46 protein-coding genes, 1 tRNA gene and 1 pseudogene (1 of these 48 cut by a window edge) are annotated in these 52,893 nt (G+C 47.5%); 35 read left to right on the forward strand and 13 right to left on the reverse strand.

The window, feature by feature from the left end:
- A protein-coding gene (locus CP950_RS02950; RefSeq protein WP_133092078.1) for a hypothetical protein crosses the window boundary here: on the forward strand, nt 1-265 show its 3' portion. The gene continues 101 nt to the left of window position 1, outside the view; only the last 265 of its 366 coding nucleotides appear in the window; its start codon lies off the left edge, out of view; the stop codon is at nt 263-265.
- Between the two features lie 65 nt (nt 266-330).
- Here the strand turns inward: CP950_RS02950 and CP950_RS02955 are convergent.
- Nucleotides 331-407: transfer RNA gene (locus CP950_RS02955), tRNA-Met, on the reverse strand.
- 171 nt (nt 408-578) lie between these two features.
- Between CP950_RS02955 and CP950_RS02960 the strand changes: the two genes are divergently transcribed.
- The 3 genes from CP950_RS02960 to radA are packed head-to-tail and all read left to right on the forward strand — an operon-like array spanning nt 579 to nt 4,394.
- The gene (locus tag CP950_RS02960) at nt 579-2,519 is read left to right on the forward strand and encodes a potassium transporter Kup (protein WP_096672333.1); all 1,941 of its coding nucleotides are present in this window, start codon (nt 579-581) and stop codon (nt 2,517-2,519) included.
- The gene (locus CP950_RS02965; RefSeq protein WP_096672334.1) at nt 2,516-3,025 is read left to right on the forward strand and encodes an efflux RND transporter periplasmic adaptor subunit; all 510 of its coding nucleotides are present in this window, start codon (nt 2,516-2,518) and stop codon (nt 3,023-3,025) included. Before CP950_RS02960 ends, CP950_RS02965 begins: the two co-directional genes overlap by 4 nt.
- A 4-nt stretch (nt 3,026-3,029) precedes the next feature.
- On the forward strand, nt 3,030-4,394 hold the full coding sequence (radA, locus tag CP950_RS02970; RefSeq protein ID WP_096672335.1) for a DNA repair protein RadA: 1,365 nt from the start codon (nt 3,030-3,032) through the stop codon (nt 4,392-4,394).
- A 3-nt stretch (nt 4,395-4,397) separates the two neighbouring features.
- Here radA and prmB read toward each other — a convergent pair whose 3' ends face one another.
- Genes prmB through dapD form a run of 3 tightly spaced genes read right to left on the reverse strand, consistent with a single transcriptional unit; the run spans nt 4,398 to nt 7,317 of the window.
- Nucleotides 4,398-5,300 carry a 50S ribosomal protein L3 N(5)-glutamine methyltransferase gene (gene prmB, locus CP950_RS02975; RefSeq protein WP_096672336.1) on the reverse strand — a complete coding sequence of 301 codons (903 nt, stop codon included), beginning with the start codon at nt 5,298-5,300 and terminating at the stop codon, nt 4,398-4,400.
- A 27-nt stretch (nt 5,301-5,327) separates the two neighbouring features.
- On the reverse strand, nt 5,328-6,479 hold the full coding sequence (dapE, locus tag CP950_RS02980; RefSeq protein ID WP_096672337.1) for a succinyl-diaminopimelate desuccinylase: 1,152 nt from the start codon (nt 6,477-6,479) through the stop codon (nt 5,328-5,330).
- A gap of 10 nt (nt 6,480-6,489) precedes the next feature.
- Complete coding sequence (dapD, locus tag CP950_RS02985) at nt 6,490-7,317, reverse strand: 2,3,4,5-tetrahydropyridine-2,6-dicarboxylate N-succinyltransferase (protein WP_096672338.1); 828 nt, start codon at nt 7,315-7,317, stop codon at nt 6,490-6,492.
- Between the two features lie 173 nt (nt 7,318-7,490).
- Here dapD and smc point away from each other — a divergent pair, with 173 nt between their 5' ends.
- From smc to ligA, 3 genes are read left to right on the forward strand one after another with little or no spacing between them, the layout of a single operon-like run.
- Nucleotides 7,491-11,012, forward strand: coding sequence for a chromosome segregation protein SMC (gene smc / locus CP950_RS02990; RefSeq protein WP_096672339.1), 3,522 nt, complete (start codon nt 7,491-7,493; stop codon nt 11,010-11,012).
- Complete coding sequence (locus CP950_RS02995; RefSeq protein WP_096672340.1) at nt 11,013-12,083, forward strand: cell division protein ZipA C-terminal FtsZ-binding domain-containing protein; 1,071 nt, start codon at nt 11,013-11,015, stop codon at nt 12,081-12,083.
- A gap of 8 nt (nt 12,084-12,091) precedes the next feature.
- Complete coding sequence (gene ligA / locus CP950_RS03000) at nt 12,092-14,107, forward strand: NAD-dependent DNA ligase LigA (RefSeq protein WP_096672341.1); 2,016 nt, start codon at nt 12,092-12,094, stop codon at nt 14,105-14,107.
- 5 nt (nt 14,108-14,112) lie between these two features.
- Here ligA and CP950_RS03005 read toward each other — a convergent pair whose 3' ends face one another.
- Together CP950_RS03005 and map are read right to left on the reverse strand one after the other, a co-directional pair.
- Complete coding sequence (locus CP950_RS03005; RefSeq protein WP_096672342.1) at nt 14,113-16,716, reverse strand: [protein-PII] uridylyltransferase; 2,604 nt, start codon at nt 16,714-16,716, stop codon at nt 14,113-14,115.
- 4 nt (nt 16,717-16,720) lie between these two features.
- Nucleotides 16,721-17,557, reverse strand: coding sequence for a type I methionyl aminopeptidase (map, locus tag CP950_RS03010; protein ID WP_096672343.1), 837 nt, complete (start codon nt 17,555-17,557; stop codon nt 16,721-16,723).
- A gap of 238 nt (nt 17,558-17,795) precedes the next feature.
- Between map and rpsB the strand changes: the two genes are divergently transcribed.
- The 16 genes from rpsB (at nt 17,796) to CP950_RS03090 (ending at nt 32,816) form a co-directional block, all read left to right on the forward strand.
- Nucleotides 17,796-18,545 carry a 30S ribosomal protein S2 gene (rpsB, locus tag CP950_RS03015; protein WP_096672344.1) on the forward strand — a complete coding sequence of 250 codons (750 nt, stop codon included), beginning with the start codon at nt 17,796-17,798 and terminating at the stop codon, nt 18,543-18,545.
- Nucleotides 18,545-19,426 carry a translation elongation factor Ts gene (gene tsf, locus CP950_RS03020; RefSeq protein WP_096672345.1) on the forward strand — a complete coding sequence of 294 codons (882 nt, stop codon included), beginning with the start codon at nt 18,545-18,547 and terminating at the stop codon, nt 19,424-19,426. Before rpsB ends, tsf begins: the two co-directional genes overlap by 1 nt.
- Before the next feature lie 185 nt (nt 19,427-19,611).
- Nucleotides 19,612-20,322 carry a UMP kinase gene (gene pyrH, locus CP950_RS03025; protein WP_096672346.1) on the forward strand — a complete coding sequence of 237 codons (711 nt, stop codon included), beginning with the start codon at nt 19,612-19,614 and terminating at the stop codon, nt 20,320-20,322.
- A gap of 11 nt (nt 20,323-20,333) precedes the next feature.
- Nucleotides 20,334-20,894, forward strand: a complete 561-nt coding sequence (gene frr, locus CP950_RS03030) for a ribosome recycling factor (protein ID WP_096672347.1) — start codon at nt 20,334-20,336, stop codon at nt 20,892-20,894.
- Between the two features lie 33 nt (nt 20,895-20,927).
- Entirely contained in the window at nt 20,928-21,701 is a 774-nt protein-coding gene (gene uppS, locus CP950_RS03035; RefSeq protein ID WP_096672348.1) for a polyprenyl diphosphate synthase, read from the forward strand.
- Nucleotides 21,702-21,722: 21 nt separating this feature from the next.
- The gene (locus CP950_RS03040; protein WP_096672349.1) at nt 21,723-22,550 is read left to right on the forward strand and encodes a phosphatidate cytidylyltransferase; all 828 of its coding nucleotides are present in this window, start codon (nt 21,723-21,725) and stop codon (nt 22,548-22,550) included.
- On the forward strand, nt 22,550-23,740 hold the full coding sequence (gene ispC / locus CP950_RS03045) for a 1-deoxy-D-xylulose-5-phosphate reductoisomerase (RefSeq protein ID WP_096672350.1): 1,191 nt from the start codon (nt 22,550-22,552) through the stop codon (nt 23,738-23,740). Before CP950_RS03040 ends, ispC begins: the two co-directional genes overlap by 1 nt.
- 32 nt (nt 23,741-23,772) lie before the next feature.
- Entirely contained in the window at nt 23,773-24,888 is a 1,116-nt protein-coding gene (locus CP950_RS03050) for a M50 family metallopeptidase (protein WP_272867608.1), read from the forward strand.
- 77 nt (nt 24,889-24,965) lie between these two features.
- Nucleotides 24,966-27,233 carry an outer membrane protein assembly factor BamA gene (gene bamA, locus CP950_RS03055; protein WP_096672436.1) on the forward strand — a complete coding sequence of 756 codons (2,268 nt, stop codon included), beginning with the start codon at nt 24,966-24,968 and terminating at the stop codon, nt 27,231-27,233.
- An 18-nt stretch (nt 27,234-27,251) separates the two neighbouring features.
- On the forward strand, nt 27,252-27,779 hold the full coding sequence (locus CP950_RS03060; protein WP_096672352.1) for an OmpH/Skp family outer membrane protein: 528 nt from the start codon (nt 27,252-27,254) through the stop codon (nt 27,777-27,779).
- A 5-nt stretch (nt 27,780-27,784) separates the two neighbouring features.
- Nucleotides 27,785-28,846: a UDP-3-O-(3-hydroxymyristoyl)glucosamine N-acyltransferase gene (lpxD, locus tag CP950_RS03065; protein ID WP_096672353.1), complete on the forward strand. Its 1,062-nt coding sequence runs from the start codon at nt 27,785-27,787 to the stop codon at nt 28,844-28,846.
- 76 nt (nt 28,847-28,922) lie between these two features.
- On the forward strand, nt 28,923-29,372 hold the full coding sequence (gene fabZ, locus CP950_RS03070) for a 3-hydroxyacyl-ACP dehydratase FabZ (RefSeq protein ID WP_096672354.1): 450 nt from the start codon (nt 28,923-28,925) through the stop codon (nt 29,370-29,372).
- Nucleotides 29,372-30,169 (forward strand): acyl-ACP--UDP-N-acetylglucosamine O-acyltransferase, encoded by a 798-nt coding sequence (lpxA, locus tag CP950_RS03075; protein WP_096672355.1) that lies wholly within the window; start codon nt 29,372-29,374, stop codon nt 30,167-30,169. Before fabZ ends, lpxA begins: the two co-directional genes overlap by 1 nt.
- 12 nt (nt 30,170-30,181) lie before the next feature.
- The gene (gene lpxB / locus CP950_RS03080; RefSeq protein ID WP_096672437.1) at nt 30,182-31,384 is read left to right on the forward strand and encodes a lipid-A-disaccharide synthase; all 1,203 of its coding nucleotides are present in this window, start codon (nt 30,182-30,184) and stop codon (nt 31,382-31,384) included.
- Entirely contained in the window at nt 31,384-31,983 is a 600-nt protein-coding gene (gene rnhB / locus CP950_RS03085) for a ribonuclease HII (RefSeq protein WP_096672356.1), read from the forward strand. Before lpxB ends, rnhB begins: the two co-directional genes overlap by 1 nt.
- A gap of 11 nt (nt 31,984-31,994) precedes the next feature.
- The gene (locus CP950_RS03090; RefSeq protein WP_243391900.1) at nt 31,995-32,816 is read left to right on the forward strand and encodes a TrmH family RNA methyltransferase; all 822 of its coding nucleotides are present in this window, start codon (nt 31,995-31,997) and stop codon (nt 32,814-32,816) included.
- An 18-nt stretch (nt 32,817-32,834) separates the two neighbouring features.
- Here the strand turns inward: CP950_RS03090 and ppsR are convergent, their stop codons facing one another.
- Nucleotides 32,835-33,662 (reverse strand): posphoenolpyruvate synthetase regulatory kinase/phosphorylase PpsR, encoded by an 828-nt coding sequence (ppsR, locus tag CP950_RS03095; RefSeq protein WP_096672358.1) that lies wholly within the window; start codon nt 33,660-33,662, stop codon nt 32,835-32,837.
- A gap of 106 nt (nt 33,663-33,768) precedes the next feature.
- Here ppsR and ppsA point away from each other — a divergent pair, with 106 nt between their 5' ends.
- The gene (gene ppsA / locus CP950_RS03100; RefSeq protein WP_096672359.1) at nt 33,769-36,171 is read left to right on the forward strand and encodes a phosphoenolpyruvate synthase; all 2,403 of its coding nucleotides are present in this window, start codon (nt 33,769-33,771) and stop codon (nt 36,169-36,171) included.
- 64 nt (nt 36,172-36,235) lie between these two features.
- Here the strand turns inward: ppsA and CP950_RS03105 are convergent, their stop codons facing one another.
- The 5 genes from CP950_RS03105 to smpB all read right to left on the reverse strand — a co-directional run bounded on the left by CP950_RS03105 (nt 36,236) and on the right by smpB (nt 40,963).
- Nucleotides 36,236-37,126, reverse strand: coding sequence for a proteasome-type protease (locus CP950_RS03105; protein WP_207760182.1), 891 nt, complete (start codon nt 37,124-37,126; stop codon nt 36,236-36,238).
- A gap of 63 nt (nt 37,127-37,189) precedes the next feature.
- Nucleotides 37,190-37,990, reverse strand: coding sequence for a transglutaminase family protein (locus CP950_RS03110; RefSeq protein WP_096672360.1), 801 nt, complete (start codon nt 37,988-37,990; stop codon nt 37,190-37,192).
- 8 nt (nt 37,991-37,998) lie between these two features.
- Complete coding sequence (locus tag CP950_RS03115; RefSeq protein WP_096672361.1) at nt 37,999-38,988, reverse strand: alpha-E domain-containing protein; 990 nt, start codon at nt 38,986-38,988, stop codon at nt 37,999-38,001.
- Between the two features lie 17 nt (nt 38,989-39,005).
- A complete protein-coding gene (locus CP950_RS03120; protein ID WP_096672362.1) occupies nt 39,006-40,418 on the reverse strand; it encodes a circularly permuted type 2 ATP-grasp protein in 1,413 nt (470 codons plus the stop codon).
- Between the two features lie 92 nt (nt 40,419-40,510).
- Nucleotides 40,511-40,963, reverse strand: coding sequence for an SsrA-binding protein SmpB (gene smpB, locus CP950_RS03125; RefSeq protein ID WP_096672363.1), 453 nt, complete (start codon nt 40,961-40,963; stop codon nt 40,511-40,513).
- Nucleotides 40,964-40,989: 26 nt separating this feature from the next.
- Between smpB and CP950_RS03130 the strand changes: the two genes are divergently transcribed.
- From CP950_RS03130 to CP950_RS03165, 11 genes and pseudogenes are all read left to right on the forward strand, one after another.
- Nucleotides 40,990-41,421, forward strand: coding sequence for a type II toxin-antitoxin system RatA family toxin (locus CP950_RS03130; protein ID WP_096672364.1), 432 nt, complete (start codon nt 40,990-40,992; stop codon nt 41,419-41,421).
- A complete protein-coding gene (locus CP950_RS03135; RefSeq protein ID WP_243391901.1) occupies nt 41,414-41,776 on the forward strand; it encodes an RnfH family protein in 363 nt (120 codons plus the stop codon). Before CP950_RS03130 ends, CP950_RS03135 begins: the two co-directional genes overlap by 8 nt.
- 25 nt (nt 41,777-41,801) lie before the next feature.
- The gene (guaB, locus tag CP950_RS03140) at nt 41,802-43,268 is read left to right on the forward strand and encodes an IMP dehydrogenase (RefSeq protein ID WP_096672365.1); all 1,467 of its coding nucleotides are present in this window, start codon (nt 41,802-41,804) and stop codon (nt 43,266-43,268) included.
- Nucleotides 43,269-43,293: 25 nt separating this feature from the next.
- Complete coding sequence (gene guaA / locus CP950_RS03145) at nt 43,294-44,901, forward strand: glutamine-hydrolyzing GMP synthase (RefSeq protein WP_096672366.1); 1,608 nt, start codon at nt 43,294-43,296, stop codon at nt 44,899-44,901.
- Nucleotides 44,902-45,253: 352 nt separating this feature from the next.
- Nucleotides 45,254-45,532 carry a hypothetical protein gene (locus tag CP950_RS10000; RefSeq protein WP_207760183.1) on the forward strand — a complete coding sequence of 93 codons (279 nt, stop codon included), beginning with the start codon at nt 45,254-45,256 and terminating at the stop codon, nt 45,530-45,532.
- 224 nt (nt 45,533-45,756) lie between these two features.
- Nucleotides 45,757-46,335: a tyrosine-type recombinase/integrase gene (locus tag CP950_RS10005; RefSeq protein WP_207760184.1), complete on the forward strand. Its 579-nt coding sequence runs from the start codon at nt 45,757-45,759 to the stop codon at nt 46,333-46,335.
- A gap of 649 nt (nt 46,336-46,984) precedes the next feature.
- Complete coding sequence (locus CP950_RS09920; protein WP_165766398.1) at nt 46,985-47,122, forward strand: hypothetical protein; 138 nt, start codon at nt 46,985-46,987, stop codon at nt 47,120-47,122.
- 683 nt (nt 47,123-47,805) lie between these two features.
- The gene (locus CP950_RS10105) at nt 47,806-47,940 is read left to right on the forward strand and encodes a hypothetical protein (RefSeq protein ID WP_272867607.1); all 135 of its coding nucleotides are present in this window, start codon (nt 47,806-47,808) and stop codon (nt 47,938-47,940) included.
- A gap of 292 nt (nt 47,941-48,232) precedes the next feature.
- Nucleotides 48,233-48,725: pseudogene (locus CP950_RS03155) on the forward strand (gamma-glutamyltransferase); the annotation flags it as partial.
- Nucleotides 48,726-48,866: 141 nt separating this feature from the next.
- Nucleotides 48,867-50,180, forward strand: coding sequence for an APC family permease (locus tag CP950_RS03160; RefSeq protein WP_096672367.1), 1,314 nt, complete (start codon nt 48,867-48,869; stop codon nt 50,178-50,180).
- A 193-nt stretch (nt 50,181-50,373) separates the two neighbouring features.
- The gene (locus CP950_RS03165; protein WP_096672368.1) at nt 50,374-52,194 is read left to right on the forward strand and encodes a sulfatase family protein; all 1,821 of its coding nucleotides are present in this window, start codon (nt 50,374-50,376) and stop codon (nt 52,192-52,194) included.
- Between the two features lie 93 nt (nt 52,195-52,287).
- Here CP950_RS03165 and CP950_RS03170 read toward each other — a convergent pair whose 3' ends face one another.
- Entirely contained in the window at nt 52,288-52,677 is a 390-nt protein-coding gene (locus tag CP950_RS03170; protein WP_096672369.1) for a YidH family protein, read from the reverse strand.
- Between the last annotated feature and the right edge of the window lie 216 nt (nt 52,678-52,893).

Consider the following 52,893-nt stretch of genomic DNA (forward strand, 5'->3'; position numbering starts at 1 on the left):
CTTAGAGGCGCATCTCCTTGATAGAATTGCTATCAACGCTTTGAGTGGAACCCATGTGCAAATTGGTGAGATGCTGGCTTTGTCCCAATTAGGCTCTCAAGCCACTATACATAATCGAATTAAAAGATTAACGGCTAACGGATACCTCAGCGTGAGAATTGATCAGGCTGACGCGAGAAGGAAGTATTTGATACCTACGTCATTAGCTAAAAAGCGGTTTGATGTTCTCTCTAAGGCCTTAAATAAGGCTGTTCTAGGGGCTTAACCCCTTTTACAGCGAAGTCAGAAAAGCAAAAAGCCCTTATAAATAAGGGCTTAGCGCTGTAATACTGGTTGCGGGGGCAGGATTTGAACCTACGACCTTCGGGTTATGAGCCCGACGAGCTGCCAGACTGCTCCACCCCGCGTCTGAGTCTGACATCATAGCACTTATCTACCTACTCTGTCTAGGGTTCCTTTAAGGAAGCATTGATACTGGGTTGCTTTTTTGGGAGGGAACTTCCTTAAAAGGCGCTTTAGAAGGAGTAATATATTGCCACGCAACAAAGCTCAGCATCAATCTTGAATAAGGCCAGAATATGTCAGTTAGTAATCCTGATTTTTCAAACTCTGAATTATTACGACCCGTTGAAATTGAACACGAAGAAGGTCACAAGAAGGGCAGCTTAGCAGCCTTGGCTTTGGGGGCAATTGGAATTGTGTTTGGCGATATTGGCACAAGTCCTTTGTACGCTTTAAAGGCCTGCTTTGATCCCGTGCATGGCATTCCAATGACGACTGAGTCTATCTTTGGAGTCATATCCATGGTGTTTTGGGCATTTGTGGTGGTGGTGTCTCTAAAGTACGTGCTCTTTGTGATGCGTGCTAACAACCATGGCGAAGGCGGCATTTTGTCTTTGATGGCCCTCGCATTGCGTACCGCCAAATCAGGCTCAAAGAGATCTGTATTATTGATGATCACTGGTGTACTCGGAGCCTGTCTTTTTTACGGCGATGCTGTGATTACGCCGGCCATCTCCGTTTTATCGGCAATTGAAGGTACGGAAGTGGTGTCTACCAACTTTACGCCTTACGTCTTGCCCCTAACTATCGTCATACTTTTAGCCTTATTTGTTTTTGAGAAAAAGGGGACTGGCATTGTTGGTGCGCTTTTCGGGCCGATCATGCTAGCTTGGTTTGGCTCGCTGGCAGTAATGGGGCTCTATCAAATTCAAAATGCCCCTGAGATTTTGGCGGCCTTCAATCCTATGTACGCGTTTGATTTCATGGTGAAAGATTCAGCCATTGCTTTTATTGTCACTGGATCTATTTTCTTGGTATTGACTGGGGCGGAGGCCTTGTATGCCGACATGGGGCATTTTGGGATCAAGCCAATTAAGTTTGCTTGGTTTTTACTGGTGATGCCTTGCTTGGTCATTAACTACTTTGGTCAGGGCGCATTGTTGCTGACGCATCCTGAAACGCTATCCAATGTATTTTTTCTGATGGTGCCGGAGGCTTACACCCTCGCCTTGGTAATCCTAGCTTCAGTGGCGACGGTGATTGCCTCGCAGGCATGTATCTCGGGAGCTTACTCCATGACAAGTGAAGCGATCTTGCTAGGCTTTTTGCCTCGCATGAAGATCTCTTTTACGTCGGAGAAGGAGAAGGGGCAAATTTATGTGCCGTTAATTAATTGGATTTTATGTTTTGTCGTGATCGCCATTGTTTTGGCCTTCAAAAAATCAGAGAATCTGGCATCTGCTTATGGCATTGCGGTCTCTACTACGATGTTGATGACTACCTTGCTGGCAGCGGTGGTAATGAAAGCGGTCTGGAAATGGAATACTTTCTTGGTTACGGCCGTGATCGGTTTATTCCTGATTGTTGATCTCGGATTTTTCGCCTCCAATCTCAGTAAAATTCTTGATGGCGGTTGGTTCCCCATCGTTATCGGCTCGGCGTGCTTCTTGCTCATGATCACCTGGTATCAGGGGCGTCAAATTCTGCGTAAGCGCGCTTTGGATGACGGTATTCGTTTAGATACATTCATCACCTCTTTGCTCCAAAATCCTCCACATCGCGTTGAAGGCACGGCAATTTTCTTAACGGCCCATGTAGACTATTTGCCCGTTTCGTTCTTGCACAACTTAAAGCACAATCATATCCTCCATGAACGCGTGTTTTTCATGAAAATTAGTATTTGGGATATCCCGTTTGTGAATGATAGTCAGCGCTTGACACTGAAAGAGCTGGCTCCCAATATTTATGTAGTGAGGGCGGTGTATGGCTTTAAAGAAACCCCCGACTCCAATCAAATTTTGGATTTACTGGAATCCCAGTTTGGCCTGAAGATGGATCGGATGCAAACTTCCTACTTTCTTTCAAGGGATACCATTATTCCAACCTCGCTCCCAGGTATGGCTATTTGGCGTGAGCATTTGTATGCATGGATGTATCAAAATGCCGCACGTCAATCAGACTTCTTTAAGATTCCAGCGAACCGCTTGGTTGAGCTAGGCGCAAAGGTTGAAATTTGAAATTGGATTTCTCTTGGCGCTTCTTGGCCGCTCTTTGGGCAGCCTTATTCCTTTGCGCATGGAGTGGTTTGGCCATGGCGACGCCTGCTCAAGAGGATGAACTGGCTCAACTCGATAAGATTGATCAAGAGCTTGAACTGCAACGCGATTGGGCTAAGTATCGCTGGGGAACCTCGGTGCACAATTGCTATCAAACGTATTGGGTTAATGATTGCCTCAAAGAAGCTCGTGCACTCTATCGCAAAGAGATTGACCCTATTCGCGAGCAGCAGGTGCGATTGCACGAAGCGCAAAGAGCATTACGAACAAGCCTCAAGGATCAGCGTGATGCCAAGAAGATTGCTGAGCGCGCATCTCCAGAAAAAGCGGCAGATCGGGCTACTAACCAAAAAGAGTATGAAGACAAGCAAAAGGATGCAGCCGCGCGCGCAGCAGACTTAGAGCAGCGCCGTAAGGATGCGGCTAAGCGTTCGCAAGAGAATAAAGCCGGCACTCAACTAGATTAATTCTGTGGCGAAAATAAAAACCGTTTACATCTGCCAATCTTGCGGCGGAACCTCCGCCAAATGGCAGGGACAGTGCCCCAGTTGTCAGGAGTGGAATACTCTTGAGGAGGGCTTGCCAGAGGTAAGCTCGAATTCTCGATTTCAGGGATTGGCCCAAGCGTTGCCTAGGCAAAAACTATCCGCCATTACCGCTGAAGACTTGCCGCGATTTAGTACGGGAGTCGAAGAGTTTGATCGCGTCCTCGGTGGGGGCTTAGTTCCTGGCGGAGTAGTGCTCTTAGGCGGCGATCCCGGAATCGGTAAATCAACCCTATTGCTTCAAGCGTGTGCAGAAATGAGTTCTGCAGGCATGGGTGTGTTGTACAGCAGTGGTGAAGAGTCCGCTTCACAAATTGCCCTGAGAGCAAAACGGATTTCCCTAGACGCACCTCAATTGGAGGTGTTGGCGGAAATTCAGCTGGAAAAATTGTTATCTATTATGGAGACAGTAAAACCCCAAGTCTTGGTGGTGGATTCGATTCAGACTTTATATTCCGATGTACTCAGCTCTGCGCCTGGCTCCGTGGCTCAAGTAAGAGAGTGCGCAGCGCAGTTGACCAGAGCTGCAAAATCCAGTGGCATATGCGTGCTGATGGTTGGGCATGTCACTAAAGATGGTCATTTAGCAGGTCCGCGAGTGCTTGAGCACATCGTGGATACGGTACTGTATTTCGAGGGTGATACCCACTCTTCTTTCCGCTTGGTGCGCTCTATTAAGAATCGCTTTGGCGCTGTTAATGAATTGGGCGTATTTGCTATGACTGAAAAAGGCTTGCGTGGGGTTGCCAATCCCTCTGCCATCTTTTTGTCGCAACATGCAGAAATGGTTCCGGGTGCCTGTGTTCTCGTTACCCAAGAAGGTAGCCGTCCACTTTTGGTTGAAATTCAGGCTTTAGTCGATACAGCCCATGTGCCCAATCCACGGAGGCTGGCAGTTGGTCTTGAGCAACACCGCTTAGCCATGTTATTGGCAGTGCTACATCGTCACGCTGGGATTGCTTGCTTTGATCAGGATGTCTTTCTCAATGCGGTAGGAGGCGTGAAGATTTCTGAACCAGCGGCTGACTTAGCCGTATTGTTAGCTATTCAATCTTCCTTGCGCAATAAGGCCCTGCCTAAAGAATTAATTGTGTTCGGTGAGGTCGGTTTGGCGGGAGAGATTCGTCCATGCCCACGCGGTCAAGAACGTCTAAAGGAAGCTGCGAAGCTGGGCTTTACGGTGGCTATTATTCCAAAAGCCAATATGCCCAAAAGCAAGATCGCAGGATTAAAAGTCATTCCGGTAGAACGCATTGATCAGGCGATAGCTGCTGCTATCGAATTATCCTAAAACTTAGTGCAAGTCTTCTGCTTGAATTAACAATACTTGCTTGTCTCCCGCAGAGACCTCCATCCAAATCACCGGAATCTGTGGAAAGGCTTTTTTAAAGTATTCGTACTCATTGCCAATTTCAATCAGAATAGCGCCACGCTCGGCCAGATAGTCTGGGGCGGAAGCAATAATTTTCCGAATCAAGTCCATGCCATCTTCTCCACCAGCTAATGCCAAAGCAGGTTCTGCTTGATATTCGGCTGGTAAGGCACTCATGGAATGCGCATTGACATAAGGGGGATTGCAAATAATGAGGTCAAACAGATTGTCGTCATTGGGCTCTGGTAGCGCATCCCATAAGTCACCATTGAATAACTCTACTTGAGAGCTAAGACCATGACGATCCAGATTGCGTGAGGCAAGCGCCAGTGCTGGAAGACTGAGATCACAAGCACTCACGTGAATATCGGGACAAGTTAAGGCTAGCAAGATGGCGAGAGAGCCATTCCCGGTACATAGATCTAAGGCTGTACCAGCGGCTGGCAACCAAGGTTCTAAACTCCCATCGACGATGAGTTCAGCTATCCAAGAGCGCGGCACGATGCTTTGCTCACTGCTATAGAAGGGAATGCCCATGAGCCAAGCTTCTCCCAGGATATAAGCCAAGGGCTTGCGACTAGTGATGCGGGTTTCTGCTGTCACAAGCGCCTGTGCGTATGGTTCGGCGCCCATCACTTGATCTAATGCTTGCAAGGCATCGGTGGGGCTAAGACCTAAATGTTTGCTACAAATCCAGAGTGCCTCGCTATCAGCATCAATAGCACCGTGGCCATAGTGCAAATCAGCAGCCTCTAATTTTTGCGCTATTTCTTCAATGCACTGTTCAAGGGTAAGGCTAGCGGGGGTTTGAGGCTCAGGGTCCATAAATTGATTGGGTTAGGTGGGGCTGTTTCAAGCGAGCAATTGCTCAAGGGTCTTGCGATAAATATTTTTGAGTGGCTCAATATCGTCGATGAGAACAGACTCATCAATTTTATGACTGGTAGCGTTGATTGGGCCGAACTCCACTACTTCTTTGCAGATCTTGGAAATAAAACGGCCGTCGCTGGTGCCACCAGTGGTGGATAGTTCAGTCTCTATCTGTACCTCAGCTTGAATTGCCTGACGCAGTGCATTGGCTAAAGCGCCATCGCTCGTAATGAAGGGGCTGCCGCTCAAAGACCAATCGATTTCAAAATCAAGATTGGCTGATTGCAGAATCTGTTCAAGGCGACTGCGCAATGTTTCAGGTTGGCTTTCAGTAGAAAAACGGAAATTGAAATCTACTACTAGCTCACCCGGAATAATGTTGTTCGCACCAGTACCCGCATGGATATTCGAAATCTGGAAACTGGTCGGCTGAAAATATTCATTACCCTGATCCCATTGGGTTTCCACCAAGGTCTGAATGGCTGAGGCTGAGAGATGTATTGGGTTAGCGCCGAGGTGTGGGTAGGCTATATGGGCCTGAATACCTTTGATCTTGAGCTTGCCCGATAAAGAACCGCGGCGGCCATTTTTAATCATGTCGCCCAATTGATCTACTGAAGTAGGCTCGCCAATCACACAGTAATCTAAGCGCTGACCGTGCTGTTTGAGGCGCTCGCACATGATGACGGTGCCATCGTGTGCGGGACCTTCTTCATCGCTGGTAATCAGGAAGGCAATTGAGCCAGCGTGATTGGGGTGCGTGATCACAAATTCTTCAGTGGCGACTACGAAGGCGGCGAGCGAAGTTTTCATATCCGCGGCACCACGGCCAAATAAGAAGCCGTCGCGCAAGGTAGGGGTGAAGGGATCGCTTGCCCATTTTTCTAGGGGGCCAGTTGGAACCACATCCGTATGACCGGCGAACATGAAGACTTTGCCTTCATCGCCCGCTACCCCTTTTTTGATCGCCCACAGATTGGTGACTTGAAAATCTTCTGGACCACTCAGTATGCTTTCAGTATAAAAGCCAACGGCCTGAAGTCGCTGCGCTATCAACTCCTGACAGCCACCGTCTACGGGGGTAACCGAACGGCAGGCAATCAGCGCTTCAGTTAATTCAAGTGTGGCACTCATATGGACTAAGTTATTCGCGGAGAAGTTCGTTGATGGCGGTTTTTGCTCTTGTTTGAGCATCGACTTTTTTCACGATGATGGCAGCGTACAAGCTGTATTTGCCACAAGCTGAAGGCAAAGATCCAGGAACCACTACCGAGCCCGCTGGCACGCGACCATAATGCACTTCGCCAGTTTCGCGATCATAAATCTTGGTACTTTGACCAATGTAGACGCCCATTGACAGTACTGCGTTCTCTTCAATGACAACACCTTCAACCACTTCGGAGCGCGCTCCAATGAAGCAGTTATCTTCAATAATGACTGGACCAGCCTGAATCGGCTCTAAAACACCGCCAATGCCTACGCCACCCGAAAGGTGGACGTTTTTACCGATTTGAGCGCAAGAACCAACCGTGGCCCAGGTATCTACCATGCTGCCTTCGCCCACATAAGCGCCAATATTGACGTAGGAAGGCATTAGGACCACATTCTTGCCGATAAAGGCGCCACGGCGTGCTATGGCTGGGGGTACGACCCGAAATCCACCCTTAGCAAAATCTTCTGGGGTGTAATTTTCAAACTTACTAGGCACCTTGTCGTAGAACTGGGTATAACCCCCGGCAGCCATCGGTTTGTTGTCTTCTAGGCGGAAAGAGAGCAAAACTGCTTTCTTAACCCATTGATTAACTTCCCATTGGCCTACGCTGCGGCGCTCAGCTACGCGGATTTCCCCGGAATTCAGGCCTTCCAAGACCGCGCTCACGGCTTGGCGGATTTCTGCGGGAGCAGCTGCTGGAGATAGGTCTGCGCGGTTTTCCCAGGCTTGTTCGATGATGCTTTGTGGTGATTGGCTCATGCTTTTTAGTTAACTATCAGATTGTTAAGGGATTTTGGCCCTGGAAGTAGAACTCTCATTATATCGATGGGGCAAAAACCCGCGCCAGAACCTGCAAGCTTGCTATCATCTTCCCACTTTAGTCTTAATATTTTGACTTTTATTGACCCCTATTTTTACCTGCAAAGTACGCCGTGCAACTGAAATCTATCAAACTATCCGGTTTTAAGTCCTTCGTTGACCCAACCCATTTTGAGATGCCGGGTCAATTGATCGGTGTAGTGGGCCCCAATGGTTGCGGAAAATCCAACATTATTGATGCGGTACGCTGGGTTCTGGGTGAGTCGCGCGCCAGTGAATTGCGCGGTGAATCGATGCAGGACGTCATTTTTAATGGCTCTGGTTTACGCAAGCCATCTGGCCGTGCCAGTGTTGAACTGATTTTTGATAATGCCGATGGACGAGCTCAAGGGCAGTGGAGTGCATTTGCGGAATTATCGGTTAAGCGGGTATTAACTCGTGATGGCAATTCAAGCTATTACGTAAACAATCAAGTGGTTCGCCGTAAAGATATTCAAGATATTTTCTTGGGTACTGGCATGGGCCCGCGTGGTTACGCCATTATTGGACAGGGCACCATCAACCGCATCTTAGAAGCGAAACCAGAAGAACTGCGTATCTTTTTGGAAGAGGCGGCAGGCGTTTCTAAATACAAAGAGCGTCGCAAAGAAACGGCTTCTCGTCTTGAGGACACCAAAGAGAACCTGACTCGGGTTGAAGATATTGTCCGTGAGTTAGACCAGCAACTCACGCGCTTAGAAAAGCAGGCTACGGTGGCAGAGCGCCACGCTGAGCTGTCCTTGGAGATGAAGTCCTCCCAGCAATTACTTTGGTTTGTACGTCAGACTGAAGCAGGTAAGGAGCAGGAGCGGCATGCCAACGGCATTCGTGAAACGCAAGTAAGTTTGGAAGAGCAGACTGCCAAAATGCGCCACGCTGAGACTGAACTGGAGACCATGCGTACGCAGCAGTACGCATTGCAAGATCAAGTGTCCCAAGCGCAAGGCGATTTATATCAAACGAATGCCGACGTCAGTCAGGTTGAGGCACAAATTCGTTACGTTCAAGAAGCACGTCAACGCTTACAGCAACAAACTCAAGATCTATTAGCGCAATTACAGCGCTGGACCGTGCAGGAAACCGATGCAGCGCAGGCGCAACGCACCGCAGAACAAGAATTAGGTGAGGCAAGCGAGCAAGAGAATGCTTTATTAGCCAACCTCAAAGTCTTGCAAGAACAAATGCCGGGTCGCGAAGATGCCTATCAACTCAGCGCCCGAGAGCTTACTCAGGTACGCGATGGTTTAGCAGTCATCGAGCAACGTTTGGCTAGTTTGGGAGAGCGCGTGCGATCGACCACAGCTCAACTGGAAGAGACTAAGGGGCGTGACTCCCGTTTAACTCGAGAGTTGGATGGTTTACGCCGTCCCGATGCGGAAGCACTGCAAATGGCTGTTGATCGTCATGCTATGGCGCAGCGCAAAGTGGACGAAGCCAAGCAAAAGGCTGGAGAAACCCAACAGCGTGTGCCTACGGCTGATGCAGCGCGTAGTGCGGCTCAGCAGCAAATTGGCGTTGCCAATCAAGATTTAGCTCAGACGGAAGCCAAATTAACCGCGCTTACCGCCTTACAAGCGAGCGTGCAAGCGCAAGGCAAGATCGGCCCCTGGCTTGAGGGTAAAGGTTTAAAAGAGAGCAAACGTCTTTGGCAAGAGCTGAAGGTGGAAAGCGGTTGGGAAACTGCTTTGGAGTCAGTATTACGTGAACGTTTAGCAGCCATTACAGCGAAGAGCGTGCAAGAAACCTTAGCCTTGGCGCAAGACGCGCCCCCAAGCCGACTTGCTATTTTGCTGACCGAAGATATCGCTACAACGCAATCCACGGCGCCAAGTGATTTCATCCCCTTGTTGACGCGTGTGCAAAGCGCTGGTGCGCCAAGCATCTCCTCCGTCTTGCAGGAATGGCTGAACCACATTTATATCGCTGACTCGCTTGAAGATGCTTTGCATCGCCGCGATAAGTTGCCTGCAGGAGGTGCCTTAGTTACCCAGCAAGGCCACTTAATTAGTCGTGTTGGCGTGCAGTTATATGCAGCAGATTCTGAGCAAGCGGGTATGTTGGCGCGGGCACAAGAGATGGAAGGCTTAGAGAAGCAGTTACGTGCTCAGCGTTTAATTCAGAGCGAGCTTCAGGGTGAGCTTGATCAATGCATTTCTAATTATCAAGCGGCACACCACGCCGCTGAGCAAGCCCGCATTTATTCCGAGCAAGCAGTGCAAGAGGTGCATGGCTTTGAAGTAGAAAGAATGCAGTTAACTCAGGCCGAAGAACAATATAGCCTGCGAGCCACGCAGATTCAAAATGAATTAACTGAGTTACGCCAACAGGCGGAGCAGTTAAGTTCTAGCAACGCGCTCTACAGTACCGAGCTGCAGCAGTCACAAGAAGCTAAGCAGCTCAAGCAAGCAAGTTTGACGCTCGCCCAAACTAACTTGGAAGCGGCAACTCAAGAGCGCGATGGCTTGCGCCAGACTTTGCGCTCGGCTGAAATTGCTGCGCAAGAAGCAGCCTTTGCTACTCGCTCTCTAAAGCAGCGGATTGCTGATTTACAACGCGATCAAAGCACTGCGCGTGTGCAGATTATGGAGATTCAAGACAAGCAAGCCTTGGCTGAGCAGGAGTTAGGCAATCTTAGCGATGCTGAAGCCCAAGAAAAACTCCAAGAATTGCTATTGACACGCACTGAGCGTGAGACCTTATTGGCCAACGCCCGCACCGAACAAGATGCGCTCTTGCATCAATTGCGAGAGGCGGATGAAGCCCGTATGCAAATTGAGCGTGGGCTTCAGCCAATGCGCGACCGAGTGATGGATTTACAGTTGCGCGAACAAGCTGCGCGACTGAACTATGAGCAGTTTGCAACACTGCTCTTGGATGCGGAAGCCGACCTGATTGTTTTAGAAGCTAGCTTTAGCCCAGACCTCAAAGTGGGCGCACTGCAATCGGAGGTTACCCGTCTCAATGCGGAGATTCAGTCTTTAGGTCCAGTCAACATGGCCGCTTTAGATGAGTTAGCAAGTTCGCGTGAGCGTAAGTCTTTCTTAGATGCGCAATCGGCAGACTTAAACGAAGCGATGCAAACCTTAACTGATGCGATTGCAAAGATTGATGCTGAAACGCGCGATCTGCTGCAAGGCACCTTTGATGAAGTGAATAAGCATTTTGGCGTACTGTTCCCAGAATTATTTGGTGGCGGCCATGCAGAATTGGTGATGACAGGCGAAGAAATCCTGGATTCAGGCGTCCAAGTGATGGCACAACCGCCAGGTAAAAAGAACACCACTATTTATTTACTCTCAGGCGGTGAAAAAGCGCTGACAGCGATTGCCTTAGTGTTCTCCTTATTCCTGCTCAATCCAGCACCGTTCTGTTTGCTAGATGAGGTCGATGCGCCATTGGATGATGCTAATACCTTGCGCTACGCGCAGATGGTCGCCAAAATGTCGAATAAAACGCAGTTCGTCTTTATTTCTCATAATAAGATCACGATGGAAATCGCCCACCAATTGATTGGTGTCACGATGCAAGAGCAGGGAGTTTCACGCATTGTTGCGGTGGATATTGCTTCTGCGGTATCGATGGTGGAGGCTGTTTAAATGAGCCTAGAGCAGATTTCAACTTCCTTAGGATTATCGGAGTTGCAATTTGCTTTGCTGATGATCGGGTGCGGCATTTTGCTCTTGGTCAGCATTCTTAATTTTCTGTATGCCCGAGCGCGTCGCAAATCAAAAGTTCAAGACGAGTCTTTTGCTGGTGAGCGCGCCGCTCGCGAGCCAAGCTTTTATGCAGCGGATGCTGTGGTGGGTGATAGGGCGGAGCCCAGCTTCTCAACACCCTCTTTGCCTGCTGGCCAAACGGTTTCAAATGCGACGATTGACCCCAGAATTGATTGCGTCATTACCTTGCGCTTTGATGAGGGTATTAGTGGCGTAGAGATTTTGCAAGAAATCAACTCTTGGGATAGCTTGCAAAGTCAGGCGCATAACACTTGGATGTGCGAAGGCTTAGTAGCTGATCTCGACTTGCCAGAAGATTGGGAAACTGTGCGCGCTGAAGCGACGTATATTGAGCTGCAGTTAGCGATTCAGTTAGCGAATCGTCGCGGTCCCATTGGTGTACTAGAGCTTTCTGATTTTTGTTCTCATGCCCAAGCACTCGCGGAAACTTTGGGCGCCCAAATTGATATGCCTAGCGTGAACACCATGCTCGAGAGTGCCAAAGAGCTGGACACGATGGCGGCTGAGAGCGATATTCAATTAAGCATCAATGTGCTCTTCGATGAAGCCTGTCCGCGCGCCAACCTGGATTCATTCTTGCGGCAACGCGGCTTTAAATTAGCGCGTGATGGACGTCATTACGAGTATTTGAGTAACGGAGCCTTGATCTTTGTTAGTACCGATCTAGATTCAATTCAGCCTGTAGCGCAACTAACCCTACTTTTAGAAGTTCCTTTAGCGGCACAAGAAGATCGCGCCTTTGAGCGGATGTTGGGCGAAGGTGTCGAGATTGCTGAGCAGCTTCATGGACGCTTAGTGGATGACAACGGCATTAATCTGACAGAGTCAGCGGTCATTAGTATTCGGCAGCACTTAGATATTTTGTATGCCAACCTTGAAAAGAGTGGTGTTCCGGCTGGATCCTCAGCTGCCTCAAGACTTTTTAGTTAAGGAGCTAAATGCCATCAAATGGTGTGAACGATTTGGCAAAACGCTATGCTGACTTACAAGTGCAGTTAGCCCGTCTTGAGCACGCTTATTACGTCTTAGATAACCCCATTGTTCCTGACAGCGAGTACGACCGTTTATATCGTGAGCTCTTAGAGATTGAAGGCCTCCACCCAGAGTGGATTACCCCTGAATCACTTTCACAACGGGTTGGCGGAGCTGCTCTCAAGTCATTTTCTTCTGTGACCCATGCGGTGCCAATGCTCTCGCTCAATAATGCGTTCGAAGAATCTGAGTTAATCGCATTTGATCGTCGTTGCCGCGAAGCACTTCATGCCGATCAAGTGGATTATGCGGGTGAGCTCAAGTTTGATGGTTTAGCGATTTCATTACGATATGAGAATGGCATCTTATTGCGGGCTGCAACCCGCGGTGATGGTGCGAGTGGCGAGGATGTCACTACCAATATTAAAACCATCCGTGCTATTCCTTTACGTTTAACCGGTAAGGACATCCCTGCAGTGTTGGAAGTTCGTGGTGAAGTCTTCATGTATTTGGAAGATTTTGAGCGCATGAATGCCAAGGCAGCTCAACTTGGTGAAAAAGAATTCGCCAACCCCCGTAATGCGGCTGCGGGTAGCTTGCGACAGTTGGATTCCAAGATTACGGCGAAGCGTCCCTTATCCTTTTTTGCTTACGGCTTTGGCGCCCTTGAGCCTCAGTCCTGGCTCCCAGCTACCCATGAAGAGTTGCTTAATGCCTATGTCCGCTTAGGATTGCCTGTCTGTGCAGAACGTCGCGTTCTCAAATCAGTCCCTGAAATTCTGGCCTTCTACAACGAAGTTGGTGCTAAACGCGCTTCCTTACCTTATGACATTGATGGCGTGGTCTACAAGGTGAACTCGTTTGCCGAGCAAGCTAGACTGGGCTTTGTCTCTAGAGCTCCACGCTTTGCCTTGGCTCACAAGTTTCCCGCCCAAGAGGCGCTCACCACCGTATTAGGTATTGATGTGCAGGTTGGCAGAACTGGGGCGATTACACCGGTAGCGCGATTGGCGCCAGTAGAGGTGGGTGGGGTCACCGTAACGAACGCGACTCTGCATAACGAAGATGAAGTAAAGCGCAAAGATGTGCGGATTGGCGACACTGTATCCGTACGCAGAGCAGGGGATGTCATTCCTGAAGTGGTATCGGTAATTCAAGAACGCAGGCCATCTAATGCAGAGCAGTTCGTGATGCCACTGCGTTGTCCGGTGTGCGATTCTCATATCGAGCGCCTAGCTGACGAAGCCATTGCCCGTTGCAGTGGCGGACTTTTTTGTGGCGCCCAACGCAAACAAGCCTTAATTCATTTTGCGCATCGCCGCGCCTTAGATATCGAGGGTTTGGGTGAGAAGATCGTTGATCAATTAGTTGATAACAATCTCGTGCGCACCCCAGCAGATCTCTATCGCTTGGGCTTTTCCGCAATCGCTAATTTAGAGCGCATGGGGGATAAATCAGCGGATAACCTGATTCAAGCAATCGAGCAATCACGTCATACCACCTTGGCACGCTTCATCTTTGCTTTGGGTATCAGACATGTCGGTGAAACCACTGCTAAAGATCTCGCTAACCATTACAGAAATATGCACGCCCTCATGGACGCTAACCTAGAAGAGCTCCTCTCCGTAAAAGACGTTGGTCCCGTAGTGGCAGATTCCATCTTGAGCTTTATGGCAGAAGCCCATAACCGTGAAGTGATTGAGCAGTTACTAACATCAGGCATGGAACTATCCGTCGAAGAAAAGGTCATTAGCGCTGCAGTAGCCGGTAAGACCTTTGTGCTAACGGGCACCTTCCCGACATTAACAAGAGATCAAGCCAAAGACTTACTCGAGAAAGCAGGCGCCAAGGTAGCAGGCTCAGTGTCGAAGAAAACAGATTATGTTGTCGCTGGCACGGACGCAGGTAGCAAGCTGACTAAAGCTGAGGAATTGGGTGTTGCCGTCATTGATGAAGATGGAATGCTCGCTTTATTGAAATAAAAAAATCAAGCTGCAAGCACTTCCAACAACTCAGTTTCCAACAAGATTTGCAATTTAGGATTTTTGCTCAGGTTAGCGGCATCTAACAACAGAATATCTTCCACACGCTCGCCCAAGGTATTAATACGGGCGGTGTGCAAGGAGACTTGATGTTTGGCTAAGACACGCGAGATGGCATACAGCAATCCAGCTCGGTCACTGGCTGACAAGGAAAGCGTGTAATAGTGCCCCCGCTCATCAGGAATCACGTGAACCCTTGGTTGAATAGGAAAAGTTCTGGATTGGCGAGATAGGCGTCCAATGCTGAGCCCTGGCAGGGGCGCAGTGCTTTGCAGGGCGATGGTTAATTCATATTCAACGAGTTGAATAAGGTCGCGGTAACTGCCTCCTTCATCCACTAAGTTGCTGCCCGAAATCTGAAAAGTATCTAAAGCGTAGCCCAGTCGAGTTGTATGAATACGTGCATCCCAAATGGAGAAGCCATGTCTTTCAAAATAGGCGCAGATTCTGGAAAAAAGATCGGGCTGGTCTTTAACGTAGACAGCAATTTGCAAACCCTCGCCGATCGGAGATAAGCGGGCACGCACAATCGGTTCAGTACTGTCGACTTTATTAAACAGATGACGCGTAAGCCAGGCAATTTCACCGGCGTCCTGTCTTAAAAAGAAAGCCACATCCAAGGTACTCCAAAGATTTTCATAAGCAGAATCTTCAATGCCATGCAAGCGTAGGCTGGAGCGAGATTCTTCTTGATGCTGCGCCAACTCTGAAGAAGCATCGGGCTTTGCGCCACCCAATACTCGGAGGGTAGCGCGGTAGAGATCCTCTAACAGCTTACCCTTCCAAGCATTCCACACTTTAGGGCTAGTGCCACGCACATCTGCTACCGTCAATAAATAAAGGGCAGTCAAATGCCGCTCGTCACCCACTTTTTTCGCAAAGGCTTTGACGACATCAGGATCGGTGATGTCTTGTTTTTGTGCCACTTGACTCATGTAAAGATGTTCGGCAACCAGCCAAATTAACAATTCTGTATCGTCTTTATCTAGACCATGCTCTTTGGCGAACTTGCGCATATCCGCCTTACCAAGCTCGGAGTGATCACCGCCACGTCCTTTAGCAATGTCATGAAAGAGAGCGGCAATGACTAAGAGCCAAGGTTTTTCAAAGTGGGCAATCAGGCGGCTGCAGAAGGGAAATTCATGGGTGTGCTCGACCACCATAAAGCGGCGCACATTGCGTAAGACCATCAAAATATGCTGGTCGACTGTATAGACGTGGAACAGATCATGCTGCATTTGCCCCACAATTTTTCTGAAGGCAGGCAGATAACGACCAAGGACGCTACTGCGATTCATGAGTTGGAAGGCACGACTAACGCCTTCGGGCTGCTTTAGGATTTCAATAAAGAGTGCGCGATTGATGGGGTTAGCGCGCCACTGACTATCCATCTTCTGCCGCGCGTTATAGAGCGCTCTAAAAATATTAGCAGAGAGGCTCTTAATATTTGGAGTTTGTGCAAACACTAAAAAAGTACGCAGTATTTGTTCGGGGTGATTCTGAAAGAGTTGCGGGTCGGTAATATCCAGCACGCCTTGACGTTCAATAAAAAACGCGTTCTCCTCCCCGGGAATGGGGTAAGTTGTTTTCGATTCTTGAGGAAAGAGTAGCGCCTCAATGTTTTGCAAAAGGACGTCATTGAGCTGCGTCACTGCTTTGGCGGCCCAATAATACTTTTGCATGATTGCTTCACTTGCGAGGCGCGATGACTCTTCAGAGATGCCCATTGATTTCGCTAGGGCAGCTTGTAAATCGAAAGCCAGCACATCCTGCCTGCGCCCAGCAATTAAATGGAGATTGGCGCGAATAGTTGTGAGTAGGCGCTGATTGCGATTGAGTTCAGTTAATTCTCGTTTGGTCACCAAACCAGCGTCATGCAGGTCTTTAAACGAGTTACCCAAGTGCGCCGCTTTACTGACCCACAAAATCACTTGCAAGTCGCGCAAACCGCCAGGACTCTCTTTGCAATTAGGCTCTAAGGAATAAGGCGTGTCTTGATATTTGTAATGCCGCTGAATTTGCTCGGCCAGCTTTGCCTGAAAAAAGGATTTGGGTTCAAGTGTCTTTTCATAAGCGGCAGCAAATTCTTTGAAGAGGGCTTTTTGACCGCAGACAAAGCGCGACTCCAAGAGGGATGTTCGCACAGTAATATCCTGTTCGGCTTCAGATGCACACTCAGCAACCGTCCTCACGGATGAGCCAATCTCTAAACCAGTGTCCCAGCACTGCGCAACAAACTGCTCAATTTGCTGTGAGAGGGTTTCTTCAAACTGTTTTTTATCAGCCGGTACTAAGATGAGGATATCGATATCGGAGTAGGGCAGCAAAGACCCTCTACCAAAACCACCCACTGCAACGAGGGCGGCATTCGTATTCAGACCACAAGCTGTCCATAAGCTACTCAACAGTTCATCGCTCAGCTTGCTGAGTTGCTTGGTAAGGCGACCAACCTCTTGATGTTCACGAAACTCTGCATACGCGGTTTCACGTGCCGCCCGCAAATCAGCAATATTGGTAATGTGTGAAGCTGCGGCAGAAGGGGGGTTCATTGACTTAAGCGTTAATGAGGGTGGGTCTAAAGTTCAATCCTTTAACGCAATCAGGTGGGGGGTTGGTGCCTTCGGACCAAGTCAGCACCTCAACGCCAGTTGGCGTTACTAATAAGGTATGTTCCCACTGCGCAGAAAGACTGCGGTCTTTGGTCTTTACGGTCCACTGATCTGGCATCGTCCGAATTTCACGGCGACCCGCATTAATCATTGGCTCGATCGTAAAGGTCATGCCAACTTCGAGTTTCTCACCGGTGCCAGGACGGCCATAATGCAGAATTTGCGGATCTTGGTGAAAGACTTTGCCAATGCCATGCCCGCAATATTCACGCACTACGGAGTAGCCAGCATTTTCCGCATGAGCTTGGATAACGTGACCAATATCTCCTAGACAAGCTCCTGGCTTCACCTGCGCGATACCAAGCCACATGCACTCAAAGGTAATTTGGGTGAGACGTTTGGCCATGACAGAGACGTCGCCGATCATAAACATGCGGCTGTTATCACCGTAATAACCATCCGGGGTAATAACGGTAATGTCTAGATTAACCACATCCCCAGTTTTGAGAATCTTCTCGCCGGGGATGCCATGGCAGATGACATCATTAACGGAGGTGCAAATTGCTGCAGGAAAAGGGGGGTAACCCGGCGGTTGGTAATTGAGCGGCGCTGGAATGGTGTGTTGCACATCCCGCATATATTCATGACAAATACGGTCAAGCTCGCCTGTACTGACCCCTGCCTTAATGTGCGGGGCAACGTGATCGAGCACTTCACTGGCTAAGCGGCCAGCTTCGCGCATCCCTTGGATGTCTTTTTCTGAGGTAAATACACTATTCATGCCCTGATTATCAACGACTTACCCATCTTTGGCTTGTCCAATATGCACCTGATCGGTGTATGGAGGGGACCTGTTTGGGCAGTATGAGCTTAGTTTAGCTGGCTAGATGATTGATATTTAAGCTATAATCTGGTTCTCAGGTCAATTTTTGACTTGAAATCGCGGGTTGAGTCTTCCAGGGTGGCGCTTTTTAGCGCAGCTAGGACTCAATCTTAGAACACAACCCTTAGGAGAAGTTATGTCAGTAACCATGCGTCAAATGCTGGAAGCCGGTTGCCATTTTGGGCACCAAACGCGCTTCTGGTCCCCAAAGATGGCCCCTTATATTTTCGGTCATCGCAACAAAATTCATATTATCAATTTGGAAAAAACTCTTCCGTTGTTTCAGGACGCGTTGAAGTTTTCCAAGCAAATCGCCGCCAACCGTGGCACGATTTTGTTTGTTGGTACTAAGCGCCAGTCCCGCGAGATCATTGCTGAAGAGGCAACTCGTGCTGGTATGCCTTATATCGACAGCCGTTGGTTGGGCGGTACGCTGACTAACTTCAAAACCGTTAAAGGTTCTTTGAAGCGCTTGAAAGATATGGCAATTGCTAAAGAAGCAGGCGATTGGGAAAAGCTTTCTAAGAAAGAAGCATTAACGAACGATCGTGACCTCGACAAGTTGCAAAAGGCATTGGGCGGTATTCAGGATCTGAATGGTGTTCCTGATGCAATTTTTGTAGTGGACGTCGGTTACCACAAGATTGCGATTACAGAAGCCAATAAATTGGGTATTCCTGTGATCGCTGTTGTGGATACCAACCATTCACCAGAAGGCGTTGATTACATTATTCCTGGTAACGATGACTCAAGCAAAGCCGTACTTCTGTATGCCCGCGGTATTGCTGATGCGATCCTCGAAGGCAAAGCAAGCTCTGTACAAGAAATCTTGACCGCAGTTAAAGAAGGTGAAGAAGAGTTTGTTGAAGAAGGGAACGCTGAATAATGACCGCTATTACCGCTGGAATGGTTGGCGAACTCCGCGCCAAAACTGATGCTCCGATGATGGAGTGCAAAAAGGCATTGACTGAAGCTGAAGGCGATATGGCGAGAGCGGAAGAAATTCTGCGCGTTAAGCTGGGTAGCAAAGCCGGTAAAGCAGCATCCCGTATTACTGCGGAAGGTGTTGTAGCGTCATTCATCGATGGCACTACTGGCGCTTTGCTGGAAGTGAACTGCGAAACTGACTTCGTTTCTAAGAATGATGATTTCTTGGCATTCTCACAGAACTGCGCAAAGTTAGTTGCTGAAAATGATCCTGCAGATGTCGCTGCTTTATTAGCGCTTCCTCTGAATGGTTCTACAGTGGATGCTGTGCGTGCTGAGTTAATCGGCCGTATTGGCGAAAACGTCATGCCGCGTCGCTTCAAGCGTTTCTCTGGAAGCAGTCAGTTGGTTTCTTATCTCCATGGCGCCCGTATTGGCGTGATGGTTGAGTTCGAAGGTGACGATACCGCTGCTAAAGATGTGGCAATGCATATTGCTGCGATGAAACCAGTAGCGTTGTCGATGGCTGATGTTCCTGCCGAAGCAATTGCTGTTGAGCGTAACGTGGCCGTGCAAAAAGCCGCTGAATCAGGCAAGCCACCAGAAATCGTTGAGAAGATGGTGGAGGGTTCTATTCAGAAGTTCCTCAAAGAAGTGTCTTTGTTGAATCAAACTTTTGTCAAAAATGACAAGCAGACTGTCGAGCAAATGCTCAAAGCAGCTAATACCAGCATCAAGGGTTTTACGATGTATGTGGTTGGCGAGGGCATTGAGAAGCGTCAAGATGACTTTGCCGCTGAAGTTGCAGCTCAGGTTGCTGCCGCTAAAGCAGCGAGTTAACGGAAGTTCTGGGCTCTTGGGTATCCAAGCGGTCCAGTAAACCCCAAAAGGGCATTGAAACCTTGGTTTTGATGCCCTTTTGTTTGATCTGCACTAAGCACCTTATAATTTGCATCAGATTGAAATGTACTGATATATCAATGCGCTGAGCAGACTTTGCTCAGGTAATTACGGAAAAGAAAACAATGCCAGCTTACAAACGTGTCCTATTAAAACTCTCTGGTGAAGCCCTGATGGGCGATGATGCTTTTGGCATCAATCCTGTGACGATTGATTCAATGGTTATGGAAATTGCAGAGGTTGTGAATAGTGGTGTTGAGCTCGCCATTGTGATTGGCGGCGGCAATATTTTCCGCGGGGTTGCGGGTGGTGCAGCAGGAATGGATCGTGCCACTGCAGATTACATGGGAATGTTAGCAACCATGATGAACTCCTTAGCGCTGCAAGATGCATTGCGTAAAAAAGGGGTGGAAGCCCGAGTGCAATCCGCCTTAAGAATGGATCAAGTGGTCGAGCCATATATTCGTCCACGTGCGATACGCGCTCTAAGCGAAGGTAAGGTAGTGATTTTTGCGGCTGGAACGGGCAATCCATTCTTTACCACCGATACCGCAGCAGCCCTTCGTGGCGCTGAAATGGGTGTAGAAATCATGCTTAAGGCCACCAAGGTCGACGGCATCTATAGTGCAGATCCTATGAAGGATCCTACGGCAACCTTGTACAAAACCATCACGTTTGACGAGGCAATCATTAAGAATTTACAGGTCATGGACGCCACTGCTTTTGCTTTGTGCCGTGACCGCAAATTACCCATTAAAGTATTTTCGATTCTCAAGCCAGGGGCGCTCATGCGCGTGGTTCAGGGTGAGCTCGAAGGTACCTTGGTACACGTTTAATAGGAGGCGCAATGTCATCAGCAGAAATCAAAACCAATACCGACCAAAAGATGCAGAAGTCTCTTGAGTCTTTAAAAACCAATCTTGCAAAAATTCGCTCTGGGCGTGCTAACCCAGGCATCTTGGAGCATATTCAAGTGGATTACTATGGCAACCCAACTCCCTTGAGTCAGGTGGCTAGCTTGGGATTGGCAGATGCTAGAACCATTAATGTTCAGCCCTTCGAAAAGAGCATGGTGGGCGCGATTGAAAAAGCGATTCGGGATTCAGATTTGGGCTTGAATCCAGCGTCACAAGGTACTGTGATCCGCGTACCAATGCCAGCCTTAACCGAAGAGCGTCGTCGTGATTTAACCAAAGTAGTAAAAAATGAAGGCGAAGAAGCGAAGATTGCGGTTCGCAATTTACGTCGTGATGCGAATGAGCACTTAAAGCGTTTGACGAAAGATAAAGAAATTTCTGAAGATGAAGAGCGTCGTGCAACCGATGATATTCAAAAAATGACTGACCGCGCGGTGGTCGATATTGACAAGATCGTTTCAGAAAAAGAAAAAGAAATCATGACGGTTTAGTCGTCTGATTCATTTTTATTTATATCGCCATTAATGACCCAACACATTAGCTCAACCTTGCTTGTGCCTGAGGTCAGTGCCATCCCTCGCCACGTCGCCATCATCATGGATGGCAATGGCCGCTGGGCTAGTAAGCGTTTCATGCCTAGAGTGGCTGGGCACTCCGAGGGCTTAAGTGCTGTTAGAAAAATCGTGGAAGAATGCCGCCGCTTGGGTGTTGAATATTTAACGGTGTTTGCCTTCAGCTCAGAAAACTGGCGTCGGCCACCTGAGGAGGTGGGCTTTCTCATGAAGCTCTTCTTGAAATCATTGAAGAGTGAGGTTTCCAAGCTGGCTGAGAATGACATTGCCCTCAAACTCGTTGGCGATCTGAGCCGCTTCGATCCTTCGATACAGGAGATGGTACGGTCGTCTGAAGAGCTAACGGCGGCTTGTAAAAGCCTGACCTTTACGATTGCCGCCAATTACGGCGGTCGCTGGGATATTTTGCAAGCCATGCAAGGATGCTTACGCGCCAACCCCAACTTACAGGCCGAACAAGTTACTGAAGAGCTGTTGCAGCCGCACTTGGCCATGGCCTATGCACCAGAGCCTGATTTGTTTATTCGTACTGGGGGAGAGCAGCGGGTGAGTAATTTCCTCTTATGGCAATTGGCCTATACCGAGCTCTACTTTACGGATGTATTGTGGCCCGACTTTGATGAGGCGCAATTACGCCAAGCCTTTGAATGGTTTGGGCAGCGCGAGCGACGTTTTGGACGAACTAGCGCCCAACTGATCGCACAGCCAATGAGTGATGTAGCTTGATTAACCTGAATTAGACGCAGCATGTTAAGAACCCGCATCATTACTGCCGTCGTGTTGTTAGCCGTTTTTCTACCAACCCTTTTTTTACTGCCCGCATTTTATTTGGGCGCGCTATTTTTGTTGCTGATAGCAGCCGCAGCTTGGGAGTGGAGTCGCTTAATCGCCCCTGAGGCAACACTAGCAGCGTGGCTCTATGCACTGTGTTGCTTATTTATTAGTATGTTTTTAGTTGGATTTTCATTGCCTGAATGGCAATTGGGCTTACTTGCTTTAGCGGCTCTTTTTTGGTTTTTCATTGCCCCATTTCTGCTATTTAAGGGTATGAATCTTTCCCTGCTCAAGCTAAGATTTTTTTACAGCATTCTTGGATTAATTCTCTTGCCAGCCGCCTGGCTTGCCTTGCTCTTACTGAGAGATTTGGGTCCCATCTTTTTGTTAAGCACGATGGCCTTAGTATGGGTGGCAGATATTGGCGCCTATTTTCTGGGTAAAACGTTTGGCAAGCACAAACTGGCCGCGCAGATTAGTCCTGGCAAAACTATCGAGGGCGCTGTAGGCGGTTTAGCCCTTACCTATTTATTTGCCTTCTTATGCATAGTGTATTTGCCATTGGGCGACACGATTTTTGGGGCTTGGGCAGTTCGTTTCGGTTGGATTCCGATGGTATTGATGGTTACCGTATTGACCCTGTTCAGCATTAGCGGCGACTTATTTGAATCCCAATTTAAAAGATTGGCCGGCGTCAAAGACAGCAGTCATTTGTTGCCAGGTCATGGTGGGGTCTTAGATCGAATTGATGCTCTCTTGCCTGTATTGCCGATAGCTGCTTTATTAGTGGGATTGATTTGATGTCGGTAAAACGAGTTGCCATTTTAGGTAGTACTGGTTCAATCGGTATGAATACTCTTGAGGTGATTCGTGCCCATCCAGAGCGTTTTAAGGTGGTGGCATTAACTGCGGCTCAGAAAATTGAGCGGCTCGCAGAACAATGCGCAGAATTTAAGCCAGCAATAGCGGTAGTCGCAGATGAAGCAGGCGCAGTGAGATTGCGACAAATGTTGCAAGAAAAAAACTTGAGTACCCAAGTCTTATTTGGTGCCGAGGCTTTGATTAGCGCGGTAGTGGATTCAGGGTGTGACACGGTGATGGCGGCTATTGTGGGTGCAGCAGGTTTAGCGCCAACGTTAGCTGCTGCGCGTGCAGGCAAACGGGTATTGCTCGCCAATAAAGAAGCGCTGGTGATGTCTGGTGATTTGTTTATGCAAGCGATGCTGGCTGGGGGTGGCGAGTTGCTACCGATTGATAGTGAACATAACGCGATTTTTCAATGCCTGCCGAACGGCTTTACCAATCACCCTCAGGGCCAACATGGTGTTGAAGAGCTTTGGTTAACGGCATCGGGCGGGCCTTTTCGAGATCTTGCTTTGGCGGATCTAGCCTCGATTACGCCGGAGCAAGCATGTGCCCACCCAAACTGGGTCATGGGTAGAAAGATCTCGGTTGACTCTGCAACGATGATGAATAAAGGTCTCGAAGTGATCGAGGCATTTTGGTTATTTGGCTTGCCCTTAGAGAAAATTAAAGTATTGATTCATCCGCAAAGCGTCGTGCACTCGATGGTGCGCTATCGCGATGGGTCGGTGCTGGCGCAAATGGGTCAGCCGGATATGCGCACCCCGATTGCCTATGGATTGGCCTATCCCGAAAGAATCAATGCGGGCGTTGCTCCGCTCGACTTGACGCAATTAGCCATGCTCAGTTTTACTGAGCCCGATACCAAACAGTTTCCCTGTTTGGCGCTGGCGTTTTCTGCCGCAGCGGCCGGCGGCACGGCGCCCACTATCTTGAATGCTGCCAATGAGATTGCAGTCGCCGCTTTCTTAGACATGGGTTTGCCGTATCTGCAAATCTCGCAGGTAGTGGAGCAGGTGCTAAACCAAATTGACTCAGCGCCGGCTACCTCAATAGAGCAAATTCTGGCCGTGGATACCGCTGCGAGATTGGCGGCTCAAAACTATATTCGTGACCTGCGTCATTAAAAAGAGGCTGAGACTTGCAAGCACTGATTAATTTGGCGGCTTTTCTCCTGACTATAGGAGTCTTGGTGAGCTTCCATGAGTTCGGCCACTTTTTTGTTGCGCGCTGTTGCGGGGTCAAGGTGCTGCGCTTTGCTTTGGGCTTTGGCAAACCGCTATTCACTTACCACGCCAAAAATGGGACCGAATGGGTTATCGGCGGCATTCCCATGGGTGGTTATGTGAAGCTATTAGACGGGCGAGATGAAGGTCAAAAGATTGCACCCCATGAAAAGACTCAGTCATTTGATGCTAAGCCGCTATGGCAACGTTCCGCAATTGTGGCTGCTGGCCCATTAGCCAATTTTGTGCTCGCTATCATCTTATTTACGGTAATTTATGTCAGCGGCGTGCCTCAACTACCCGCTCGCTTGCAGGCGCCTCCTGAGCATTCTGTAGCGGCTTCCTTGGGTATTGCGGTTGGTGATCAGGTGGTGGGCTGGAAATCCGGCGATCGCAATGAATCTCAGGAGATCGATGCCCAAGCATTCATCAGCATCCCTAGTTGGAACGCATTGCGCTGGGAATTGATGGACGCCCTTACGGGAAAACAGGGTTTTTCCCTGGAATTACAAAGCGACACTGGAGGGCGCTATGTAAAACACTTCCCCGCGGCGGAGCTTCCAGAGATGCAGCCAGGATTGGACCCATTTCAGGCGCTAGGAATCTTGCCGCAGCTAGCCCCTGCTAGTGGCTGGACGGAGCTGAAATTGACCCCCTTAGACGCTCTGGAATTCGCGGTTCACCGGGTTTGGCTGATTGGCAAGGTAAGTGCACGCCTGATGGTGGGTTTATTTACCGGGAGCACCTCCATCAAGCAATTGAGCGGCCCCTTGAGCATTGCGGATATGGCTGGAAAGTCAGCTCAGATCGGCTGGCAGCCATTTGTGGCCTTCTTGGCCTTGATGAGTATTAGTATTGGGCTACTGAATTTAGTGCCTTTACCAATGTTAGACGGGGGACAGCTCCTGTATGATGCATGGGAATTGGTTGTTGGCAAACGAATTACGGTTTCGATGCAAGCTAGGCTCCAAAAAGTGGGTCTCGTCTTGGTCTTATCTTTTTCCTTGCTGGCCTTGTTTAACGATTTGCAACGCTACCTTTCGCCTTGAATTTTTTGAATATCTCCCTCAAATCCGTTACCCGTTTTATCGCTCAGGTAGCTTTGGTTGCTACCGCATGCTTTTGCATGAACGCCCATGCCGCTGACCCTTTTGTAATTAAAGATATTCGTATCGAAGGGCTTCAACGGGTTGAGCCAGGTACCGTGTTTAGTTATTTGCCCGTTCAAGTAGGCGAAAACTTTACCGAGGAAAAAGGGGCAGAATCGATCAAGGCCTTGTACAGCACAGGGTTCTTCAGGGATGTGCAAATTCAGGCGCAGGGTGACGTTTTGATTGTCATCGTAGAAGAGCGACCCACGATTTCTCGTATTGAATTTACTGGCATGAAAGAGTTCGACCAGGAAATCGTGCGCAAGTCTTTGAAAGCGGTAGGCGTGGCTGAGGCCCGTTTTTACGATAAAGCACTGATTGACAAAGCCGAACAAGAACTAAAGCGCCAGTACATCAGTAAGGGCATGTACGCGGCCGAGGTGGTTGCTACCGTAACGCCGGTAGAGCGTAATCAGGTTGCGATTTACTTCAACGTTGACGAAGGCCCCACCGCGAAGATTCAAGCAATCAACTTTATCGGCAACGAAGTGTTTAGCGAAAGCACCCTCAAAGACGAAATGCAGTTAAAGACGGGTGGGTGGTTATCTTGGTACTCCAAAGATAATTTGTATTCCAAGCAAAAACTGACTGCCGACTTAGAAAATATTCGCTCTTACTATCTCAATCGCGGTTATTTAGAGTTCGTAATCGAGTCCACTCAGGTATCTATCACCCCAGATAAAAAAGGCATTTATCTCACCATCAGCATTCGTGAGGGTAAAAAGTTCACTGTGAAAGCGGTTCGCTTGGCTGGAGATTTATTGGGCAAGGAGGCGGAGTTAATGCAGTTGATTACGCTTAAGCCTGGTGACACCTACTCTTCAGCAAAGCTTACGGAGAGCACCAAAGCCATCGCCGGAATCTTGGGGTCATATGGCTACGCATTTGCTAACGTCAATCCTCAGCCAGACATTCGTCGCGAATTAGCTGAGGTTGATCTCACTTTGGTGGTAGATCCAGGTCGCCGCGTCTACGTGCGCAAAGTAGAGATTACCGGTAACGCCAAAACCCGCGACATCGTCATCCGCCGTGAAATGCGCCAGTTTGAAAGCGCTTGGTTTGATAGTGAGAAGATTGATTTATCCAAGAAACGCTTAGGCCGCTTAGGTTACTTTACCGAGACGGATATCACTACCCAAGACGTCCCTGGGACGCCTGATCAGGTTGATGTCAATGTCAAAGTGGCCGAGAAGCCAACCGGTTCGGTCACGCTCGGCGCTGGTTTTTCCTCTACTGAAAAGTTGATTCTTTCAGCAGGTATTAATCAAGATAACGCATTTGGAACAGGTACTGCGATTGGTTTAAATGCCGCTGTCGGTAAAATTAATCAAAGTCTAACCTTGTCTCAATACGATCCTTACTTCACAGAAGAAGGTATTAGCCGCTACACCGACCTCTATTACCGTTCCTCCAAGCCCTTGTATTACGTAGGTGATCCTGATTATCAAATTAAGTCTGTAGGATCCAATATCAAGTTTGGGGTCCCTTACACTGAAGTTGACCGCGTATTTTTCGGAACTGGTGTAGAGGCATTTCAAATTAATACCACCGTAAATACGCCATACCCCTATCTTCAATACGCTCAAAGTTATGGAGTACCAGCACCAGGCTATCCAGGAACAGTTAATACGTATAACGTTCCTTTGACAGTGGGCTGGTCACGTGATGGACGCGATAGCGCCTTAATTCCATCAGCGGGCTCATTGGAACAGTTGTCCGGTGAGGTCGGAACGCCAGTCGGGAATATGACGTTTTATCGCCTTTTTGGCCAGTACCAAAAGTATTACTCTTTTTCCAAGGCCAACATCATCTCGTTTAATGGCGAGGTGGGTTACAGCCAGGCATACGGAAGCAACCCCTTCCCAATTACCAAAAACTACTACGTCGGTGGTATTGGTTCTGTTCGAGGCTATTCCCCTGGCTCTCTAGGCCCTACTTACTACAACACCCTCACGGGCGTCAATCAGCCGGTTGGTGGTCAATCCAAAATCGTGACTAATTTGGAATATACCGTCCCAGTACCAGGCACTGGTACCGACAAGACCCTGCGTATGTTTACTTTCGTTGATGGCGGTAACGTTTTTGGGCAAAATATTAATTTAGTTTTACGCTATTCTTATGGCTTGGGCATATCATGGATATCTCCATTAGGTCCGCTAAAATTCAGTTATGGTATTCCGATCAAAGCTTTGCCAACGGATAATATTCAGCGTTTGCAGTTCCAAGTTGGTACGGCGTTTTAATTGTTTAAGGAAAGAGTTATGAAGCTTCGTCAATCATCTGCATGGATTCAATTGGGCTTAATTGCCTTATCAACTGCCGCGCTTACGCCGCTTGCTTTTGCGCAAGACGACACCAGCCGGATTGGCGCTGTCAATGTTGAAAAAGTCTTTAATGAATCCAATTTGGCAAAACAAAGTCAAACTCGACTACAGAACGAATTCGCTAAACGCCAAAACGAATTACGTGATGCGGCCCAAAAGATTAAAGCAGCTGCTGAAAAGTTAGATCGTGATGCAGCCGTCATGAGCGAAGCCGACCGCGTCCGTCGTCAACGTGAATTAGCTGATCAGGATCGCGAACTGCAGCGTAAGCAGCGTGAGTACACCGAAGATCTGAATCAACGTAACTTTGAAGAGCGCGGTAAGGTTGCTGAGAAAGCCAATATTGCATTGAAGCAAGTCGCCGAGCAGAGAAAATTGGACGTGATTGTTCAGGACCCGGCCTATGCTAATCCCAAGGTTGACGTCACTGATGATGTCATCAAGGCATTAAACAACCTCAAGTAAGTCCTATGCCTACCGCCATCGAGCTGGCCGAACAGTTTCAAGCAAGCTTGGTGGGGGAGACCTCACTCCGTTTTGATAGCCTTGCCCCTTTAGAGCAGGCCCAAGCAAACCAGATCTCGTTTCTATCTAATCCACACTATCGTCAGCAGGCTGCGGACAGTAGTGCTGGCGGACTGATTGTCAGCCCTGCGGATCTAGAGTTTCTGCAAGGTCACCCCAACTCAGTTGATTCTCAGCGGGTCTATTTTGTTGCCAAGAATCCTTATGTGACCTTTGCCCGCATGGCGCAGCATTTCGCAAAAATGTCCTCGCCAACTTATGCGGCTGGCATCCACCCAAATGCGGTGGTTGATCCATCGGCCATCATTCCAGTCAGCTGCCACATTGGCCCATTTGTGCATATCGGGCCAAAGGTGGTTTTGGGAGAGCGGACTGTGATTGTCGGCTCAAGCTCTATTGGCGAAAAAAGTGTTTTAGCAAGTGATTGCCTTGTTTACCCCAATGTCTCGATTTACGCTGATACGCATATCGGTGAGCGTTGCATCATTCATAGTGGCGCAGTCATTGGTGCCGATGGTTTTGGCTTTGCTCCTGATGTTTCCGCGAGAGGTCTTGAGTGGGTAAAGATTCCGCAAACCGGTGGTGTGACCATTGGGGATGATGTTGAGATTGGCGCTTCCACCACGATTGATCGTGGGGCGATGAGCAATACCATCATCGGTTCCGGTACTAAGATCGATAATCAAGTGCAAATTGCGCACAACGTCAGCGTGGGGCAGGCTTGTGTCATAGCCGGTTGCGCAGCCATTTCTGGCAGTACGAAAATCGGCAACTTTTGTATTATTGGTGGTGCAGCTAACTTTGCCGGCCATCTGACCATTGCCGATAGAACCACCGTCTCGGGAAATACTTCTATCATTCGCTCTATCACTGAGCCTGGACAGCATTACACCGGCGTGTACCCATCGATGCTTCATAAAGCCTGGGAAAAAAATGCCGCTATCTTACGCGGTCTAGATAAAATACGGCAACGTTTACGTTTCATCGACAGAGATCGGGATTTGTAGTCGTAATGAAGTAATCAGTTGTATTACAGAAACTCAACCAATTTTATTGTTTTAATTTTTCTTCGCAGGCAATCTTATGAGCACACCAGCAGCTATTGATATCAACAAAATTATGAAATTGCTACCGCATCGGTATCCGTTTCTTCTGGTTGACCGCGTACTGGAATACAGTCCGAAAGGAAGTATTACCGCGATTAAGAATGTCACGATTAATGAACCTTTTTTTCAAGGGCACTTCCCTGATTTTCCGGTGATGCCAGGCGTATTAATTATTGAGGCTTTGGCACAAACTGCTGCCTTACTCACTTTTACCGAAGCCAAGCAAGAAGACGCGATTTACTATTTCGCAGGAATCGACGCCGCGCGCTTCAAAAAGCCCGTAGTGCCTGGCGATCAATTGGTGATGGTGGCTACTTATCAGCGCGAAAAGGCCGGCATTTATAAGTTTCATGTCAAGGCAACGGTGGATGGCGAGTTAGCAGCAGAGGCAGACATTACTTGTGCTGTGCGCACGAAAGGGGCGTAATGACTCAGATTCATGCAAGCGCCATTGTTGATAGCAAAGCTGAGGTAGATAGTAGCGTTGAGATTGGTCCTTACTCAGTGATCGGCCCCAATGTCAAGATCGGCGCTGGGAGCAAGATCGGCTCACACACCGTCATTGAAGGCTTTACCACTATCGGCAAGGAAAATCACTTTGCGCACTTTGCAGCCATCGGCGGCGCACCTCAGGATATGAAATACCGTGGCGAGCCAACCCAATTGATTATTGGCGATCGCAATACGATTCGCGAGTTCACTACCATTCACACTGGTACCGCTCAAGATGAAGGCATCACCCGCATTGGGGATGACAACTGGATCATGGCTTATGTGCATATTGCTCATGACTGCCAGATCGGTAATCACACCATTTTTTCGAGTAATGCCCAGATTGCGGGCCATGTCCAAGTAAATGATTGGGCCATCATGGGCGGCATGTCGGGAGTGCATCAATTTGTTCGTATTGGACAACATGCCATGCTCGGCGGTGCTTCAGCTTTAGTTCAAGATATTCCACCATTTGTGATTGCCGCAGGGGATAAAGCCTCACCCCATGGCATTAACGTGGAAGGGCTCAAGCGTAGAGGCTTCACAAGTGAAACCATTAGCGCTTTGCGTCAGGCTTATAAATTACTTTATAAAGATGGCCTGAGTTTCGAAGAGGCTAAGGTAGAAATTCAGAAGCTGGTACTTGCTAGCTCTGCAGATGCAGCAACAGCTGAGAAGCTGGCGCAGTTCCATGATTTTATTGCCGCTTCTACTCGCGGCATTATTCGTTAACACGGCTTGGCTTTGCCTAAATTAGCCTGTGTTGCTGGAGAGCCTTCGGGTGATTTGCTGGCTGCTCCAGTACTAAGTGCACTTAAGCAGATTCCGGATATGGCTGGGCTAGAGGTTTATGGAATTGGTGGCCCCCGCATGCAGGCGGAGGGCATGCGCTCAGACTGGCCAATGGATACATTGAGCGTGCGAGGCTACGTCGAGGCAATCCGGCAATTGCCTGCGATTCTGAAACTGCGGCGCGAGCTCTTGACGTATTTGCTAGGCGAGGGGCGTCCCGATGTTTTTCTGGGAGTGGATGCGCCCGACTTTAACTTAGGCGTTGAAACCGAATTACACAAGGCGGGTATTCCTACTTTGCATTTGGTTTCTCCTTCAATTTGGGCCTGGCGGGCAGGACGCATTCATAAGATTAAAAAAGCAGTGGATAAGGTATTGTGCATTTTTCCATTTGAGGTCGATATATACGAACGCGCCGGCATAGCTGCGAGCTACGTAGGTCACCCGCTCGCAAGTGATATACCGCTTGAGCCCAATCCAAATGCAGCTCGGCAAAAGATTGCGCAACTATTAAAGCGGCCAAGTGGTGCCTTGGAGGGTACAGTCGTCGCTGTTTTGCCGGGCAGTCGCGTATCGGAAATTGATCTTATCGCCCCCGTTTTTTTTGAGACGATGGCATTACTTGCCGACCGCCTAGCGGGAGAAAAACTGCATTTTGTAATTCCTGTGGCGACTCCGCAATTACGTCCAGCCCTCGAACTGTTGCTCGAAAGAATGCAAACGCGCCTGCCTGAAATTCAGATTGTGTTGCTAGATGGCGAAGCTGACGCCGCACTTGAAGCGGCAGATGTGGTGCTCATTGCGAGTGGTACCGCCACCTTGCAAGCAGCCCTCTGGAAAAAACCCATGGTGATTGCTTATAAAGTGCCTTGGCTCACCGCGCAGATCATGAAGCGCCAGGGCTACTTGCCTTATGTCGGCCTGCCCAACATCTTGTGTGGTGAATTCGTCGTACCGGAATTACTCCAAGACAACGCTACCCCTGAAAAGTTAAGCAATGCAGTGCTCGAATGGCTGGAAAACCCAAGCAAGGTGAGCGCACTCAAAGAGCGTTTTGCAAAGATGCATGAAATCTTGCGTAGACCTACTGGGCTGTTGGTAGCGCAAGCGGTAACGCAAATGATGACAAGTCAACGCGCCAAGCGAGCCCAGTGATGAGTGAGATTTGGATTTGCGGAGTAGATGAGGCTGGCCGCGGACCTTTGGTTGGTTCGGTGGTGGCCGGCGCTGTCGTGTTAGACCCCTTGCATCCTATTGAGGGACTAAAAGATTCTAAAAAATTATCCGCTAGCCGCCGCGATTTTTTGTTTGAGCAAATTCAAGCAAAAGCCAAGGCTTGGGGTATTGGCGAGGCCAGCCCACTTGAGATCGATCAGTTGAATATTCTGCAGGCAACCATGCTTGCGATGAGAAGGGCGATTGAAGATCTTGCTACCCGTTTAGGCGGGTGGCCTGATAAAGCCCTGATCGACGGCAATCGTTGTCCTGAGCTACCTATTTTGGCTGAGGCCATTGTGAAAGGCGACTCTAAAGAGCCCGCAATTTCGGCAGCATCCATCTTGGCAAAAGTAACGCGCGATCGTCAAATGGCGCAGTTGCATGAACGCTTTCCGCAATATGGATTTGCGCAACATATGGGGTATCCCACACCATTCCATTTTGCCGCCTTAAAAGAATTCGGCGCCTGCATTGAGCATCGCCGGACCTTTGCCCCCGTGCGACAGGTCTTAACTTTGATCCAGCAGGCAGAGTAAGGTATATGGCAATGGAACTGATTAGCTCTAAGGAGAATCCCCTTTTTAAAACGATTCGCCTCTTGCAGGCAACCGGGTCGAAGGGGCAAAAAACCAGAATCGCCTGTGGTCAAGCATTGCTTGAGGGCATTCATTTGGTGCAGACTTGGGTTGGTGATCCTGCACTGGAAGTGCTTATCACCTCCGAGTTGGGCTTGCAGAACCCCGAGATTTCAGAAGCAATCTATGCTCATCTGGAAAGCTGTCCCCAAACGCGCGTTCTGCAACTGGATGTGAACTTGTGGGATAACTTGAGTGAACTAGTCAATGCGCCACATGTAGCAGGGCTCTTGGCCTTACCGCAGTCTTGCCTAAATCCGCCTGCAGTAACAGCTACCTTGGATGGGGATGTATTGATTTTGGACCGTATTCAGGATGCCGGTAATGTGGGTACCTTATTGCGCACCGCAGCTGCGGCAGGTTTTACCCAAGTGTTGGCCATATCAGGCTGCGCGCATTTGTGGTCCAGTAAAGTGCTGCGAGCCAGCATGGGCGCGCACCGACTCTTAAATCTCTATGAAGGTTGGTCCAATCAACAAGTCTTAAGTGCTGTCACCGCACCCTTGTTAGCTACCACCGCGGATGGCTCAGTAGACCTATACGAGCTGCGGCAAGAGCTGCTGCATCCCGTTGCCTGGGTAATGGGAAGTGAGGGTCAGGGAGTTTCTGCAGATCTCATGGCGCAAGCCAAAGGGGTGTCTATACCGATCGACCCCCGCGTCGAGTCACTCAACGTTTCTACGGCTGCAGCGGCCTGTTTATTCGAGACGGTGCGGATGAGGCGTAGCAAGTAGAGCAGTGCTCGCCTTAACTTAGCCCAAGATTGTTTTATCGGATTTTAGGGATTGCAGGACGGTCGTAGCAATTTCCTCAATGGATTTGCTTGTAGTGAGAATCCAGGGAATCGACTCTCTCTTCATCATTGCAGTGGCTTCGTTGATTTCATAGCGGCAGTTTTCGAGCTTGGCATAGTTACTCCCTGGGCGCCGTTCATTCCGAATCTCCGATAAGCGTTCCGCATCAATCATCAAGCCAAAGATTTTGCTACGGTAGGGCACCAAATCCTTGGGCAGCTCTCCCCGCTCAAAATCTTCAGGAATTAAGGGGTAGTTGGCTGATTTGAGGCCATATTGCATGGCTAAATACAGGCTGGTTGGGGTCTTACCAACCCGCGAGATGCCCACCAAAATGACGTCCGCGTCTGCTAGATTGCGATTTGATTGGCCATCATCATGGGCTAATGAGTAATTAATCGCTTCAATTCGGTTCTTATATGCGTCGGTATCCGCATTGTGATGTAGCCGGTTCATGGCATGGGTGGATTTAATGCCAAGGGCATTTTCTAGTGGGGCTACAAAGGTTTGGAACATATCCAAAATGAGCCCATTGGCCTTACTCACAATACTATTGAGCTCCGGATTCACCAAAGTAGTGAAAACAATAGGTTGCACACCATATTTTGAGGCCGCCTGATTAATGCTGGAGACGGCATCATGGGCTTTTTCTACCTTATCCACAAAGGGCACGCGAATACGATTAAAAGTGGCGTCAAATTGCGCCAAAATCGATTGGCTAAAGTTATCGGCAGTAATGCCGGTGCCGTCAGAGACAATAAAAACAAGCCGGTTTTGGGGGGTCATCAGTTTCACTTACGGGCTAGAGTCAGCACTACAATAGAGGAATATTGAAGTATGCCGTATTTTGAGCGGCTGCTAGACCAGTTTCTTTAACTTTAGTGAGCTTTATATGTCCAACCAACAGCAATCAACTAGTAATGTAGCGAACGCTTATGTTTTACCTTTCGAGCAACTCCGAATGACAGATGTCGAATTTGTCGGCGGCAAGAATGCTTCCTTAGGTGAAATGATTTCTCAATTGTCTGCGACGGGTGTCAGAGTGCCAACGGGGTTTGCAACAACCTCATTAGCATTTCGTGATTTCCTAGAGCACAACAATTTGACTGATCGCATTCACAAGCGTTTAGAAAATCTCAATATTGATGATGTCCGCGCCTTAGCTGAAGCCGGTAAAGAAATCCGTCATTGGATCGAAGCGGCGCCATTTCAGCCTCGCTTAGAAGAAGAAGTTCGTAATGCTTTTAAAGTCTTGGATGATTCCGGTAAGGGTTCCTTTGCGGTACGCTCTTCTGCTACTGCGGAAGATTTGCCAGACGCTTCATTTGCCGGTCAGCAAGAAAGCTTCCTCAACGTCGAAGGCATCGAGCATGCCTTACTCAAGATTCGGGAAGTCTTCGCCTCTTTGTATAACGATCGCGCGATTTCCTATCGTGTGCATAAAGGCTTTACGCATAGCGAAGTCGCCTTATCCGTTGGTGTTCAACGGATGGTGCGCTCCGACTTAGGTGCAGCTGGTGTGATGTTTACTTTGGATACTGAATCTGGCTTTGAGGATGTTGTCTTCATTACCTCTAGCTACGGCTTAGGTGAGACTGTGGTTCAAGGTGCAGTGAATCCAGATGAGTTTTATGTGTTCAAAACGACTTTGGCGCAGGATAAGAAGGCGATTATTCGCCGCTCTTTAGGATCCAAACTCATTCAGATGCAATTCGCTCCAGCAGGTTCTGCCGAGAAAGTAATCACTGTTGATGTGACTCCAGAGAAGCGCAATCGTTTTTCTTTAGAAGATGCTGACATTACTGAGTTGGCTAAATACGCCGTCATTATTGAAAAGCATTATGGCCGTCCAATGGATATCGAGTGGGGTAAAGATGGTCAAGATGGCCGTATTTATATTTTGCAAGCTCGTCCAGAGACAGTAAAGAGTCAGGCCGCTGGCCAAGTAGAGATGCGCTACAAGCTTAAGGGCAGCTCTAAAGTATTAGTTAAGGGCCGTGCGATCGGTCAAAAGATTGGTGCAGGACCAGTACGCGTAATTCGTGATCCGAGTGAGATGGATCGCGTACAGCCTGGCGACGTCTTGGTAGCGGATATGACTGACCCTAACTGGGAACCCGTCATGAAGCGTGCTTCTGCAATTATCACCAACCGCGGTGGTCGTACTTGCCACGCCGCGATTATTGCCCGCGAGTTGGGTGTACCTGCGGTGGTCGGTTGCGGTGATGCTACTGAGCACCTCCAAGACGGCATGATGGTAACGGTATCTTGTGCTGAAGGCGATGAAGGTCATGTCTACGATGGTTTGATTGAAACCGAAGTGAGTGAGATTTCTCGCGGTGTCTTGCCAGAGATTCCAGTGAAGATCACGATGAACATCGGCAATCCTCAGCTGGCTTTCGACTTCTGCCAGTTGCCTAACGCAGGTGTTGGCTTAGCTCGCCTTGAGTTCATTATCAATAACTACATTGGTGTGCATCCACGGGCAGTACTGGAATATCCCAATATTGATCCTGACTTAAAGCGTGCGGTCGAAAGCGTAGCACGGGGTTATGCAAGTCCACGTCAGTTCTATGAAGATAAGCTGGTTGAGGGTGTTGCTACTATTGCAGCGGCCTTCTATCCAAAACCAGTGATTGTGCGTTTATCGGATTTCAAATCCAATGAGTACAAAAAACTCATCGGCGGTTCACGCTATGAGCCCGATGAAGAGAACCCAATGCTGGGCTTCCGTGGTGCTTCACGTTATGTCTCCGCTGATTTTGGCGAAGCCTTTGCGATGGAATGCGCGGCAATGAAGCGTGTTCGCGAAGATATGGGCTTGGACAATGTCGAGATCATGATTCCGTTTGTGCGCACGATTAAGCAGGCTGAGCGCGTGATCGACATGATGGCGAAGTTAGGCCTTAAGCGTGGCGACAAAGGCCTGCGTTTGATCATGATGTGTGAGATTCCATCAAACGCGATTTTGGCTGATCAGTTCTTAGAGTATTTCGATGGATTCTCAATCGGCTCGAATGATATGACGCAGTTGACCCTCGGCTTGGATCGCGATTCCGGTATGGAATTGTTGGCCATTGACTTTGATGAGCGTGATCCTGCAGTCGAGTTCATGATTGCGCGCTCGATTGATGCTTGCCGTAAGCAAAACAAATACGTGGGTATTTGCGGTCAAGGCCCTTCAGATCATCCAGACTTTGCTCGTTGGTTGGTGGCGAAAGGCATTACCTCAATTTCCCTCAACCCGGATAGCGTAGTGGCTACCTGGGAAATGTTGGGTAAGTCAGAGGCATAGGTCGGGAAAGAAAAAAGACCTAGATGATGAATCTAGGTCTTGAGTAGTATCCGAGGTGGTTTGTTTAGGCTTTAGCCTTTACGGCCACCTTTTTTGTTAGTCGTCTATTTTTAAGGCCAGAGGCGGCGGGTTTAACCACCTTCTTTTGGCGAGATTTTATTGGCTGGTGAATGACCTCTAGTGCCGCCATTTTTTTGGGGTTTGTGGCGATGGCGCGGGTCTTATTAGCACCTGTCCAGCTTGGCTCAGCAATCGAATTGAAGGCCTCGCGTAGCCTGTCGCCCCAGTGCTGATGGATCATCTGAAAGTAGGGATTGGATTCATCCAAAGTAACTAGCTTGCCCGCCTTGAATGAGTTCTTCTCGTAAACTAGTAAATCGAGCGGTAGACCAACGGAAATATTGCTATTCAACGTAGAATCCATCGAAATCAGTGCGCACTTGGTTGCAAGGCTGAGTGGGGAGTTAAAGCTCAACACTCTGTCCAATATGGGCTTGCCATATTTTGATTCACCAATCTGGAAATAACACGTTTCCGTTGTAGCTTCAATAAAATTACCAGCTGAATAAACATTAAATAAACGGGGGCGCTCCCCTTTTACCTGACCGCCAAAAATCAGATTGCAGTTGAAATCAATACCTGCTTTTTCTAAAGACGCATGGTCCCGCTCATAAACTTCTTTAATCGCATTGCCCACAACCACAGCAGCATCATGCGCATTGTCGACATTCCACAAATTATTCCCGTCAAGTAGCTCACCTTGAAGCAAGATCTCTTTAACGGCTTGCGTGATGGCAAGGTTCCCTGCGCTTAATAAGGTAAAAATCCGGTCATTATCCTTTTGGAATATAGTCATTTTCCGAAAGGTGCCGATTTGATCAACACCCGCATTTGTGCGGGTATCTGATAAAAATACGAGACCATCTTTGAGGCAAAGCCCAATGCAATACGTCATTCCACAGCCTTTTTAATTGATTTACTGCTGAGAATTATCGCTGATTTGAGGGCGGTAAGCCGGTTACTGGCTCAAGGCCTGTATTGCAATACTAGCGCTGAGTTGCTCCCCTTCGCCACCGGAACGCACACCTTTTACTGGTGCTGCGGAATAATAGTCACGACCGATGGCTAAGCGAATATGCCGCGCATCGACTAGGCAGGCATGGGTGATATCTACACTAATCCAAATGCCCCGTTCAATATCGCTACAGAAATCAATCCAAGCGTGACTGGCTAAATTAGGAGATTCTTCTGCAAAAAAATAACCACTAACGTAACGCGCAGGAATGCCTGAGGCACGACATAGGGCCAACATGACATGGGCATGATCTTGGCAAACTCCCGATTTCATGGTGAAGGATTGGTTGGCAGTAGTAGCGAAATTCGTTTCACCAGGGGAGTAAATAATTTCAGTTTGTATTGCAGAGGCTAAGGTTAATACTTCGCTGATGGTATTGTTCTTTGGTAAAGACGAGGCAAAGAATGCCAGCATTTCCTCGGAGGGTTCTGTCAAATTGGTCTGTTGCAGTAAGTAGTAGGGTGAAACGGCCTTCGCATCATCTATAAATTCAAAGGCAGCCTCTGTTTGGATTTCACCCTCCGCCTCAATCATCATCGAGGTATATGCATTTTCTTGAACGAAGATATTGCACAGATTTCCAAAGGCATCAATCGAGTTATTGGGTTTTATTGGGGTGTTTACTTTCCACTTCTCTATTTGCTGTCCAGCCACTTTTGGAGGTGTTAAGCGAAGCTCCTGAATGGAATATCGAACAGGTGTTTCATAGCGATATTCAGTGCAATGACGTATCTTTAAGCGCATAAGGGTTTTCAGGCAACTGCCAGTGGAATGAGGTAGGCATTGCTAAATTCATCTGCAATGAAGTTGATGCGCTCTAAGAAGTCCTCAATGAATTCTTCCAGCCCTTGTGTGAAGACCTCATCAATATCAGAATAATCTAGGCTAGCTTTAAGCTTGCCAAGTAAGCGCTCGATTTCTTTGGATTGTAGGTTTTTGACTTCGGATATGAGGGGGATCAATTCATTCACGCAGCACACTAATGAACGAGGCATTTGTTTATTAAAGATCAACAGTTGCGCCACTTTTTTTGGACTGACTTGATCGGAATAAATTTGACGATAAATTTCAAAAGCCGAGACTGAACGCAGCAGGGCAGCCCAGTGGTAGAAATCAAAAAAGTTACCATCAGTGCCCTCAGTGACTTCTTTAAGGTCATTTTCAGGGTTGTTTAAGGCCTTTAGGGTAATCGGATCTTCATACTTCGTTTGCAAAATACGTGCGGTACTGTCCGCGCGCTCTAGCAATGTACCGATGTTCATAAAGTAAAAGGCTTCATTTTTGAGCATGGTGCCATGCATCACTCCTCTAAATAAATGGCAGCGATGTTTTACCCAGTCTAATAGACGGCTTGGATCCGATTGATTGCGCGCTTCTAAAATGCGCTGGAGCTCAAGCCAAGTAGTGTTTTGAGTCTCCCATACCTCTGAAGTAATCTTGCCGCGGATGACTCGGGCATTCTCGCGTGCGGCAAATAAGCAGGACACGATACTGGAGGGGTTGCCAGTTTCATAAATCATGAAATCTAAAATGTTTTCCCGATTGATGACATCGTATTGCGCCCTAAAGGCATCTTCTAGCTTTGAAATCGTCAGTAACTTTTTCCAGCTTTGCTCCAAAAATTCTGCAGGCTGGGGTAGTAAGGAGGTCTGATGATTGACGTCCAACATCCGAGCAGTATTCTCAGCGCGTTCTGTATAGCGTGCCATCCAATATAGGCAATCAGCGGTGCGGCTTAGCATCGGTATTTAGACTCCATCTACTTTTCCAGAACCCAGGTATCTTTGGTGCCACCACCCTGAGAGGAGTTCACTACTAAAGAACCCTCTTTGAGGGCTACACGCGTTAATCCTCCGGGAACCATTTTGATCGTTTTACCTGAGAGTACGAAAGGCCTTAAATCAATATGGCGAGGGGCTATACCAGATTCGACAAAGGTGGGGCAGGTAGATAGCGCCAAGGTAGGTTGGGCAATATATCTATCGGGGTGCGCCAACAGTTGCACTCTAAAGGAAGCAATTTCCTTTTTGCTTGAGGCGGGGCCAACTAACATGCCATATCCGCCCGCGCCATGTGTAAGCTTGACCACGAGCTTATCTAAATTGGCTAAGGTGTATGCGAGATCTTCGGGCTTGCGACATTGAAAAGTTGGCACGTTATTAAGAATCGGTTTTTCACCAAGATAAAACTCAATCATGTCGGGCACATAAGGGTAGATCGACTTATCGTCGGCGATACCTGTGCCAATCGCATTGGCTAGAGTCACGTTCCCGGCCCGATATGCGGATAACAACCCCGCTACACCCAAAGTGGAATTGGAGCGAAACGCGAGTGGGTCAAGAAAGTCATCATCGACCCGACGATAGATCACGTCGACTCGCTCAGGCCCCTGGGTTGTGCGCATAAAGACTTGTTCATTTTTAACGAATAAATCTTTACCTTCGACTAATTCAACCCCCATTTGCTGAGCTAAATAACTGTGCTCGAAGTACGCCGCATTAAACATGCCCGGGGTAAGCACTACGACATTCGGTTTCTTGACGTCATTCGGCTTCAACGACTTGAGGCACTCTAGCAATAAATCGGGATAGTGTTCAACTGGGGCAACACGGTATTTTTGAAAGAGGTCTGGAAAGAGTCGCATCATCATCTTGCGATCTTCAACCATGTATGAAACACCCGAGGGTACGCGCAAGTTATCTTCTAAAACATAGAATTCACCTTCACCCGCTCTGACAATATCAATGCCCGCAATCTGCGCATAGATATCGCGCGGTACGCTGACATTGCGCATCTCAGGGCGGTATTGGGCATTGTTATAAATTTGCTCAGCAGGAATGATCCCCGCTTTGATGATGTCTTCATCGTGGTAAATGTCATAGATAAAGCGATTGAGCGCTTTGACTCTTTGACGCAAGCCGGCCTCTAATTGCTCCCACTCTTTTGCCGCAAAAATTCTGGGAATCTGATCGAAGGGAATGGTTCTTTCTGCAGCGAGGTCATCCCCGTAAACCGCAAAGGTAATGCCCACTCGCCGAAAGATTAAATCCGCCTCAGCCTGCTTCAAGCTCATCAAGCTATCGCTCTGATGTTTTAACCAATCATGAAATATTTGGTAGTGGGCGCGCGCTTTGCCATGGGCATTGAGCATTTCGTCAAAAGGCAGATTCATATGGTTACCATAACCTTTTTAAAGTTGGCAAACCAAAGTCTAGGCACTGGATAGTGCAATGTGCACTAATTTAGTGCAAGGCAGCTGGGCGCTTAGGCGTTGAGATCGCCTCTGGCAATACGTCCTTTTTGGACTTCCCACTCTCGCTCTTTGGTTGCAGCCCGCTTGTCATGCTGCTTTTTACCTCTTGCAAGGCCGATTTCGCATTTCACTTTGCCTTTCGCAAAATGTAGATTGAGGGGTACCAGGGTATAGCCTTTTTGTTCAACCTTACCAATCAGCTTGCGAATTTCTACCGCATTGAGGAGTAGTTTGCGGGTACGGGTACTGTCCGGCACGATATGGGTAGAGGCGGCGAGCAGGGGGGTGATATGACAGCCGATGAGATACAGCTCCGCCTGGCGAATGACGACATACGCTTCTTTGACGTGCACGCGACCGGCGCGGATGGACTTGACTTCCCAGCCCTCCAGCACAAGTCCTGCTTCAAACCGTTCTTCAATAAAATAATCAAAGAAGGCTTTTTTGTTTTCGACGATACTCATATTTATTTAGCTTCTCAAGATCGATTATGGCAGACGTCCACAAGACCGTTTTAATTGGCCAGTCAGCTGACCGCATGTATGGCTTAGTAACGGATGTTGCTAGCTACCCCGAGTTCCTGCCGTGGTGCGGCGGCGTGGAGATTTTCGAGCAAACGGAAACCGTACTCGATGCCAAAATCAATATTCAATTTAAGGGTATTAGCCAGTATTTTCGGACTAAGAACCTCAATCACCGGCCAAATTCAATTGATATGACCTTTGTGGATGGGCCATTTAAGCTTTTCTCGGGCCAATGGAATTTTATCCCCCTAAAGGAAGATGCCTGTAAGGTGGAATTCAAGTTGCACTGGGAGTTTAAGAATATTCTGCTGGAAAAGATTATTGGCCCTGTTTTTGGCCATATTGCTGGCACCTTTGTAGATTGTTTTGTCAAAAGAGCTGAAGAGCTCTATGGCTAAGGGAGTGCCAAACACTGCAATAGATATTTGGCTTTGTGATGCTCGCTTGGGGGAACCAACTCTTAAGCTCTTTACCTGCCATTTGCCCCTAAATGCAACTGCTACGGTTGGCCAGGCATTGATGCAGGCTGGCATAGCATCTGGACCGGCCGACCCCATCCTGGCTCGCAAAGGATGTTTTGGCGTGTTTGGCAAACGTAAAGACTGGGATAGCCCTATCTATGATGGGGATCGGCTGGAACTGTATTCCCCGCTGTTAATTGACCCTAAAACAGTGCGTCGCAAGAAGGCTAACCAGAATCAGGATGCCAAATTCCAGGCCGCTGCTGCCAAAAGGAAGGCCAGGAGGCTATAATCTGTTTTTGTGACTAGGGGTTTTCATGCGACTCATTCAAAAAGCACTCACATTTGACGATGTGCTCCTTGTGCCGGCGTATTCGTCGGTACTTCCTCGTGATGCCAGCTTGGCAAGTAAATTAACTCGCGACATTTCACTCAATACACCGTTGGTATCCGCTGCAATGGATACGGTTACCGAAGGTCGCTTAGCAATTGCGATGGCCAGCGAAGGTGGTATTGGCATTATTCATAAAAATCTGAAGCCGGCTGAACAAGCCCGCGAAGTAGCTAAAGTAAAACGCTACGAGTCCGGTGTGCTGCGCGATCCGATTACCGTTGGCCCAGATACGCCCTTGCGTGCAGTTATCCAGCTATCTCTTGAGAATGGTTTTTCGGGCTTTCCGGTACTGATTGGTAAGGAAGTGGTCGGAATTATTACCAACCGTGACTTGCGCTTTGAAGAGGATTTAGATGCTCCCGTCAAAAGCAAGATGACGCCGCGGGATCGCCTCATTACAGTCAAAGAAGGTTGTCCATTAGAAGAAGCCAAGCGTTTAATGAGTCAGCACCGCTTAGAGCGTGTACTGGTAGTAAATGACCGCTTTGAACTGCGTGGCTTGATTACAGTTAAAGATATCCTGAAAGCCACTGAACATCCGAATGCTTGTAAGGATGACGAAGGTAAATTACGCGTTGGGGCAGCAGTTGGTGTTGGCCCAGACAATGACGAACGCATTGAGCTTTTAGTACGCGCTGGGGTGGATGTGATCGTCGTGGATACGGCCCACGGTCATAGCCAAGGTGTGCTCGACCGTGTTAAGTGGGTAAAAAAGCATTACCCCCATGTGCAAGTGATCGGCGGCAACATTGCTACCGGCGATGCTGCTAAAGCTTTGGTTGAACACGGTGCGGATGGCGTTAAGGTGGGTATTGGTCCCGGCTCTATTTGTACAACACGCATTGTTGCGGGCGTGGGTGTGCCGCAAATCACTGCCATTGTGAATGTGGCGCATGCGCTCAAAGGCACAGGGGTTCCATTGATTGCTGATGGTGGCGTGCGTTACTCGGGTGACGTTGCAAAGGCTTTAGCTGCAGGCGCTAATTCTGTGATGATGGGTGGTCTATTTGCAGGTACCGAAGAAGCTCCCGGAGAAGTCTTCTTGTATCAAGGACGTTCATACAAAAGCTATCGCGGCATGGGCTCCTTGGGTGCTATGGCGGATGGTTCAGCCGACCGTTATTTTCAAAGTGAAATTGGTGCTGCTAATGCAGATAAGTTGGTTCCAGAGGGGATTGAAGGACAGGTTCCCTACAAAGGAAGTGTTCTCACCATCTTGCATCAACTGACCGGCGGTATTCGTTCATCGATGGGTTACCTAGGTTGCAGGACGATCGATGAATTGCATGAGAAAGCCAATTTTGTGGAGATCACATCTGCTGGGGTACGCGAGTCGCACGTGCACGATGTGAAGATCACTAAGGAAGCGCCCAATTACCATATTGATTAAGACTTAAATTAAGGCGGCTTCATTCGTGCATGACAAAATACTGATTCTCGACTTTGGTTCACAAGTCACGCAACTCATTGCGCGGCGAGTACGTGACGCCAAAGTCTATTCTGAAATCCATCCCTACGATTGCGATCCTGAGTTCATTCGGCGCTTCGTCGAAAACGAGGGTTGCAAAGGCATCATCTTATCGGGTGGTCCTAGCTCGGTAACTGAGGCAGATAGTCCGCGCGCACCTCAAGCTGTCTTTGAGCTCGGTGTACCCGTGCTCGGTATTTGCTACGGCATGCAAACCATGGCAACCCAATTGGGTGGGTCCGTCGATTCAGCTGAGTCACTGGGCAAAGCACGTGAGTTTGGTTACGCCGAAGTACGCGCTCATGGTCATACTGACTTATTAAAGGGCATCCAAGATTTTTCTACGAGTGAAGGTCACGGCATTCTGAAGGTATGGATGAGTCATGGCGATTCTGTAACGACCTTACCGCCCGCATTCAAAATCATGGCCTCCACCGAGTCATGCCCCATCGCCGGAATGGCGGATGAGGCGCGGCGCTTTTACGCATGTCAGTTTCATCCGGAAGTAACACACACCATTCAAGGAACTGCGCTATTAGAGCGTTTCGTACACGAGATCTGTGCTTGCAAGCCGGATTGGGTGATGGGTGACTACATTAGCGAAGCCGTTGAAAATATTCGTAAGCAAGTTGGCGATGAAGAGGTCATTCTCGGTTTGTCGGGCGGAGTAGATTCTAGTGTTGCCGCAGCGTTGATACATCGCGCCATCGGTGATCAGCTGACCTGTGTCTTTGTAGACCATGGTCTCTTGCGCCTGAATGAGGGCGATATGGTCATGGAAATGTTTGCCCGCAACCTCGGTGTCAAAGTAATTCGAGTGGATGCAAAAGAGAAATTTATGTCTGAGCTTGCAGGTGTTGCTGACCCTGAGGCCAAGCGCAAAATTATCGGTAAAGAATTTGTAGAAATCTTCCAAAGTGAGTCCAGCAAGATTGAGAATGCCCAATGGCTGGCACAAGGAACCATCTATCCTGATGTGATCGAGTCAGCTGGCAAAGGGAAGAAGGGCGCGCATACCATTAAGAGTCACCATAACGTGGGTGGCTTACCTGAAGATATGCACCTCAAACTCCTTGAGCCGCTACGTGAGTTATTTAAAGATGAGGTACGTGAACTCGGTGTGGCACTAGGCTTGCCGCGCGAGATGGTCTATCGCCATCCTTTCCCAGGCCCTGGTTTGGGGGTGCGTATTTTGGGAGAGGTTAAAGCAGAATTTGCCATCCTATTACAGCGTGCTGATGCGATCTTTATTGAAGAGCTAAGAAGCACGATGGATGAAGTGAGTCAAAAATCCTGGTACGACCTCACTAGCCAAGCGTTTGCTGTTTTCTTACCAGTCAAATCGGTTGGCGTGATGGGTGATGGCAGAACCTATGAATATGTTGTAGCCCTGAGAGCCGTGCAGACACAGGACTTTATGACGGCCCATTGGGCCCATTTGCCCTACGACTTACTCGGAAGAGTATCAAACCGCATCATCAATGAAGTGCGCGGCATCAACCGGGTTGTCTATGACATTAGTGGAAAACCGCCGGCGACGATTGAGTGGGAGTAGAAACTCAGACTTAAGTCATTGATTCTTAAGGATATTAAAGTTACACAAAAGTTTCACACTGACTGCTAAGTGGTTGATTTTATTGAGCGCAGAAATTAAAGTTACACATAAACTTATACAAAAAAGTAACTATTCAATTTCGTAGACAACCCAAGCCCAAATGCCCACAAAAAAAGTAAAGTTTGAAGAAAATGAAATAGCAGTATTTGAAGACACTTTTATTTACAAGCGTGGCGAGTATTAGCAGTTCCGTTTGTGGCTAGCTAAAGAGCGCAAGTACGCTCGTTTTAGCCTAAAGACCAGAAATCAAAACACAGCAGTAGAAAAAGCCAAATTGCACTACCACGTGCTAATGAGTAATCAGCTCTCTGGCAAACGATATTTTTCGCTCACCACTAAAGATGACGTAGCTGCTTACATTGCTGAGAGGCAAAAGGATGTGGATGCCGGCATCATTGTCAAGGGCAGACTGGGCACAATCAAAACCCATTTGGAGCATTGGCTTGCCTATATCAAGAAAGATACCAAGCTCAAAGAGCTAGAGCGAACCGATTGCTCCGATTACTTCCTTAAAAGATCTAAGGGTAAGAAAAATGTAGAAATCAGCATTTCTACTATTGCCAATGAATAGGGCACCATTAACTCCTTAATAAAGTGGCTGTTCAAAAGAAAAGAAACTTATATTGATGGGTTTGATTTTTCCAAGCTACCCAAAGTAGATAAAAACGATAACAAGATTCGTCGTTCTACCGTTCTACCTTTAGTGAAGCAGAAGTAGATCTCTTTAAGGATGCGGTTAAGCAATACACTGACCGCAAAGAAAACAAGCTTACGGACAAAGAGTGGCAGCAGCGAATGCTAGCGTCTTACTTCTTCTTAATTGCTAGCGTGACAGGCTTGCGAACAGGCGAGCAAAAGCAACTGCTGTGGAGTGACATTGAATGGAAACAGGGCAGTAAGAATAAGAAAACAGTGGGATTAGTTCATATTCAAATCCGTGCTGAAACCAGTAAGGTGAGAAATAGTAGAGGCTTTTACTGTAGAGATGATGGTTACTTTAAGGAGCTCAGAACGTTTATTGTTGAAAATACGGAAGAGACTAAAAAGCCCATCAACTTAAAAGACAGACTCGTTTTTAGCTTAAACAGTACCAAAGTCATTACTCAAAGAGCCTTGCTCTATCACTTTGGTAATTTATTAGCACTTGCTGAAATTGATACAACAGATCGCGATATCGTGCCCTACAGCTTTAGGCACTATTTCATCACGCAAAAGGTCATGAGTGGGCTGAACTTCAGGCAAATTGCTGATATGTGCGGAACCAGTCAAACGCAGATTGAAAAGACCTACTATCACCTAAACGATGAAATTAAGCGAACTAATGCAATGGCTGACTATGACATTGATGAAGATGGGTTGATAGCTACAGAGTAGGGCTCATAATTTGAGCTACTGAGGTCATACTCAAGTCCTGGTGGGCCCACCAGAAAAGTAAACTCTCATCAGAAATGGTGGGGGTTTTGTCTTTTGAGCGTTACTTTAAGTAACGCTGGGCATGCAAAAAAGTGTGTAGGCAAACTCTGCACATTTTTAATGGTGATGCGAATCGGTTGTGGTTATGAGGGGCTGCTTTCGGCCAGTCGCAGTCATTCGTGGGATGCATCAAATAAGGGAATCTATAGGCATACCTAGAGACAGTTTTTTTATCACCCAATTTAGTGCAATACCTACTCCAAAGCTTCAAACACCTATGCTAGGATTCGATGGTGAATAGTCCAAAACTATAGGAGATTAAACATGCCAATACAAATGATTGAATTAGAAGAAGTAACAATGGTTGAAGCGAGTGATGAGACTTTGGAAGCGACAGTGACTAATGCCTACAACACATCTACCATGAGTTGCAACCCATCAGGTTGTGGATGTTAAGTTCCTTGTTGAGCTGATATCTTGCGCAGCATTACTAGCCACTCCAAGGAGTGGTTTTTATTGCCTAAATTAGTGCAATTACCACTCCAAACCTTCAAATACTTATGCTAGGATTTAGATGTGGATAGTCCACAACCCCTATAGGAGAGCAAACATGCCAGTACAGCAGATTGAATTAGAGGAATTGAACTTGGTTGTAGCCAGTGATGATGAATTAGAAGAAATTGCTATGATGGAGGTGCGGATAAGCTGTGGTACTTGGGGTGGGTATACCAGTACAAGCGGTTGTTAAGCTGTCAGCTTACCTAGTATCACGAACCACTCCACGGAGTGGTTTTTTATTGCCTAAATTGGTGCAATTCCCACTCCAAACCTTCAAATACTTATGCTAGGATTCGATGGTGGATAGTCCACAACCCCTATAGGAGAGCAAACATGCCAGTACAACAGATTGAATTAGAAGAAGTGACAATGATGGAAGTGAGTGATGAGGCTTTGGAGAAGAGTTCCCCGTGTGCCGGAGCTTATACTGGATTACAGGCAACCACATGTTGCACTCAACAAACCGTTTGTCCTTGTTAATTACTTGATTCCGGGTTTACTAAGCTGCTGTACAAAGTAGTTAATTCCCTCATAAAAACTTTCCCGCACTATTAAATGGAGAAACGAACATGCCAGTACAAATGATTGAATTCGAAGAAGTTGCAATGATCGAAGTAAGTGATGATATTTTGGAATCTATGGTTGCAGCAGTTGGGGGGTATTCAAATAATTCATATTGCTGTAATGACTCCGTGCCCCCGAAATGCTAGATGTTAAGTTCCTCTGGTTAGAATTTCTATCTATTGAAATTTACCTAACCACTCTACGGAGTGGTTTTTTATTACCTAAATTGGTGCAATTCCCACTCCAAACCTTCAAATACCTATGCTAGGATTTATTTGTGGATAGTCCACAACCTATAGGAGAGCAAACATGCAAGTACAGATGATTGAATTAGAAGATTTACAGTTGTTGGATGTGAGCGATGAAAAGTTGGAAGCTGGCGCAATAGGAGCTGGAACCTCGCTCCCGTTTGCAACCCTAAGTAACTGTACTATTTATCATTAGTATTATTATTAGTACTGGTATAAGGTATTATCAAAAGCCACTCTACGGGGTGGTTTTTTATTTCTCTTCTAGCGTTTTCAAAATTGCAATTGCTGGTTGTATCAGATCATTTAAATTAAGCTTTAGGTACCCATTTGGCTTTGTGCCATGATTCTATGCAGTTCTCGTCTTCTTCGATACTGACCGCATAGCCCCTAACCACGGGGTTTTGCTTTTGCTGGGTTCTGTGCCCACCATAGTCATGTTTTTTCTCATGTAAAGTGCAAATCATGGCATCTATTAAGAATGAGTAATGAATGTGAACTTTAACTCGAATAATCCGTCCCCAGCAATTCGTGTACCCGTGATGGGGAGAAGTGTTGTCGTGACATCACATCCCTATGCAGCGCAGGCTGGACTGCGCATTATGCAACGTGGGGGGCGCTATAGACGCCGCAATTGCCACAGCAGCAGCATTAATGGTTGTTGAGCCTGTATCTAATGGGTTGAGTAGTGATTGTTTCGCAATTATTTGGGATGGCAAAGAATTGCATGGCTTAAATTCATCTGGGGTAGTGTCAAATAGCTGGAGTCCAGATTATTTCTCGGCTAAATATGGTGTTGATGCTAGCGGACAAGCTAATAGGCCGATGCGGGTATGGGACTCTGTTACTATTCCAGGGGTCCTTGCTGGTTGGGAGGTAATGCATTCTCGTTTTGCGTCACTCCCTTTTGAGGAGTTACTTCAACCAGCAATTGAGATTGCTGAGCGCGGCTATTTTTTAACTCCCGTGGTTTCTCTTAAGTAGGGTGCTGCTAATGCCGAGCTTAAGAATCAACCAGGAAAATGATCTATTTTGATGCTCAAGTTTTTTTCTTATTGGATTTTCGTTGTTTTGGTTTTACTTCAACATTATCAACTTATGCCGCATTGAACTAAGACTCAGATGAGTACATCGCCACAAAGCCCGTCGCAGATCTCAAAAAATATAGGGCTTTATTCTGCTATTGCAATGAGTCTGAGTGGCATGATGGGCTCGGGTTTATTTACCGTTCTGGGCTATGCGAATCTCACAGCCAAGTCTCATTTCCCAATTGCTTTTTTACTGGCAGGCATCGCAGTATTTTTTACTGTCTATTCTTGCGCTAAATTGAGTGCTACATTTCCAGTTGCTGGTGGTCCTGCAGGTTATATCGTTTCTACCTATGGCAATGGTTTTATCGCAGGCTGGATGAATATCTTCCTCTATCTTGGATTTTTGATATCCACTTCGTTGTATGCATCTGGCTTTACTGAATTCATTGTTGTGTTAACTGGATCCTATTTTTCAGGATTTGAACTCAAACTCATTGGTGGAGCATTGGTTTTTGTACTTGCTTTAGTCAACCTCCTAGGCGCAAGCATTGTGGGGCTTGCAGGTCTTGCTGCTATTGGATTGGTATTGCTTTCATTGCTTGCTTTTAGTGCTGTAGGTATATCGCACCTTAATGTTGCAAGTCTAGATTTTGGTGTGGGCCCTATTGAGGGTATCGCTATTGCTACGGGCATGCTCTATATCAATTACCAAGGTTTTGCAGTGGTGAGCAGTGCAGCGGATTCGATAGCTGAGCCAAAGAAAACAATTCCAAAGGCAATGTATGTGGCAGTCTTATTCGTGATCGCTCTTTATGTATTGGTGAGTTTTGTCACAATTCAGCTCACTCCAATCGTTGTTATTAAATCTAACCCAACGAATGTGATTGGTGCCGCAGCAAATATTCTGATGCATAGGGAAGGTTTTATTGGTATTGGATTAATTGCTTTGCTTTCCTGTGCTGCTGCAGTCAATGCTACTATTTTTACGGCAACCAAAGTACTTGGAGTGGTGGTTACTGAGCATGCAAATGCAACTTGGCTATCTAAAATCCTTGGGCAAAGCCAGATGAGGCGCCTGCTGATTTCGGCAGCCATTGTGATTATTTTGGTACTGGGATTTCCTCTGGAGATAGTCGGAAAAATGGCCAGCATGGCATTTTTACTTTTATTTGGCGTTATTACCTATGGCCACATTCGTATTCATGAGCAAACTAGCGCTAATGTCTTCCTTTTATGGTGCGGGGTAGTCATCAACCTTACTTTATTTATCTTTTTGGTGATTAATGGAATTCAATCCAATCCAGCCGGTGTTATTGTTCTTGTAATTGTATTAATGGCGACTTATTTAATTCAGCTTAGGTATCAATTTATTCCAATGCTTCGCAAGGGCGAAGTAAAGCGTTAACTAAAATCTACTTGGCCTTTGATGGGATGAGGGTAGCTGGTCGATTGGAATCGATAGTCTGCGGTAGAGTGGGGGTGTTTTTGAAACGGGTTTGTCTATAAAGATTAGCCGAAGCTGTGTTTTCTTGATCGTGTAATCCAAATCATTTAATATTCTAAAAGTAAGTACTGTCAATCTCATTGAGGAGCTGTTAATGGAAACAATTAATCCCGAGGTTTTAGATTCTGGTAGCGAGCCTCAGAACCCATCTAGACGTAATTTGCTTACCTCTGGGGCTGCAGCACTAGGTGCTGGTTTATTGCCAGCGGGTATGCAAAATGCGGAGGCACAGTCATACCCAGATAAGCCCACGCCCATAGCACCAAATACCCCACCGGCTGGTTACAACATTCTTTTTGTTTTGGTAGACCAAGAGCATTTCTTTCCGAAGTGGCCCATGCCAGTGCCTGCGCGCGAAGCCATCAAGAAAAAAGCAATTACTTTTACAAATCATCAAGCAGCCTCGATGCAATGCTCATCGGCCCGTTCTGTGATTTATACCGGTTTGCATATCCAGCACTCTGGTATTTTTGACAACCTCAATTTTCTGTGGCAGCCTGATTTATCCCATAAAGTCAAAACCATCGGTCATCGCTTGCAAGAATTGGGCTATCACTCTGCCTATCAAGGCAAATGGCATCTCTCCGCGAATATGGATGTTGTTAAAAAAGCATATGACGCCCCGATGGATACTTATCGCAAGATCATTAAGTCATATGGCTTTGATGACTTTTTGGGGGTCGGCGATATTGTAGATCAGCAGCAGGGCGGTTATACCTTTGATAAGCTAACCCTGTCATCAGCGGTTGGTTGGTTGAGAAACGAGGGGCAGGAACTACGAGCTAAAAAGCAACCTTGGTATTTAGCTGTCAATATCGTCAATCCACATGATGTGACTTATGTGAATTCTGATTTGCCCGGTAAGCCAGTGCAGGGAGCTAAACATGCGATGACTATTTTGCCGCCGCCAACCACCGAACTCTATCAAGCTACTTGGGATAACTATCCATTACCCGAGAGTCGCCACCAGGCACTCGATGCACCTGGCAGACCTAAAGCACACAAGCTTTATCAAGAAATTTGGGATTTACTCATGGGCCCATGGCCCAATGAGGATCGCCGCTGGAGATTATTGCTCGACTATTACTTTAACTGTATGCGTGACAGTGATGAGAATGTCGCAGCAGTAATGCAAGGGCTCAAAGATAGCGGCATGGAAGACAACACCATCGTCATCTTTACGGCTGACCATGGTGAGCTTGGCGGTACACATCAAATGCGTGGTAAGGGGACCACTACTTACAAAGAGCAGAACCATGTCCCGCTGATGATTATTCATCCAGCCTATCCGGGAGGCAAGGAGTGTCAGGCAGTTACTTCACAGATTGACTTGGCAACGACAATTTTGGCAATGACCGGTAAAGATCCTAAGAGTATTGCAAAAGCGTCTGAAGGTCTTAAAGGTAAGGACCTTACGCCATTATTTAAAGAGCCTGAAAAGGCCAAAGTAGACTCAGCAAGACCTGCTTCTTTATTTAACTTCAATATGCTGATGTTTACGAGTTGGTTCTGGGCAGAAAAAACCTACTCTTGGCTCATGTCCGGTAAGTATGACTCCAAAGAGTCAGCCAAAATCTTAAATGCACATCAACCTAACTTTGCTAATCGGGTGGGTATTCGAAGTGTGTTTGATGGAAGATATCGTTTCTCAAGGTATTTCTCGCCTCTGCAGTTCAATACCCCAACTACCATGGAAGAAATGTTAGCCAAAAATGATCTAGAACTCTTTGATCTTCAAAATGATCCGAATGAAATGAATAATTTAGCTATGGACCCTAAAAAGAATGGCGATTTGATCATGGCAATGAACAAGGTCATGAATGAGCGTATCGCTCAAGAGGTCGGAATTGATGATGGTAGCTTCTTACCAATCCGAAATGGCAGATGGCATGTAGCTAAGCCAGATCAGAGGTAAGTCATCCATCTCTCACATTACATGAACTACGCTGATCTAATAAAAAACCCACCTTAGGGTGGCTTTTAAGATTTAAAGTTAATTATTCTGATGCTAGAAGGTAATGAATTTAGGTAAAAATCCCAATAGAATCCAAATGAGCATTAAAAAGCCGCCAATACTCACTGTAAATCCAACTATAGGCCCCAAGGAGACAAAATAGCCATCGGGAATTTCTTTGTTTGAAAGATTTTTAATGAATTTTTTATGTTGATATGCTGAAACAAATGCAATAAATGTACCTACCAGAATGAGAGAAAATCCAATGAGCTCAGATAGAAGGTAATGAGCATTATTAATTTGATCAGGTAAGTTCAGATTTTTCATAAATGCATAGCGCTCTACTACAAATCCAAGCGCGATAAAAGATAAGGCTGTTCTTTGCCATGATAGTAAAGTTCTTTCAGTGGCAAAATACACCCGCGGGTCGTCTAAATAGGACATTTACAGTTTCATTGTGAATAGAGTTAATACATTTTAGATGAATATTTATACCTTTTTTGTCGGTTTACCCGACAAATTAGACATCTGCTTATTCGACCGCCTGCCAATTGTAGTATCCCCATAGATTCGTACATTTAAAAAGTTGAGTTTTCTGTTGTTTATGGCAGTATTTACAACAGGAGAATCAATATGAAGAAGTCACGATTTACAGAGACC

Source organism: Polynucleobacter meluiroseus (assembly GCF_900205755.1).
Classification (GTDB): Bacteria; Pseudomonadota; Gammaproteobacteria; order Burkholderiales; family Burkholderiaceae; genus Polynucleobacter; species Polynucleobacter meluiroseus.

Bases quoted from the DNA above. Each gene is read 5' to 3' on its own strand.
- CP950_RS02995 (WP_096672340.1), top strand. From the start codon at position 11,013: ATGAGCCTAGAGCAGATTTCAACTTCCTTAGGATTATCGGAGTTGCAA.
- CP950_RS03165 (WP_096672368.1), top strand. From the start codon at position 50,374: ATGGAAACAATTAATCCCGAGGTTTTAGATTCTGGTAGCGAGCCTCAG.
- dapE (WP_096672337.1), bottom strand. From the start codon at position 6,479: ATGAGTGCCACACTTGAATTAACTGAAGCGCTGATTGCCTGCCGTTCG.
- ligA (WP_096672341.1), top strand. From the start codon at position 12,092: ATGCCATCAAATGGTGTGAACGATTTGGCAAAACGCTATGCTGACTTA.
- CP950_RS03170 (WP_096672369.1), bottom strand. From the start codon at position 52,677: ATGTCCTATTTAGACGACCCGCGGGTGTATTTTGCCACTGAAAGAACT.
- ispC (WP_096672350.1), top strand. From the start codon at position 22,550: ATGTCGGTAAAACGAGTTGCCATTTTAGGTAGTACTGGTTCAATCGGT.
- CP950_RS03115 (WP_096672361.1), bottom strand. From the start codon at position 38,988: ATGCTAAGCCGCACCGCTGATTGCCTATATTGGATGGCACGCTATACA.
- rpsB (WP_096672344.1), top strand. From the start codon at position 17,796: ATGTCAGTAACCATGCGTCAAATGCTGGAAGCCGGTTGCCATTTTGGG.
- fabZ (WP_096672354.1), top strand. From the start codon at position 28,923: ATGAGCACACCAGCAGCTATTGATATCAACAAAATTATGAAATTGCTA.
- CP950_RS02960 (WP_096672333.1), top strand. From the start codon at position 579: ATGTCAGTTAGTAATCCTGATTTTTCAAACTCTGAATTATTACGACCC.
- CP950_RS10000 (WP_207760183.1), top strand. From the start codon at position 45,254: ATGAGTAATCAGCTCTCTGGCAAACGATATTTTTCGCTCACCACTAAA.
- rnhB (WP_096672356.1), top strand. From the start codon at position 31,384: ATGAGTGAGATTTGGATTTGCGGAGTAGATGAGGCTGGCCGCGGACCT.
- guaB (WP_096672365.1), top strand. From the start codon at position 41,802: ATGCGACTCATTCAAAAAGCACTCACATTTGACGATGTGCTCCTTGTG.
- pyrH (WP_096672346.1), top strand. From the start codon at position 19,612: ATGCCAGCTTACAAACGTGTCCTATTAAAACTCTCTGGTGAAGCCCTG.
- tsf (WP_096672345.1), top strand. From the start codon at position 18,545: ATGACCGCTATTACCGCTGGAATGGTTGGCGAACTCCGCGCCAAAACT.
- CP950_RS10005 (WP_207760184.1), top strand. From the start codon at position 45,757: ATGCTAGCGTCTTACTTCTTCTTAATTGCTAGCGTGACAGGCTTGCGA.
- uppS (WP_096672348.1), top strand. From the start codon at position 20,928: ATGACCCAACACATTAGCTCAACCTTGCTTGTGCCTGAGGTCAGTGCC.
- CP950_RS03110 (WP_096672360.1), bottom strand. From the start codon at position 37,990: ATGCGCTTAAAGATACGTCATTGCACTGAATATCGCTATGAAACACCT.
- CP950_RS03135 (WP_243391901.1), top strand. From the start codon at position 41,414: ATGGCTAAGGGAGTGCCAAACACTGCAATAGATATTTGGCTTTGTGAT.
- ppsR (WP_096672358.1), bottom strand. From the start codon at position 33,662: ATGACCCCCCAAAACCGGCTTGTTTTTATTGTCTCTGACGGCACCGGC.
- bamA (WP_096672436.1), top strand. From the start codon at position 24,966: ATGAACGCCCATGCCGCTGACCCTTTTGTAATTAAAGATATTCGTATC.
- lpxD (WP_096672353.1), top strand. From the start codon at position 27,785: ATGCCTACCGCCATCGAGCTGGCCGAACAGTTTCAAGCAAGCTTGGTG.
- prmB (WP_096672336.1), bottom strand. From the start codon at position 5,300: ATGGACCCTGAGCCTCAAACCCCCGCTAGCCTTACCCTTGAACAGTGC.
- CP950_RS09920 (WP_165766398.1), top strand. From the start codon at position 46,985: ATGCCAGTACAGCAGATTGAATTAGAGGAATTGAACTTGGTTGTAGCC.
- CP950_RS03105 (WP_207760182.1), bottom strand. From the start codon at position 37,126: ATGACGTATTGCATTGGGCTTTGCCTCAAAGATGGTCTCGTATTTTTA.
- CP950_RS03130 (WP_096672364.1), top strand. From the start codon at position 40,990: ATGGCAGACGTCCACAAGACCGTTTTAATTGGCCAGTCAGCTGACCGC.
- smpB (WP_096672363.1), bottom strand. From the start codon at position 40,963: ATGAGTATCGTCGAAAACAAAAAAGCCTTCTTTGATTATTTTATTGAA.
- CP950_RS03005 (WP_096672342.1), bottom strand. From the start codon at position 16,716: ATGAACCCCCCTTCTGCCGCAGCTTCACACATTACCAATATTGCTGAT.
- CP950_RS03040 (WP_096672349.1), top strand. From the start codon at position 21,723: ATGTTAAGAACCCGCATCATTACTGCCGTCGTGTTGTTAGCCGTTTTT.
- CP950_RS03160 (WP_096672367.1), top strand. From the start codon at position 48,867: ATGAGTACATCGCCACAAAGCCCGTCGCAGATCTCAAAAAATATAGGG.
- lpxA (WP_096672355.1), top strand. From the start codon at position 29,372: ATGACTCAGATTCATGCAAGCGCCATTGTTGATAGCAAAGCTGAGGTA.
- CP950_RS03120 (WP_096672362.1), bottom strand. From the start codon at position 40,418: ATGAATCTGCCTTTTGACGAAATGCTCAATGCCCATGGCAAAGCGCGC.
- CP950_RS10105 (WP_272867607.1), top strand. From the start codon at position 47,806: ATGCAAGTACAGATGATTGAATTAGAAGATTTACAGTTGTTGGATGTG.
- ppsA (WP_096672359.1), top strand. From the start codon at position 33,769: ATGTCCAACCAACAGCAATCAACTAGTAATGTAGCGAACGCTTATGTT.
- map (WP_096672343.1), bottom strand. From the start codon at position 17,557: ATGAATAGTGTATTTACCTCAGAAAAAGACATCCAAGGGATGCGCGAA.
- CP950_RS03060 (WP_096672352.1), top strand. From the start codon at position 27,252: ATGAAGCTTCGTCAATCATCTGCATGGATTCAATTGGGCTTAATTGCC.
- frr (WP_096672347.1), top strand. From the start codon at position 20,334: ATGTCATCAGCAGAAATCAAAACCAATACCGACCAAAAGATGCAGAAG.
- CP950_RS03090 (WP_243391900.1), top strand. From the start codon at position 31,995: ATGGAACTGATTAGCTCTAAGGAGAATCCCCTTTTTAAAACGATTCGC.
- dapD (WP_096672338.1), bottom strand. From the start codon at position 7,317: ATGAGCCAATCACCACAAAGCATCATCGAACAAGCCTGGGAAAACCGC.